Genomic DNA, 57,671 nt, shown 5'->3' on the forward strand with positions numbered 1-57,671 from the left:
GCCTATTTAAGTGATGTGCTGAAAAGGTTGCCGACACATAAAGTGACTCAGATTGAAGAATTGCTACCACACCGCTGGAAACCTGAACCGAATTAAAAAATAGGCATGGGGTTCAGCGGACGCTTACGTGCAGGACAAAGATTGCAGCGAATATCCTGAAAAAATAGCCCAATAGATGGGCTATTTCGAAATATCAACCAAGTGGAATATTTTTGCTTAGACGTTGCTGAATATACCTGACAAGAAGCTGCCAATAATCGCCAAAATCATCAGCACAATAAAAATCCAAGCCAGTACTTTTTCCCAACCTGCAGTTTCACGTACCGCACCATAGCTATTTTGACGATCATCGCCAGGTGCAAATACCAAATATAAACCCATAATAATATTCACCAAAGGCACCAAAATCAGCAAAGATAACCAGCCAGTATGATTGCGGTCATGCAAGCGGCGGATGGTGAAAATAAAGCTAAAATAGAACGCAACGATATAAATGATCACGAGCAAGATCATGCCGATGCCCATAGAGCCAGAGCCGAGCTCTAGCAATAAATTGGGTGCAACAACGGCAATAATTGCAATCAGTACTGCAAGCCCCAAGCTGAGCAAACAGTTCCACGCTAAAAATGATAATCGACCAAAACGCCCCGCTGCACTGAGTGCAGAATCTTCTACATATTGACTCATTGTTGTAATTCCTAGATTTTTTGAATTTTCTGTCGCATACCCTATATTTGCTCAAAAATCTTGTGAGATATCTCTCTCACATCGCAAACATAGACCAATTATCGACAGACCCTCAGTTTATTTTGAATAAAAGGTATAAAAAACGCTTTAATTTTAAACACAAATCAATGTGCAATAAAAGTGAAAAACATTCACGCAAAAATAAAGCCGAGATTAACTCGGCTTTATTGATTGAAGCATCCTGAATATTAGATATTCCATTCCACAAAGTTTTTTAGTAACTGCAAACCAACAGTGTGACTTTTTTCTGGGTGGAACTGCGTTGCAAACAAGTTGTCTTGATGCAGGGCTGTACAGAAAGTTAAACCATAATCACAGGTCGCGGCCACGATTTTTTCATCTTGCGGTTCAACATAAAAACTATGCACGAAGTAAAAACGCGCATCTTGTTCAATGTTGTTCCACATAGGGTGGCTCGGGTCACGTTGATGTACCTGATTCCAACCCATGTGTGGCACTTTTAAACCTGCTACTTCAGGAAAGCGTTTGACTGTACCTGCAAAAATGCCCAGTGCATCTGCTCCGCCATTTTCTTCGGAATGTTGCATCAGCGCCTGCATGCCTACACAAATTGCAAGTACAGGTTTATTAAAGACCGCGTTGCGTACCACGTCATCAATGCCAGCTTCATGCATGCCTTGCATACAATCACGCATAGCACCCACACCTGGAAACACAATTTTATCGGCTTGTGCAATCAGTTTTGGGTCATTGGTCACATCTACCGTTGCACCCACATGCTCTAAAGCTTTCGCTGCAGAGTGTAAATTTCCCATGCCATAGTCAAGAAGGGCAATTCGGGTCATTAGAGTGTTCCTTTGGTTGATGCCACTGTATTTTCAGCACGCGGATCGACTTCACATGCCATGCGTAAAGCACGTGCAAATGCTTTAAATACGCTTTCAATTTGGTGGTGGCTGTTTTTACCTTTGAGGTTGTCGATGTGCAGTGTCATTAATGCATGGTTGACAAAGCCTTGGAAGAATTCTGAGAATAAATCCACATCAAAAGTACCAATACGTGCGCGGGTAAATGGAATATCCATAAATAAACCCGGACGACCCGATAAATCGACAATCACACGGCTTAAAGATTCATCAAGTGGTGCGTAAAAGTGACCGTAGCGTCGTAAACCTTTTTTATCGCCCAAAGCTTGAGCAAAAGCTTGTCCAAGCGTGATACCACAGTCTTCTACAGTGTGGTGATCATCAATTTCCAAGTCGCCATCACAATGAATATCAATATCAAACAAACCGTGTCGCTTGATTTGATCAATCATATGGTCTAAAAATGGAACTCCAGTGTTGAGTGTGCCTTGACCCGTACCGTCCAGATTCACACGAACTCGAATTTTAGTTTCGTTGGTATTTCTCACCACTTCACTGATACGTTGGGTCATAGACACGTTCCTCAAAAAACGTCAAAAATGATTGATGTAAAATGTTTTCGCTGTGACGAAGTCTCAGCATATTAGATTGCTCAGGAGGGTTAATCAATGCCTATTACCGTACATGCCTATACTTCACTGGAAAATACCGAAGTGCGCAGCCAGCTTGAGCGACTGTATGATACCAGCCCTGAATTTGGCGATGGGCAAGATGCGGTAAGCCAACTTGAGCAGAACTTGGCTCAGTATACCCTACTTTACACGGCAGAATTTAATACTAAAGTGATTGGTGCGATTTGGTGCACAGGGCAAGATGATCATCGTACGCTTGAATATATTGTGGTGCATCCTGCAAACCGTGGTCGAGGTGTGGCAGATCGTTTGGTGAGTGAGGTGTGCCGTATGGAAGAAGCCAAAGGTGTGCAGCACTTTCAGCCGGGTTGTGGTGCGATTCATCGTTGTTTGGCGCATTTGGGTAAGTTGTGAGTTTTTAAAAAGCTGACGTTGTGTCTGTCTTTTCAGTTTATCCGTATAGGTCAAAATTAAATTAGTATCGAAAATCCCTTCTCTTGCGCCATATATGGCTCAGGGATGAGGAATATCTTCCGTAAGAGGATGATGGGGGATTGAAGTATGGTTTTAATCGGATTTGTGAAAGAAGTTTATCTAAATCCTATATTGTTTTTTGTGCTTGCACAGCCACAATTTTTAGCTAAGGTTTAAATAGCTTTGCGTAGGCATCTTCCTACTTTGGCAAGACCCAAAGTAGGCAAAAGTCTTTTGTTACCCATACACGACATCCTTGTCGTGATGGGTAACGTGGGGCATCCGTGCCCCACATTCGCGTATCGGAAGTTTGTCAAAATTTAATTGGAAAAGAACTCATTTTTAAATTTTTGGGTGATATTTCAGCAGAAATAGAATGAGGTTGCTGTAAAAGTAAACATTTGCACTGAAAAGCGAAAAAGACTATTGACGATTTACAGCTGAAACTGTTTAATACGCGTCATTGGCGTGATAGCTCAGTCGGTAGAGCAACGGATTGAAAATCCGTGTGTCCCCAGTTCGATCCTGGGTCTCGCCACCATATTCAAAACGGTTAAACGTTTTCAATCCCTGATCCCATCAGGGATTTTTTTTGCATAAAATTTATGCGATCAAATAAAAAAGTGATGATTTTTATTGACTATTCAGCCGAGATACGGCTTAATACACGGCATTGGCGTGATAGCTCAGTCGGTAGAGCAACGGATTGAAAATCCGTGTGTCCCCAGTTCGATCCTGGGTCTCGCCACCATATTCAAAAAGCCTCAAACACTGTTTGAGGTTTTTTTTTCGCCTCTAGGTTGGTCATAGAGAATTATAATTACATGCAAAGCGCATTAAAATTCCAAGAAAAATTGCATACCCATAATAGATTTAAGAAAGTGAAAAAGACCGTTTATCCGAGTCAAGGTGAGCCAAAATTGATTTTCAGGTAGGCTATAAAACGTATACGGTTGCAGTGAAAAATTTTTTTCTTGCATGGTGTAAAACTGCATTGTCCTGAAATTACGTTGCGAGACAAGTTTATGAAATTTATAAAAATATATCCTTTGCTGCTGATATTGGGCTGTCCATGGAGCATGATGGTCCACGCGGATGACGCGGTGACCTTACCCACCCTGCACGTACTGGCCGAGCCAGAGTTACGTACAGAAACCGGGATTGTGCCGTATCAGAATGATGAAAAAAATCTCCGTGCTTTACAGCATCAAGTTATTCGTAATTCACGTGAAGCACAAAACTTTATGATCGACAGCCATGTGGTTGCCAATCTGGAAATTCAGCCCTTACAAGCACAACCCGACCTAAATTCGTTATCGCCCTTTCTACAACAGTATGTATTGAGTATTGCTCAGGGTTTACAGTCGAGTGATCCTACACAAGGCTTGTATATTATGTTGCAACCCTTTGGTATAAACCGTAGCAACAGTATGCAGCCCATCGATCGTGATATGCATATACAGCTCGACCTGAAAAATGTCAGCATTGGTGCGATTGAACATTCTATAAATAATTTTTCTGTACCTGAGCTACCGACACCGAAAAAGTAATCATTTTTCTTTTGAAAAAATCCTTAGCTTTGCCAGCGAAGCCTATATTTGCCGCCGCGAGAAAGTGGCAAATGCCTGCGCAGTTGAAAATTGGGGCTGTTTTCAGCCTGTGAGCTAGTCATGTTCTTCAGAGATCATTACTCCGTTATATGCTCAGCCAGTCGGGAACCACCGGGTCAGTTTTAATCCTGCCCAGAGCTGGAAATTGGCTCCATACGATGTTAAATATTATCAATTGAATGATCAGCGGGTGCTCATTGCCCAGACCAGTTTTAGAATTGATCAGGTCATTGATTAAATTTATAAATATTATGAGCATCGTTAAATGAAAGATCTGTTTTCTGATGACAGCTTGCGCTATAAACAGGCCCGTCCGGCTTATTCTGCAGAAATTGTCCAGGAAATTTTAAAGCATGTACCTGAACGAACTTTTGCCTGGGATTGTGGTGCCGGTTCGGGGCAGTTTACCCAGTTATTGGTACCACATTTTCAGCAGATTTTAGCCACAGATTTAAGTCAAGCACAGTTGGATTTGGCACCGCAGTGGGCAAATGTGAGTTATCGTATCTGCTTGGCGCAAGACAGCGGATTGGCAGATGCGAGTGTGGATTTAATTACCGTTGCACAAGCGATTCACTGGTTCAATTTTGATGCCTTTTATGCCGAAGTGCATCGGGTGCTAAAACCGAGTGGAATATTTGCTGCGGTGGGCTACGGTCTGATTCAAGCTGTAGATCCTGAGGTGAATACCGCAATTCAACGCTTGTATTTTCAGACCTTAAAAGGTTGTTGGGATGCTGAACGTCGTTATATTGATGACTTATATCGCACGATTCCTTTCCCATTTCAAGAAATCGTGACACCCGAACTTTGCCTGAAATATCGTTGGTCGGCAGCACAATTGCTGAATTATTTAAACACTTGGTCGGGACTGCAGCATTATTTAAAGCAACATACTGATACGCCCTTGCTTGAATTACAACAATTGTTGCAGCAGCAACCTGCTCAGGGCTTGGAAATTCAGTTTCCAGTTTTGCTGCGTTTAGGTCGCTTGGTATAAAAAGTCAATGTATTGAGTGATTTTTGAACTTAAAATATAAGTTGGTGAAAAAAGGATGTTTCTCCACAGGTGTAATTTACCTATGTGCGAGGTGTCCAATGTTAAAATTTTCTCTCCCTATTTTATTCAGTCTTGCGCTGAGTCTCCCTGCGACTGCTTTTGCCAATCTTGATCAGCCTTTACAGGTCTTGGATGATTGTGCATTAAGTGCAGAATATGGGCAATCCAACAGCTTAAATTTGCTGCATGATCAATACCGTTTTACCGCGCAAGATGTGGTGAATCAAGTTCGAGCTGAACAAAACCTAGACTTAGCAAGCAAATTTGCAACTTTGGGTTCTCGTTTTTATATCAACCCGCAAGGTCAAACTGTGCTGCAAATTCAACGTGATGTGGTGTCTTTGGGTGTGATTGAAACCACACTCAGTGTGGATGGTTTACGCCAGTTAGGGCAGCATTTTATAGATGAATTTAAAGCTTTGGCATTTGAGTAAAATGGAGTGCGTTGTCGCAAATGACCTTGTGACAATCTAAGACATAAAAACTTAAGACATAAAAAAACGCCCTGAAAAATCAGGGCGTTTTTTATTGCACGCGAATTATGCTGGTTGCGCAGATTCTTGTTGTGCAGGAGTCAACATGTGACCGTGTTCTTCGAAGTTTGCATGCCAAGATAATGCTTCACGAAGTAGGTGAGGAGTGTGACCACCTTTTGCACATGCACGCTCAAAGTAATCATTCAATGCATTGCGGTACATTGGGTGTACACAGTTGTCGATAATCGCACGAGCGCGTTCACGTGGTGCAAGACCGCGTAAATCTGCTAAACCTTGCTCAGTGACTAAGATGTCAACGTCGTGTTCGTTGTGGTCTACATGCGCAGCCATTGGAACGATAGATGAAATGTCACCGCCTTTCGCAATCGATTTAGTCACGAAAATCGCCAAGTGTGCGTTACGCGCGAAGTCACCTGAACCACCAATACCGTTCATCATTTTGGTACCGCATACGTGGGTTGAGTTCACGTTACCGTAAATATCAAACTCAAGTGCAGTGTTAATACCAATGATGCCTAAACGACGTACTAACTCAGGGAAGTTAGAAATTTCTTGTGGACGTAAAATGAATTTGTCTTTGTAGTGTGCAAGATTACCAAATACGCGATCGCCACATTTTTCAGACAAAGTCATTGAACAGCCAGAAGCGAACTTCATTTTGCCTGCATCAATCAATTCAAACGTACAGTCTTGGAGTACTTCTGAGTACATCACCAAGTCTTCAAAGTTAGAGTGTTTGAAGCCTGTTAATACTGCATTTGCAATTGAACCGATACCTGCTTGTAAAGGTGCCAAGTTTTTCGGTAAACGACCTTGTGCTACTTCGTTTTCAAAGAATGCGATCAAGTGATCTGCAATTGCTTGAGTTTCGTCATCTGGATCGGTCACGTTAGATGGAGAGTCAAGCAAGGTATCGTTAAATACAATACCCACAACTTTTGCAGGGTCTAACTGAATACCTTTGGTTCCAATACGTTGTTCAACGTGAGTTAATGGCACTGGACCACGTGTTGGACGTGCTTCAGGAATATAAATGTCGTGTAGGCCTTCAAATTCTGTGCTTACAGTGGTGTTGATTTCGATAATGACTTTATCTGCATATTCAACAAAGCTTGCAGAGTTACCTACAGAAGTTGTTGGAATAATTAAGCTGTCTTCAGTAATTGCAACTGCTTCAACAATCGCGATGTCTGGGCGTTTTAGCGTGTTGTTACGCATTTGCTCAACAGTTTCAGACAAGTGTTGGTCAATGAACATAACTTGACCTTGGTTAATTGCTTTACGCAAGGTGTTGTCTACTTGGAACGGCATACGACGAGCCAAAACACCTGCTTCAGTCAATTGCTTGTCTAAATCATTACCAAGACTTGCGCCAGTAATTAAGTCAATTTTTAAAGGGTTGGTTTTAGCGCGTGCCACCAATGCAAGTGGAACAGCTTTTGCTTCACCCGCACGAGTAAAGCCACTCATACCTACGGTCATACCATCTTGAACGAATTCAGCAGCTTGTTCTGCGCTGATTACTTTGTCGTGGAGGGAGGCTAAACGGATGCGATCTAAAGACATGGCGAACTCTCGTAAAATACTAGACTGATACCGATTGTACCGATCAAAAAAGGTATTTTGCATAGGTGTTAGGCTAAGGTCTAATTTTTTGCCTAAATGGTGGTATAAAAATATAAAATAATACATAAATAATTGAATTTAATAGTTTATTTATATATCAAAAGGTAAATATTACAATTTGTTTGATATATTTTTATACAATTTTGATATGCACCATCTGAATTTTTTACTTTGATCGTCCATCCGATTTGCTGTTGGTCTGAAATTGGTATATAGCAAGCCAGATAGAGATCAAAAGCGTCAGCCGTTTAGAAGTGTTCACTCAAACTTTGTTTGATTTTTTCCAGCGTGCCAACATTATTTTTTTCTTCAACGATTTCAGGTTGTAACGGCAGGGTAATGATGGCTTCAAGACCACCGTGTTCACGGTTTTGAATGGTGAGCTCGCCCTGATGAATATCGACAATACGTTTTACAATTGCCAAACCTAAGCCACTGCCTTGTACAGTACGTGCTTCATTGCCGCGTACAAAAGGCTGCATTAAATCGGCAATTTGGTCTTCTGGAATGCCTGTACCGTTGTCTGCCACGCTAATCCGAATGTGTTCATCCAGCACTTCTGCAGACAACTCAATTGGCTCTGCACCATAGCGTTTCGAGTTATTAATCAGGTTGCCAATCAGACGTTTCAGCGACAAACTGCGCGCCTGAATTAAAGGTAATTCTTGTGCGTTAAAGCGAATATCCAACGGTTTAAATTGAATAATCAATTCCTGCAGCAAAACATTTAAATCGGTTTCTTGTAATTCTTCATCGGAACCATCACGCATATAAGAAATGAATTGATTTAAAATCGCATCCATATCTTCTACATCGTAAATTAAGCCTTCTTTTAAAAAATCATCATCGGGCATCATTTCGGCACTTAAACGAATCCGTGTCAGTGGCGTGCGCAGGTCGTGTGAAATACCTGCCAACATGATACGACGGTCACGTTCAGTCTGTTCCAAGGTATAAATCATGTGATTAAAGGCTTGGTTGACCTCACGAATTTCCTGCGGACCGTGATTGGTTTCTAAATAAGGTGCTTTGCCTGTTTTACTGTAGCTATTGGCGGCATTTTGCAGACGACGCAAAGGACGATTCAGCTGACGTACTAGAGTTAAAATAATTGCTGCAGCTAACAGTGGAATACCCAAAAGCCAGCCAAAGACCAATTCAGGGCTGTAGTTGGCATAGGTTTTAAGGGGTTCACGTACCCAGTTGCCATTCATTTCTGGGGTTTGAATCCAAATACGCGGGCTTGGTTTGAACTGGAAATAGACCGTGACATCCTGCATTTTTAATTCAGTTGCCAGTTTCTTTTCTATTTGTTGGGTAAAAAACTCTGCAATGACTTTTTCCCGTACATTAGGAAACTCACGTGGATCGGTTACATATTCAATGCCGACCCGATTTTTAAGCCACGCATCGACATCGACTTCGGCTTCATTGTGAAAAATGCGCAAATCTGGATTGTTTAAAATTTCCAGTTCAACCGCTAAATAGCGGGCGTGTTGTTGAATTTCAGGTAAATACAAGGTGCGCCAAAAGAACCACAACGACATAAACAGGCTAAACAACACCACAAAAACCACCAGTACCGTGGTGCGCATGGCTGCAGAGCGTGGTTTGATTTTGTCCAGAAAACGCTCCCAGCGGGTACGTTTCTTTTCAGAATACGCCACATAGTCGGTAAATTCTTGTGGGTCGATGGGTTCGAGTTTCACATCTTGTCCTGTGGCAGAGGTTGTAAAGCGAATTTAGTGAGTGAAATTTTATGATGAATATACTTGTTATTGGAATGTCTGTTCTTTAAATCTAGCACAATGATCGGTGTGCATAAATGTTGATCATTGCATGAAGATGTGAGGCTGAAGCCTCACATCATTTTCAACTTATTCCGCACCATCTGGAACAAATACATAACCGACACCCCAAACCGTTTGAATATAACGTGCACGGGCAGGGTTTTCTTCAATTAAACGACGTAAACGTGAAACCTGAACATCAATCGAACGCTCCATCGCACCCCATTCACGACCACGCGCCAAATTCATTAACTTGTCACGGGTTAAAGGCTCACGAGGATGTTGTACCAACGCTTTGAGTACTGCAAATTCACCTGTAGTTAGGGTCACGACCTGACCTTCACGTGTCAAAGTACGGGTCGATAAATCTAGTGACCATGGGCCAAAACCAACCACTTCCATTTGCTGACTTGGTGCACCTGGTACCTCGCGCACTTGACGACGCAATACAGCACGAATACGCGCTAACAGCTCATTTGGATTAAACGGTTTTGGTAAATAATCATCTGCACCTGCTTCAAGTCCTGCAATACGGTCAGAGTCACTGCCGCGAGCCGTCAGCATAATAATTGGCGTGTCGATGTTAGATTGACGTAAACGACGGCAAATACTTAAACCATCTTCAACAGGCAGCATAAAATCAAGCACGATTAAAGAGAACAGTTCACGCTGTAACAAACGATCCATTTGTGTCGCGTCGTGGGCAGTTTTGACCACAAAGCCCTTATCTTCCAAGAAACGCTGTAACAGGGTACGTAAACGCACATCATCATCGACAACGAGAATGCGTTCAACGCGGTCAGTTTCGCTGTGTACGGTATCTGTTTTTTCAGCAGGTACAACTAAACTCATGATGTGCTCCTTTATTCTTTATTGTCATCGTAAACAAAAAGTTGAGTTGGCTTTGAGTATACGATTCATTGGTATCTATTGCCTATGCTCTAAAGCAACAAATATTGCAGATAAAATCAAGACATAGATACCAAATATATACAGCATTCCCATGCGAAAAACTGACATATTTGTCCGTTTGAGTCTAACATAAGCCTGAATTTTATTTAGATTTATAAAATTTAGCCGAATTGGCAAAAATCGCCAAAAAACCACCATTTATAAAATTCATAAAACAATTGTGGATTTTATAGTCTTGGTCTTTATAATCATGGCTTTTAGTACTTATCCTTGTAGGATCACACACGATGACTGACTTAGTTCAGCAGTTAGCAAAAGAACTTGCCGTACGACCAAATCAAGTAGAAGCTGCCATCAAACTTATTGATGAAGGTGCTAGCGTTCCATTTATTGCACGTTACCGTAAAGAAGTGACGCAAGGTTTAGATGACACGCAGCTACGTCAGCTCGATACACGTTTATCGTATTTACGTGATTTATATGAGCGTCGCGAAAAAGTAATAGAATCACTCAAAGAACAAGATAAATTATCTGATGATTTATTGGCACGGGTTAACGCTGCTGAAACCAAAAATGCTTTAGAAGAAATTTACGCACCTTACCGTCCAAAACGCACCAGTAAATCGTTTAAAGCTAAAGAAGCAGGTTTAGGCCCAATTGCAGCGCAAATTTTTGCAGAACAGGTTGAGCCAAGCGAAGCTTTAGCAGGCTTTAGTCATGCAGACTATCCTGATGCAGACAGTCAGCTAGATGCGGTACAACACATTCTGATTGATGAATGGGCACAAAATATTGCCTTAACCACAGAATTAAAAGAAATTTTTGCCAAAACAGCGGTATTAAAAAGCTTGGTTGCTTCTGAAGAGAAAAAAGAAGTGGGCAAAAAATTCCGTGATTACTTCGATTTTTCAGAAAACCTCAACAAAGTGCCTTCACATCGCCTATTGGCGATGTTGCGTGGTCGCCAAGAAAACGTCTTGGGTTTAAAAGTTGATGGTGAAGACAGTGCACCTTTGGCACGTATTGAAACTGAATACAATTTAGATCAAATTCAGCCGCAAGCACGTCAGGACTTTTTAAAGCAAACGGCAAAATTGTTCTGGTTGGGCAAAGTGCGTCCACAAATCGAACATTCATTATTGACTGAAAAGCGTTTGGCTGCCGAAGCTGAAGCGATGGATGTCTTTGCAGAAAACTTGCGTCATTTATTGCTCTCTGCACCTGCAGGTGCGCGTTGTACGCTGGGCGTAGACCCTGGCATCCGTACAGGTGTCAAACTGGCTGTGGTGAACCAATCTGGCGATGTGGTTGCACATAGCACGGTTTATCCATTTGCACCTAAAGAAGACAAAGCAGGCGCGATTGAAGAACTTGCACGTTTATGCCGTGAGCACAATGTTGATTTAATCGCGATTGGTAACGGGACTGCAAGCCGTGAAACTGAAGCGGTTGTGGCAGAAATGATGGCGGCGCACAGTGACTTGAAATTAACACGTGTGTCTGTATCTGAAGCGGGTGCATCTGTGTATTCAGCTTCTGAATTGGCATCGCAAGAGTTGCCAGAACTAGATGTGTCGATTCGTGGTGCAGTGTCGATTGCACGTCGTTTGCAAGACCCATTGGCAGAATTGGTAAAAATTGATCCAAAATCAATCGGTGTGGGTCAGTATCAACATGACGTGAATCAGGCAGGTTTAGCAAAAACCTTAGAAGCTGTGGTAGAAGACTGTGTGAACTCGGTCGGTGTTGATGTCAACACGGCATCTTCAGCAATTTTGGGTTATATCGCAGGTTTGAATAAAGCCATTGCACAGCAAATTGTTGAATACCGTAAAGAACATGGCCGTTTTGACAATCGCCAAGCTTTGAAAAACGTACCGCGTTTAGGCGAACGTACTTTTGAACAAGCAGCAGGTTTCTTACGTATTCAGGCAGGTTCTGAGCCTTTGGATGCTTCTGCAGTGCACCCTGAATCTTATGGTTTAGTAGAAAAAATTGTGGCTGCCAAAGCGACCACGGTTAAAGATATTATTGGTAATACTGAAATTATCCGTTCGGTGAATGCTGAAGAATTTGTGGATGAGCAAGTCGGCTTACCAACTATTCAGGATGTTTTGTCTGAATTGGAAAAACCAGGTCGTGACCCACGTCCTGAATTCCGTACGGCTAAATTCCGTGAAGATATTACTGAAGTGGCGCAGTTGACTGAAGGCATGCAGCTTGAAGGTGTTGTAACCAACGTGACCAACTTTGGTGCTTTCGTGGATGTGGGCGTACATCAGGATGGTTTGGTGCATATTTCTGAGTTGGCCAATGAATTTGTGGCTGATCCGCATAAAGTGGTGAAACCAGGTCAAATTGTTCAAGTGCGTGTGTTGCAGGTTGATGTAGAGCGTAACCGTGTGAATTTATCGATGCGTCCTGAAGGTTCGGCTGCACCTGCAAAAGCAGCGCGTGCACCACGTCGTGATCAAGAACAGCGTACAGAGCGTAAGCCACAAGCGAAACGTCCACAGCAGTCACGTCCTCAGACTGAGCGTCCACAAGCGAAAAAACTACAAGCCGCTAAACCACAAGAAAATAAAATTGGTGGTTTAGGTGCATTGTTGTTACAAGCAGGGATTAAAGGTTCGAAGTAATTTTGAATTGCTCTAACAAAAAGCTCCCGAAATTCGGGAGCTTTTTGTTTTGCAGGAACATTTTTATATACAGATTTTTTGATGGATTTTAAATCAACGGTACAATCCAACTCACCAAAATCAGCATAATTCCCAAATGTCCAAGTTTACGAGTCACTGCGACTAGTTTTGACGGTGGTGCTTCAAGTTGGCGAGCATATTCCTGAAGATTTAAACCTTGTGAGGCTTTGCTGCTAAATAAAAATACGCCCAAATCAATACAAATTAAAATCGTGCCGACATCGGCAACAACCTCTAAAAGTTCATATTCTTGCTGATAAAGCGCCGTTGCAACCTGATAACTCAGAAACAAGGCAAAGGCAAAACAGCCATACTGTAAAATGAGGGCCAGTGCTCGCATAATCCATTCAAAATACTTAAAACAGCTGTGTTATAGCATAAAAATGCGGTGCAATTGAATGTTTTGTTATGGTTGAGATTGTGGATCTTAAATAAGCAATTAACGGATTAAGCCTTGCAGAACAAAACTTGTGGCAATACTGCCTGCTGCCAATTTAGACATGAAATAACTGTAATTAGAAGAGGCAGAAACTTCGGACATCGCACCAGATGAATGCGACATGGACACGGCAAGTTGGCTGCGATAGCCCAATTCGACTAACAAGACCACCAGGCCTGTCAGTGTCATCACTTGAAATGTGTCTACATGATTGCGCGTAAGCTCAGTATATAAGTGATAAAAACTTAAGCCCGCAGCAGAAAAACAAAATAGCTTAAACAGATACAGAGTTTTCATGTGTTGTACCTTTCATTATTGTAATGTCATTTTGAATGCTATTTCTTAAACCAATATTAAAATCACATGAAAAGTTGCGGCTGCACAATTTAAAAATTGTTGAAGTGATGTTGTATTGTTGTGCGCTGTTCAACCTAAGCTGTAAAAACAAATAGGCGACCCGTAGGTCGCCTAAAGCAAAACTTGAATTGTGTATAAATTACCAGTGTTCACCTGGGAACAAGCGCGCATACGCTTTTTGTACCCAGTTCAGTTTTTGCTGCTCGCCCACAGAAGCGGTAGAGCTTGGGAATAAGTTATAACCAATCGACATGAGTTTGTTGTTAATGTCTGGTGCAATCGCATAAGTGATTGAAGCCAAACGACCCAAATGTGTCGCAATTTTCTTCGGACGTTTCACAATCGCATAAGCAATTAAATCTGCCGCTTGCTCAGGTGAAAGGGTGGGCACGTACTTATAAATTTTGGTTGGTGCGATCATTGGGGTACGAACCAATGGCATATACACCGAAGTAATCGCAATTTTGTGTGTATGCGCTTCTGCAGATAGACAGCGACTAAACGCATCCAATGCGGCTTTAGATGCCACATAAGCCGAGAAACGCGTTGCGTTGGCTAATACACCAATCGAGCTGATGTTGATGATGTGACCATCTTTACGGTGCATCATCTGCGGCAAAATATTGAGTACCAAACGCACAGCACCAAAATAGTTGAGCTGCATGGTACGTTCAAAGTCGTGGAAACGATCAACCGACTCATGTACTGCACGACGGATTGAGCGGCCTGCGTTGTTAATTAAAATATCAATATGATCGACAGAGGCAAGAATTTGTTGCGATACAGCATCAATAGAGTCCATATCGTTTAGATCACAAGGGAAAACTGAAGCCTTGCCACCACGTGCTTCAATTTCAGCTTTGACTTGTTCGAGCGTTTCCTGAGTACGTGCCACCAAAAGCACATGCGCACCTGCATCGGCTAGCTTATGTGCCACGGTTAAACCAATACCACTCGATGCACCTGTAATAAGGGCAACTTTACCATTTACACGCTGTTGAAAAAGTTTCTCTAATTTTGGCTTCACGCTAATATTCCTGATTTAGATTCCTGAGTTGTCATTTTTATTGAGATTGACGATTCAAATTTCAGACTGAATTTGAACTGTTTTACTTGGCTTTATGATAGCCGATTGCACAAAAAAAGCTATGGAATAAGTGGTTGAATTTAAAAATGAATTTAGAGTAATTGCTCTATTTTTGTGAGCTGTATATCTTTATTTTTACCATGAAATAAAGCTAATGCAAAGACATACAAAGAAAAATTAAAATAAAAAAGCATCCTGTTGAAATTAATCAGCAGGATGCCAGTACAAAGTTTGAACTGATGAGTTTTATACGGCTGCTAAAGCTTGCTCTAAATCGGCAATTAAGTCATCGGCATGTTCAATCCCGATGGATAAACGCACCATATCTTCACTCACACCAGCCGCTTTGAGTTCATCTGCACTCAACTGACGGTGAGTGGTGGTTGCAGGGTGGCAAGCCAGACTCTTGGCATCGCCAATATTGACCAAGCGTGTGAATAATTGCAGTGCATCAATAAAGCGGGTTCCGCCTTCACGGCCATCTTGCACACCAAAAGACAGAATTGCAGAAGGTTTGCCTTTCACATATTTTTGTGCCAACGCATGTTGCGGGTGATCTTTCAAACCTGCGTAATTGACCCATTTCACTTTTGGATGTGCCTGTAAATATTCCGCTACTTTTTGCGCGTTTTCAGTATGGCGTTCCATACGCAGGCTTAAGGTTTCTAAACCTTGTAAAATTAGGAATACGTTATGCGGGCTAATCGCTGCACCTGTATTGCGTAGTGGTACTACACGTGCACGTGCAATAAATGCTGCAGCGCCTAAGGCTTCTACATAGTTCACACCATGGTAACTTGGGTCAGGTGTATTTAAGGCTTTAAAACGCTCAGGATATTTGCCCCAAGGGAATTTACCGCTATCGACAATAATGCCGCCAATAGACGTACCGTGACCACCAATATATTTGGTCAGTGAGTGAATGATGATGTCTGCGCCAAAATCAAATGATTTTTGCAAGACAGGCGTGGCTACAGTGTTATCCACCACCACTGGAATGCCGTATTCGTGCGCAATTTTCGCAATCGCTTCAAGGTCAATAATATTGCCCAATGGGTTACCAATGGATTCTACAAAGACCAGTTTGGTTTTGTCATCAATCAGGTCGCGTAAGCTTTCAGGCTGTTGATAATCGAAGAAACGTACTTCAATGCCTTGTTTAGGCAAGGTGTGGGCAAATAAGTTGTAAGTACCGCCGTATAAAGTTGATACTGAAGCAATGTTATCGCCTGCTTCGGTAATGGTCTGAATTGCGTAGGTAATTGCAGCCATACCCGATGCTAAAGCCAATGCGCCAATCCCGCCTTCAAGTGCTGCAACACGTTGCTCCAATACTGCAGTGGTTGGGTTCATAATACGGGTGTAAATATTGCCTTGTACTTTTAAATCAAATAAATCGGCACCATGTTGCGTATTATCAAAGGCATAAGAAGTGGTTTGGTAAATAGGCACAGCCACGGCTTTGGTGGTTGGTTCTGGGCTATAGCCTGCATGAATGGCCAAAGTTTCGTCTTTATAGGTCATGTTTACTTCATCTTCGTGAGTTAAATTGGTTTGAGTCTAGCACTTTTAAATATGAAAGAAAGTGTAAAAATGCTGCAATATTTAGCTGTAAATTTGATATAGCAGGCAAAAAGTCCTGTGCTTATCCGCTGATCGCTAGAGTTGTAACAAAGCATGCAAGATGTTTGTGGTGTCTTATTTTTTCTCCGTATTCAGGTATAATACCCGATTATTTTTTCGCTCATTAGAGCAGGGGCTGCTCATCTGAGCCCCAGATTTGGTTTTCTATTGAGGAGTCCTACGTGGCCCAATATATTTATACGATGAACCGAGTGTCGAAAATGGTTCCGCCTAAGCGCGAAATCTTGAAAGACATCTCCTTATCATTTTTCCCAGGTGCGAAAATTGGTGTGCTTGGTTTAAACGGTGCAGGTAAATCGACTTTGCTCCGTATTATGGCGGGCGTAGATAAAGATTTCTCTGGTGAAGCTCGTGCACAGCCAGGCATCAAAATTGGTTATCTTGAGCAAGAACCACCACTAGACCCGAGCAAAGATGTACGCGGCAACGTGGAAGATGGTGTGCGTGAAGCTTTAGATGCTTTAGAGCGTTTAGACCAAGTTTTTGCAGAATATGCAGATCCAGATGCAGATTTCGACAAACTTGCAAAAGAGCAAGAGAAGTTAGAAGCGATTATCCAAACTTGGGATGCACACAACCTGAACAATCAGCTTGAACAAGCAGCGGCAGCATTAAATTTGCCAGCTTGGGATGCTGATGTTAACAAATTATCGGGTGGTGAGCGTCGTCGTGTGGCTTTATGCCGTTTGTTATTGTCTAAACCAGACATGCTGCTTCTAGACGAGCCGACGAACCACTTGGATGCAGAATCTGTATCTTGGTTAGAGCGTTTCTTAAAAGACTTCCCGGGTACGATTGTGGCAATTACCCACGACCGTTACTTCTTGGATAACGTTGCAGAATGGATTTTAGAACTTGACCGTGGACATGGTATTCCATATCAAGGTAACTACTCTTCATGGTTAGAGCAGAAAAATAACCGTTTAGAGCAAGAACAGAAGCAAGAAGAATCTTTTGCTAAAGCCTTGAAAAAAGAATTGGAATGGGTACGTTCTAATGCGAAAGGCCAGCAAAAGAAAAACAAAGCGCGTATGGAGCGTTTTGAAGAGCTTAACTCGCGTGAATTCCAACAGCGTAACGAAACTTCTGAAATTTATATTCCACCTGGCCCACGTTTAGGGAACAAAGTGGTGGAAGTGGAAAACATCAGCAAGTCATTTGGTGATCGCTTACTTTACGAAAACCTTTCCTTTACTGTGCCGCCTGCAGCGATTGTGGGGATTGTCGGTCCAAACGGTGCGGGTAAAACGACTTTATTCCGTATGATGACTGGCGAGCAGCAACCTGATACGGGCAGCGTGACTTTAGGTGACTCGGTAAAAGTGGCTTATGTCGGTCAGATTCGTGACACTCTAGATGATGACAAAACTGTTTGGGAAGAAGTTTCTGGCGGTTTAGACATTTTGAAAGTGGGCGATTATGAAATTGCATCGCGTGCTTATATTGGTCGCTTTAACTTTAAAGGTCAGGATCAGCAAAAACGCGTTGGTGAATTGTCGGGTGGTGAGCGTAACCGTTTACAACTGGCAAAAATTCTACAGCAGGGCGCAAACGTGATCTTGCTGGATGAGCCATCAAACGACTTGGATATTGAAACTTTACGTGCACTGGAAGATGCAATTTTAGTCTTCCCAGGTACAGTGATGGTGGTATCGCACGACCGTTGGTTCCTAGACCGTATTGCAACGCACATCTTGTCATTCGAAGATGAGCAACCAGAATTCTTTACAGGTAACTATACTGAGTTTGAAGAATATCGCCGTAAGAAATATGGTGATGATCTGGCAACCAAACGTAGCAAATACCGTAAAATTGGCGCTTAAGTCTAAAAACTTGAGTTCTCATTAAAAAAACCAGCCGAGAAGGCTGGTTTTTTTATATTTGCTCGATGATGTGGTCTTGTGATCAACCTAGCAACATTTTTCTTAATCTAGATGTAGACCAGTGAGGTTTAAACTTCCCACTCATGTGCACATTCACGGCACTTCCATTTTTTTTGTGACTGCATAAAGGCTTGCATAGAAATTTTGAAATCAGGCAAATCACGATAAAACAAGAAACCTGCAATTACACACAGCACAAATACCGCCACAGTAATGCTTTGTAAGGTTGTGCCTGCACCATCACCAAAAATCCACATGGCGATACTGATCAAGACAAGAAGTAATAAGACAAATACCGCTGGAATAAGCATCACCAAGCTTTTTGGCACCACAGGACGCGGTGTTGTTTGACCTGCCTGCGCAACAGGCATGATTTTTGGGCTTTGACATTTAGGGCATCGGTATTGCATTACAACTCCAAAATTCTAATCTGATCGTTATTCTAACCAAATGTACGGCAAATCAAAAACAGTCTGTCAGAAAACAGGGCAATAAAAAAGCCCAAGTCATTGCTTGAGCTTTATTATAAGATGAAGATAAGTGAATTTATATTCATCTTGAATATGGCGTCCCTACGGGGATTCGAACCCCGGTTACCGCCGTGAAAGGGCGATGTCCTAGGCCTCTAGACGATAGGGACTTGATGAGGCAACACAGGTAAAGCCTTATTTAAACTTGGTGGAGTCAAGCGGGATCGAACCGCTGACCTCTACAATGCCATTGTAGCGCTCTACCAACTGAGCTATGACCCCAGTCTGTGTGAGCGCAATATTAGGGCTATTGCGCGCACACGTCAACAAAAAAATGAATTAAGCTGGATCAATTGCATCATTTTTCGGCAATTTGATGCTTTCATTCAGTTTTTCCCAGACTTTAACTTCTTTTTTGCTTGGTCCGCCAACCACTTCTAAGGCATGACGCAAACGCGCAAAGGTCAGGTCAGGACCAATGGTGACCATGGTTTGCATCACAGGTGTAGATGCGGTTGAACCTGCAATTGCAATAAAGAACGCAGGCATGAAATCACGCAATTTGATTTCCATTTGGTTGGCTAAATCCATTAGGGTTTGGCTCACCGTGTCGTTGTTCCAAGTAAATAGACTTTCTAAACGCCAAATTGCAAATTGTAGGCTTTGACGCACTTGTTCTTCAGACAGTTTTTTACTTTCAAACTGTTCCTTGCTCAAGCTTGGGAAATGGTTGAAGTAATGTGCAGACCAATTGACCGCTTCTGAGAGTAAATTAATACGCGGTTGAATCGCGGCAGCAATCTCTTCCAATTTGGCACGATCTGCTTTCCAAGCCAATAAGGTATCTAACAGCTCAGCAGGTGAAAGCACTTTAATCCATTGACCATTCAGCCAATTGAGTTTTTCCACATCAAAGATAGGGCCGCCTAGTGAAACACGTTGAATATCAAAGTGTTCAATCATTTCGGCTAAGGTGAATTTTTCACTTTCATCTGGCATTGACCAACCCATGCGACCTAAATAGTTCAGCAAAGCTTCAGGTAATACGCCAATGTCTTTGTAGTAGTTGATTGAAGTTGGGTTTTTACGTTTAGATAATTTTGATTTGTCTGGGTTACGCAACAATGGCATGTGGCATAACACAGGCATATCCCAACCAAAATATTGATAAAGCAATTGGTGTTTCGGTGCCGATGGAATCCATTCTTCACCACGAATCACGTGAGTGATTTGCATCAAATGGTCATCGACCACGTTGGCCAAATGGTAAGTTGGCAAGCCATCTGTTTTCAGCAAAATTTGCATATCGACTTGCGCCCATGGAATTTCCACTTCACCGCGCAGCATGTCATTAAATTTACATACGCCTTCGGTTGGCACTTTCATACGAATAACATGCGCTTCGCCTGCCGCTAAACGACGCTGCACTTCATCTGCAGACAAGTTTAAACCACGACCATCGTAGCGCGGGCTTTCACCACGTGCTTGTTGTTCTGCACGCATTTGATCTAGTTCTTCGCTAGTAGCGAAGCAATAGAAAGCATGCCCTTGTTCAACCAATTGCAAGGCGTATTGCTTATAAATATCCATACGTTCAGATTGGCGATACGGTGCATGTGGGCCGCCGATATCTGGACCTTCTGCCCAATTTAAGCCTAACCAACGCAATGAATCCAAAATCATTTTTTCAGATTCAGGGGTTGAGCGCAGTTGGTCAGTATCTTCAATACGAAGAATAAATTCACCACCGTGTTGTTTGGCAAAACATAAGTTAAACAAGGCGATATACGCTGTTCCCACGTGCGGGAAACCAGTAGGAGAAGGCGCGATACGAGTACGAACAGTCATAAGCAAAAATTAATTCAAAATGTAAATTGCAACCATTATAACGAAAAAGCCCAAGTACTTAATGTTAAATTCAACATTCTGTACTTGGGCGTTTCAACTGCATTTGAAAAGGGGATTAAAGGCAGTGAATTTAATGCGGAGTTATGAGTTATCTTGCGGGAATAAGGCTTGTACAAAACGGCTAAAACGCTGATTTTGCAAGGCAAAGAAATTTTGAGTTGGAGCGACATGAATGGAAGTCAGCACTTTTAAATCATTATTTGATTCAAACTTTTGCTTGTCTGCCTGTTTTTGTTGGGTAAGGGCTTTTTCAATTAAAGACCCCTTTTCCGCAGTTAAATGGGTTTTACTTTCAGCAGATTTGATCACTGCACTGTGACCGACTGTACTTAAGCTGAGTAATACTGCGAACATGAGTTTAGATTTCATTTTGATTCCCCCTTTCCTTTATGAGTGAACTCACAATTTATAAATTGTTTTAATCACTTTAATATTTAATCACAAAAATCATAACAAAAGTAGATTTTCGTCACACTCTTAATAAGATCTTTATCATCATTTACTCACTATATACCGATTTTTCAGATGATCTTTGATTTAGAACATGTTGTAACAAACAACTGTGGAGATATCGTGAAGATTGTTACAAAAGTCACAATAAAATAGTTTTGAAGCGGGTTTGATTGCTGTGATGTCGCTTATTTTACCGTTGAGTCTAAAAACGGATCAAAGTTTTATTCACTTTTTATATATCTAATCCATAAAAAGGTATAAATTTGGAATAAACGCCGCATCTTGAATTAAATTGATTAAAAACAATTAATTAAAGCTAAATTATTTGAATTTAATCATTTTTTGCATGTTTTTTACAAATTGCGCAGCGCCTGAGCATTGCATATATTGAGCGACAGATTAAAGGTGATGTGTGCTGTAATGAAAACTCAATTGAAAGCTTTATTGGCTGCTGCTCTATTGGCAACAGGTTTTGCTGCAACGACTGCTCAGGCTGCAGATCGTCAGTTTTTAAATGTATCGTATGATGCAACCCGCGAATTTTATGATGAATTTAACAAGTCGTTTGGTCAGTACTGGAAAAAACGTACAGGTTTAGACGTCAACTTTAAACAATCGCATGGTGGTTCGGGTAAGCAAGCGCGTTCCGTGGTCGATGGTTTAAAGGGCGATGTTGTCACTTTGGCATTGGCGAATGACATTGAAGAAATTGTAAAGTCAGGTCAAATCCAAGCAGGTTGGCAAAAAGAATTTCCTCATAACTCTGCGCCTTATACCTCGACCATCGTCTTTATGGTGCGTAAAGGCAATCCGAAAAACATTAAAGACTGGAATGACTTAACCAAACCAGGCGTACAAATTATTACCCCTAACCCGAAAACAGGTGGTTTGCCACGTTGGGTGTATTTATCGGCTTGGGGTTATGCAGAAAAGCAGCCGGGCGGCTCTAAGGCCAAAGCGCAAGAATTTGTGGGCAAGATGTACCACAATGTAAAAGTGATGGATTCGGCAGCACGTGCGTCGATGACTACATTTGCTGAACGTGGCATTGGTGATGTGTTGTTGACTTGGGAAAATGAAGCCCTTGTAACTTTAAAAACCTTAGGCAAAGACAAGTTTGATATTGTTTATCCATCTATTTCTATTTTGACTGAACCTTCGGTGGCAATCGTAGACCGCACAGTAGAAAAAAATGGCAATAAATGGTTAGCGACAGGCTATATCAACTATTTATATTCACCTTTAGGTCAGGAAATGGCGGCTAAGCATTTCTACCGTCCACGTAATGAAAAAGTCCTTGCAAAATATGCAGCACAATTCCCGAAATTAAAAACCTTCACGATTGATGAAGTGTTCGGTGGCTGGGAAAATGCACAAAAAACACATTTTGTGAATGGTGCGATTTTCGACCAAATTTATAATACTAAGCGTTAAACAGATATCCATTTTCGGCTAATCTTTTATTGGATTGGCACACAAAAAAATCTCTACGGAGATTTTTTTGTGCTTTAAAAAAGTCAAAAACGGTTTTCCCTATGGAAAGTAATATTTATCTACAAAAAGACGTTTGGAGCTTTGCCAAAACAAGGTAATAATGTGCAGTTACATTTTAGCTGTATTGATTGAACCTTATGTCGCATATTTCTGTATTACTTCATGAAACTGTTGATGCCGTGTTGGCAGATCGTAATACAGGAATTTATGTCGATGCCACCTTTGGACGAGGTGGACACACGCGTTTGTTGTTATCCAAATTGGATGCGCAGGCACGAGTCTATGCCTTTGATAAAGATCCACAAGCTTTGGCCGTGGCAGCAGAATTGGCGCAGCAAGATTCGCGCTTTCAGATTATTCATGCCAGTTTTGCCGATATGCAGCAAGCGTTGAATGATTTGGGCGTCACTCAGGTCGATGGTGTGATGGCCGATTTAGGCGTGTCGTCACCACAGCTAGATCAGGCAGAACGCGGTTTTAGCTTTATGAAAGATGGCCCGCTTGATATGCGTATGGACAACTCACAAGGCCCGACTGCGGCAGAATGGCTGGTGGATATTGAAGAAGAAGCCTTAGCCAATGTGATTTTTCAATATGGTGAAGAGCGTTATAGCCGCCGTATTGCCAAAGCCATTAAACAGGCGGGTTATATTGAAACTACCGCACAATTGGCTGAAATTGTAAAAGTTGCCCATCCGAAGTGGGAAAAAAACAAACACGCTGCAACACGTACTTTTCAGGCAATTCGTATTGCGATTAATAAAGAATTAGAAGATATTGAAAACTTCTTGCCGCAAGCCGTTGAGGTGTTAAAACCCGAAGGTCGTTTGGCGGTAATTAGCTTCCATTCTTTGGAAGATCGTTTAATTAAACAGTTTATTCAAAAAGAATCGAGCCTGCCTGAAGATTCGGGTTGGGGCTTGCCACAACAGCAACAAGATACACGTCGATTGAAAAAAATATCACGTGTGCGTGCCAGTGATGAAGAAGTCAAAGCCAATCCACGCTCACGCAGCGCATGGCTACGTGTTGCAGAACGATTAGCTTGAAAAGGCCAATAATGAAAACTGAAACCGTTGAAAAAAATCAATCTCAAGTGCGACTGAAAAAAATGGTCGCCTATTTTATTTTATTGGCGCTGGTATTTATCAGCGCGATTATGGTGGTGTTTCAAGTGTTTGAATATCGCCATGATTATCGTGAGCTGAGTTCTTATATGCGCGAGCGAGATGACTTAAATGCCGAATGGGGGCGTTTGTTAATTGAACAGCAGACCTTTGGTGCAACTGCACAAATTGGCACCCGTGCGGTGACGCAACTGCGTATGTATTCACCGCCCGCACCGCAAACTGTGGTGATTTCTTTGCCTACAACCTCAGAACAACAATAAGGCGAGTTGCACATGGTCGATACGCGTAAAAAGCAAACCCGAAAGAAACAGCAATCGGTAACTGGAAAAAATGCCATTCATGTAGAAATGTGGCGTTTTTACTTAATGTGGGCTGTGGTACTGCTGGTGTTCGTGGCACTGGTGGGACGTGCTTTTTATGTGCAAATTGTGAACCATGACTTTTTACAAAACAAAGCCAATGCCAATATTTTAAGAACAGAAAAGCTCAAAGCTATGCGCGGGGTGATTTATGATCGCCACGGTGTGCCTTTGGCAATTAGTACCCCTGTAATGAAAGTGGTGATTGATCCACGTGATTATTTTGACAATAAAAAACTGTTTGAAGAAATTACAGCCGAGTTGGAAAAAAATCCGACCAGTCGTAAATTGCAGCGTCAATTGCCAGATAAAAACTTGAATTTAGATGAACTTGCCGATGCAGTTGGGATGGATCGCCAAGAACTGAAAAATAAAATGAACGAGCGTCCGCGTTCACGTTATTTGGTTTTACAAAAAGAAGTGCCGCCGCAACAGGCAGAGCTGATTCTAAAACGTAATTTCCAAGGGGTATATACCGAGAAAAACTATAAGCGTTATTACCCGCAGCCACAGCCGAATGCACAAATTATTGGTTTGACCAATAGTGAAGGCACAGGCATTGAAGGCTTGGAAATGCAGCTAAATACCCGCTTGGCAGGCGTGGATGGCGAACAGCAAATCGTGCGCGATAAAAAGGGTAACCGTGTCAAAGACCCAGAAGTGGTGAGAGAGGTTGAACCGGGCGAAAATATTACCCTGAGTATCGACTCACGTTTGCAATACATTATGTATCGTGAATTGACTGCAGCAGGGGTGGCAAATAATGCCCGTTCAGCCACAGCAATTGCGGTAGATGTGAAAACGGGTGAAATTTTGGCGATGACCAGTTGGCCGTCGTATAACCCGAATGACAAAAAAAGTTTGTCCAATAAAGATGCCATGCGTAACCGTGGTGCGGTGGATTCTTTTGAACCGGGTTCGACCATGAAGCCTATGACGGTGGCAATGGCACTAGAAAGTGGCAAATATTCACCGAATACCGTGGTCAATTTAAGTGGTGGTTCAATGCGGGTGGGTAATCATACCATTCGTGATACTCACAATTATGGCTCACTGACTTTGGCGGGAATCATCCAAAAATCGTCAAACGTGGGTGTGGCGAAAATTGCCTTATCTTTACCGTATGCGACCTTGCCGACTTTTTATAAGCGTTTAGGGTTTGGTGCGCGTTCTGCAGTGAAATTTCCGGGTGAAAGTGCAGGTTTAATTTTGCCGCCAAGCAAGTGGAATGTGTCGGAAGTGGCGACCATGTCTTATGGTTATGGTTTGAACGCCACTGTGCTGCAATTGGCAGATGCCTATGCCATGCTTGCCAATAAAGGCGTAAAAATGCCGCTGAGTTTATACAAATTAGAAGAACAGCCTAAAGGCGAACAAATTGTTGATGCTAAAATTGCCGATCAAGTTCTACTGATGATGGAAGCCGTAACGTTACCCGGTGGTACGGCACGTCAAGCCAATATTCCAGGCTATCGGGTTGCAGGTAAAACGGGAACAGCGCATAAACTTCGTGCAGACCGCAAAGGCTATTCACAGACTGAATATCGTGCCTTGTTTGCTGGGGTTGCGCCAGTCAGTGATCCGCGTTTAGCCATGGTGGTCGTGGTGGAAAATCCAACAGGACAGTATTATGGTGGTTTGGTGGCAGCGCCTGTATTTGCTCGTGTGATGCAAGAATCTTTACGTTTAATGAACGTACCTTTAGATAAACCTTTAGAAACTCCCAACATCCAATAACAGGTGACGCATGTCTATCAGCTTTCAACATATTTATCGCAGTTCCCGCGTTGCAGATTGGATGATACAAGACTTTCAGGGCTTTCAACTTGACAGCCGCCATGTGACAGCAGGGCAAATTTTTATTGCCCTGACCAGTTTGTCGCAGCCTGAAAAAACCGCACAATTTGCACAAGCAGCTTTAGATCAAGGTGCTTTGGCGGTGATTTCGGAAACTGAACTGGCAGTTGCCAATAATTTGGTGGTGCCAGATGTGCGTCAGCGCATGGGACAGTGGCAAAAACAATATTTACAAGCACGACAGCCTGTACCTTTAGCGCGTATGCTTGCAGTCACGGGCACCAATGGTAAAACCACGATTTCCCGCTTAATTGCTGAGTTGTTAATGTTACAAGCCCAACGCTGTGCGGTAATGGGCACCACAGGCAACGGAATTTTGCCTAATTTGGAAGCTTCAACACATACCACTTTAGATGCCTTGCAACTGCAAAATGCTTTATACAGCTATGCACAACAGGGGGCAAAATTTGCCGCAATTGAAGCCAGTTCACATGGTTTGGAGCAAGGGCGCTTAAATGGCTGCGATATTGAAATTGCGGTATATAGCAACCTGAGCCGTGATCATTTGGATTATCACGGTACTTTAGAGGCGTATGCTGCAGCCAAAGCCATGCTGTTTCAGTTTGCCAGTTTAAAAGTTGCAATTGTCAATTTAGATGATGAATATGCTGGGATCATGTTGCAAGCGGCGCAACAGAACCCTGCGCAACCGAAAATTTTGACTTATTCCACGCAGCAAGCGGCAGACTATCAAGTACAGCAGATTGAATACAGTCTGAATGGTGTACGTTTCCATCTACAAACTGCTACGGCAGAATATGTGGTGCAAAGTCCGTTGCTCGGACATTTTAATGTTGAAAACTTGGTCGCGAGTTTAATCGCAGCAGAGCAAGCAGGTTTTGCATTACAGGATTTAATACACACGACTGCACAACTCAAAGGCGCACCGGGGCGTATGCAAGTGTTGCGTGATGCAGAGCGTTTATTTGTGGTGGATTATGCACACACGCCAGATGCCCTAATTCAAGTGTTGCAAACCTTAAAACGCCATGTTAGCGCACAGCTTTGGGCGGTGTTTGGCTGCGGTGGAGATCGGGATCGTGGTAAACGCCCACTGATGACCCAAGCGGCATTGGACTATGCCAATGTTGTGCTTTTGACTTCTGATAACCCGCGTACAGAAGATCCTTTGCAAATTTTTGCCGATATGCAGACAGGTGTCGATTTGTCGGTGGCACAGAGCCATGAAATTCATGATCGTCGTGAAGCGATTAAATATGCAGTCAAACATGCACAGTCAGGCGATATTGTCTTGATTGCAGGCAAAGGTCATGAAAACTATCAAGAAATAGATGGGGTAAGACACTGGTTTGACGATGTGGTTGAAGTGCAATCTGCGATAGATGCACAGCATTGTTCACCTTCTGCTTATCCTGCCCAATAAGGAATTTGTATGCACACTTCCACCACCAGTACCGCAATTTTAGAACCTTGGACTGCCGAACAACTCAAACAGGCAACACAGGGTTATTGGTTCAATGGGCAAGCACCGCAAGGCGAGATTAAACGTATTTTAACCGATTCACGCCATGCTGAAGCAGGCGATGCCTTTTTGGCTTTAAAAGGTGAGCGTTTTGATGCGCATGATTTTGTGGCACAAGTAGCGACTCAGGGCTGTTCTATGGCAATTGTCAGCCAGCCTGTCGATGCAGATATTTGCCAATTGGTCGTGCCTGATACCCGTTTAGCCTTAGGACACTTAGGCGCATTTCGTCGTCAGCAACATCCTCAATTAAAAGTGATTGCGTTAACAGGCAGTAGCGGTAAAACCACCACTAAAGAAATGCTCGGTAGTATTTTGTCACGTTTGGCACCGACTTTAATTACCCGTGGCAACCTGAATAATGACTTGGGTGTGCCGATGATGTTGTTGGAGTTGAATGCAAGCCATCAATATGCAGTGATGGAATTAGGCGCCAGTCATCAAGGTGAAATCGATTACACCTCAAACTTGGTGCAGCCGCAGGTGGCAGGCATTATCAATATTGGTACTGCGCATTTGGGTGAGTTTGGTGGACGTGAGGGCATTTGTCGGGCTAAGTCTGAAATTTATGCACATATTGCCCCACAAGGCACGGCCATTGTCCCTGCTGCCGATGATTTTGCCGAACAGATTCAGCAAGCGGTTCAGTCAGAACAGCGTCTAAGTTTTGGTGCAGGCGGTGATGTGTTTGCGACAGACATTCAGTTGCAACCACAATCGGCAAGTTTTTGTTTAAATACCACGCAAGGGGTGCGTCAAATTCACTTGCCATTTGCAGGTGAACACAATGTACAAAATGCCACGGCTGCTGCCGCTTTTGCGCTGGCAATTGGTGTGAGTTTAGATGATATTGTCGCAGGCTTGGAACAGGCACAAGGGGCAAAAGGTCGTTTGAACTTTATTCAGCAAGGCACGCATTTATTCATTGATGACACCTATAATGCCAATCCAACCTCTATGCGTGCTGCAGGCGAAGTCCTTGCACAGCAAACAGGTGTGCGGGTTATGGTAATCGGTGATATTGGTGAGCTGGGCAATAGCGCAGCACAACAGCACTATATGTTGGGGCGTGATTTGGTGTCTATTCGTGGCATCAACTTTGTGGTGGCAGTCGGTGAATTTGCACCTGCGACCCAAGAAGGTGCGCGCAGTACCCAATATGGAAAAAAATTACAGGCTTTTGTCACTCAAGAACAAGCCTTGCCGTTTTTAATTGATCTGGTAAAAACACATCAACCTCAGTCCATGAGTTTCCTATTTAAAGGTTCTCGTTATACCCATATGGAAACGTTGATGGCTGCATTGATGGAGAAAATTTAAATGCTGTTATGGTTATTTGAACAGCTGGCGGGCTATAACAGCTCGTTTCAGGTGGTTCGTTATTTAACATTACGTTCATTACTGAGTGTATTGACTGCGCTTGGCATCGGTTTGGTGCTAGGCCCTGTGATGATTCGTAAATTACAAGCATTAAAATACGGTCAGGCAGTCAGCTCTTATGCACCTGAAGGGCATGCCAAAAAAATGGGTACGCCAACCATGGGCGGGGTATTAATCCTACTTTCCATTGGTATTTCGACCCTATTGTGGGCAGATTTATCTAACCCTTACGTCTGGATTGTACTGGCAGTTATGGTCATTTTTGGCGCTGTAGGCTGGGCAGATGACTGGATTAAAATTCGCTACAAAGACAATGCGGGTTTGCCAGCGCGTAAAAAATTCTTCTGGACTTCGGTAGCATCATTGGGTGCGGGTATTGCATTGTATGTGATTGCAACCCAACAGCCAAATCCTGCACAAACTGCAGATATGCTGGATGTGTTGATTCCATTTTTTAAAGATTTCAGCATTCCATTGTCGTTGATTCCACTCGGTATTGGCTTCATTATCTTTACCTATTTGGTGATTAATGGTGCCTCAAATGCGGTAAACCTAACTGATGGTTTAGATGGCTTGGCAATTATGCCAATCGTGTTGGTTGCGGCAGGTTTGGGCGTCTTTGCCTACTTGGCGGGGGATGTTCGTTTTGCTGATTATTTGCATATCCCTTATGTGAAATATGCGTCTGAGTTGGTGGTAATCTGTGCCGCGATGATTGGAGCAGGCTTAGCCTTCCTGTGGTATAACGCGCATCCTGCACAAGTCTTTATGGGCGATGTCGGCGCATTGTCTTTGGGGGCAATGCTGGGTACGATTGCCGTGATGGTACGTCAGGAAATCGTATTTGCGATTATGGGCGGGGTGTTTGTGGTTGAAGCGATTTCGGTATTCCTGCAAATTGGTTCACTACGCATGCGCAATAAACGGGTATTCTTAATGGCGCCGTTGCATCATCACTATGAAAAGAAAGGTTGGCGCGAAACCCAAGTGGTGATTCGCTTCTGGATTATCACAATTATGCTGGTGGTTTTAGGTTTAATGACCTTAAAATTACGTTAAGCCTATCCAACCGAAAATTTTAAAAGTCGGCAGTTGCCGACTTTTTTATGTGGTTTACTCTGGAGAAAATGATGAATTTGCTGATGTGTCCTGTGTGTCGTCAGGTATTGCAACTGCATGATCGAACGTGGCGTTGTGCCAGCAATCACAGCTATGATGTTGCGAAACAAGGCTACGTCAATTTACATGTGGTGCAGCATAAGCACAGTAAAAATCCAGGGGATACACCTGCTTCAGTGCAGGCACGTCGTGCATTTTTAAGTGCAGGTCATTATGTGCCTTTGCAACAGGCGGTGGTGCAAAAAATTCGCACCTTACGCATCGAAAATTTGTTGGATATAGGCTGTGGTGAAGGCTATTACACTGCTGCCATGCAAGGCGAAGTATTGCAATGTGTCGGGGTGGATATTGCCAAGAATGCCGTACAAGTGGCGGCAAAACTGAATCCTGTAGTGACTTGGGTAGTGGGGACGGGGGCGACTTTGCCTGTTTTGGAACATTGTATTGATTTATGTACCAGCCTGTTTAGCCCAATTCCGCAACAGGAAATTTTACGGGTTTTAAAACCACAAGGTTATTTGCTAGTGGTGACGCCTGCGCCTGAGCATTTATTGGCGATGCGTCAAGCTTTGTTTGAAGAAGTAAAGCCACATGAACCTGAAAAATTTATCGTTCAATTACAAGATGCCTTTGATTTAGTCGATGCTAGCGTAGTGGAAACGCCGTTGCAGCTCAATCAAAGCGATTTAAATCATTTAATTGCCATGACACCTTATGCCTACAAAGCTAAAGCAGAGCGCCGTCAGGCCTTGGAACAACAAACCCAATTTGATGTGACAGCACAACATCAAATTTATCTGTTTCAGAAAAAGTAAGTTCGAGTTGCCCATAAAAAAAGCCCTCAATTTTTTAAATGAGGGCTTTTTCTGACTGCTTGTCTGCTGTTACAAGACTTCGTCAATTAAGTTTTCTAACGCATCGGGAGCAGGTTTGAGTGCTGAATTGGGTTTGGTAGGGCTGTTGCTTGGCGCTTGCATGGTAGGCGGTGCAGCGTTGTCAGGAATTAATACTTCCTCGCCTGGTAAATCGTCAAAATCACGCTCAGGCGCGCGTACTGGTGCTGCAGGCGCAGGTCGATACAGAGGTCGCGCCAATGGCGGTGAAGCACGATAGTCTTGCTGTTGTTCTGCACTCATTTGATTGAGCTCACGCTGTGGTGCTTTGGCTTTGCTGTCCAAACTGACCCAAGCTTCAGGTGTACCTTTGAGTGCATTGCCCATAAAGTCTGTCCAAATTGGCAGCGCTGCCACACCACCATATTCACGACGTCCTAAAGTGGTCGGTTGGTCAAAGCCGACCCAAGCTACGGTCACCAGTTTACCGTTGAAACCTGCAAACCAAGCATCTTTGGCATCGTTGGTGGTTCCTGTTTTACCGCCAATATCGCCACGACCAATTCTAAGCGCAGCACGTCCAGTACCATGTTGAATCACGTCACGTAAAATATTGGACATATCATACGCCGAGCTAGATTTTAAAATACGTTGTGCCTGTTTGTACTGACTACGCTCTGCCAATAATTTTGGATCTTGTTCGGCCTGTGCCAGTTTTTTATTGGTCACTTCAATCACTTCATCATCTGGCGTAGTGGCTTCGGCACTTTCAAGTGTTTGTTCTTTGGCGTTAATACAAGCAATACACGCATATTCAGGATTAGCTTGATAAATCACCTTGCCATAAGCATCTTCAATACGGTTAATGAAGTGCGGTTGGATACGGTAACCCCCGTTGGCAAAAGTGGCATAGCCCGTTGCCATTTGAATAGGCAAAACTTGTGGCGTGCCCAATGCAATGGTGTAGTTACGCGGAATCTGATCTTCCTGCAATCCAAAATCCATGAACAGTTGGCGGGTACGTTCAATCCCTACATTTTGCAATAAACGTACCGAAACCGTGTTACGAGATAAATATAACGCACGACGTAACGGAATCATGCCTAGATGACGACCATCGGAGTTACGTGGTGACCATTTGCCAATGGTGATTGGACTGTCATTGACCATAGTATGTGGTGTCATACCACGCTCTAAAGCCAGCGCATATACAAAAGGTTTGATGGTCGAACCCGGTTGACGCCAACCTTGTAAAGTACGGTTGAACTTGGATTGATAGAAGTTGTATCCACCGACCAACGCTTCAATGGCACCGTTATTCGGGTTAATTGCGACCAATTGACCTTGTACTTTCGGTACTTGTACCAATGACCAAGCGGTTTTATTTTCATTTGGACGTAAACGGACAATATCTTTGACTTTTACAACCTGTGCCGCACGACTTGGCGCATTGCCTACACTGTTGGCATTGCGATAGGGACGTGCCCAAGACATGCCTGACCACGGTACAGTAACCGTTGTGCCATCTTGCATTAACGCTTCAAAAGAATTATTCAGCACTTTGTTGACTTGCGCAGGGTAGGTGTTGGCATAAGCACGAAACTCATTCAGTGGTTTGTCGTGTGCCTCTGCACCACGCCAACCGTGGCGACGGTCATAGGCTTCTAAGCCTTCTTGTACCGCCTGTTCTGCGTACATTTGACGTTTGCTGTCTACCGTGGTGTAAACTTTATAGCCCGAATCAACCGCTTGTTCACCAAATTTACTGACCAGTTCAGCACGCACCATTTCACCAATATACGGATGTTTATTGCTGATGCTGCGGTCTGGCATATCTAAATTAATCGGTTCAGCAATGGCTTTTTGGTATTCATTTTGATTGATATAGCCCAGTTGCAGCATACGTCCCAAAATCCAGTTACGACGCTCCAAAGCACGTTCAGGATTCACCACAGGATTGTAGCGCGAAGGTGCTTTAGGTAAGCCTGCAATCATCGCCATTTGTGCAATCGACAGTTCTTCTAGGCTTTTGTTGTAATAAATTTTGGCAGCTGCCGCGATGCCATAGGCATTTTTACCCAAAAAGATTTTATTGACGTATAAGGTCAAAATTTCTTCTTTGCTCAGGTTTTGTTCAATTTTACGCGCTAAAAAGATTTCGGTGAGTTTACGCTTTAAAGTGCGATCAGGGCTGAGATAATAGTTTTTTGCCACTTGCATAGTAATGGTCGAGCCGCCAGTTTGCACATTGGAGCCTGTTACCGCCTCGCTCACCGCGCGCCCCAAGCCTTTGAAGCTAATCCCACTGTGTTCAAAAAAAGCAGAATCTTCGGCTGCTAAGAACGCAAAAATGAATTTTTCAGGAATATGTTCATAATCGACAGGCACAGAAAGCTTGCCGCCATACTCGGCAATTAGCTCATTATCGGCACTATAAACCTGTAATGGTTTTAATAATGGCGCTTTTTTTAAGGTGGTCATTTCTGGCAAAGATGGGGCAATATAGAGATACATGCCATAGAAACCCATCGGTATTGCGACCAAAATTATAATTATGATCAAAAAAAATGGATGAACACGACCCGAACAAGATAGCTTTTTCATAACAAGTGCGTTTTAATAAGCGCTAATAGCAAACTAATTGCTGGTCAGTATAGCGAGTAGATTTACGGATTGTTAGATGAATTATTGTATCCGTAAAAAATTATAGACCAGCGCGGATTAGTAGGTTAAATTTTTTTGGGGATAAAAAAATAATAGGAATGGTACTATTGTGCGTAGGTTATATCGTAAGCCAAGTAAGGGGTTAATAGGTGTAGATATTAGTTCTACTTCTGTTAAGTTATTAGAACTCTCTGTTAAGAATGGTAGATACTGGGTCGAGAGCTATGCGCTGGTCCCACTTCCAGAAGGCAGTGTGGTTGAAAAAAACATTCTCAATCCAGAAGCAGTCGGGGATGCGCTTGAACGTGCATTGAACTTAGCAAACACGCAATCTACATCTGCAGCATTAGCAATTCCAACCTCAATGGTGATTACCAAAATCATTGAAATGGATGCAGATATGACTAGCGATGAGCGTGAAGTTCAAATTCGTATGGACGCCGAGCAATATATTCCATTCCCATTAGATGAAGTCAGCCTAGACTTTGAAGTCCAACCAGACCGTTTAGCCAATCCAAACCGAGTCAATGTGTTACTGGTTGCAACACGTTTAGAAAACGTGGAAGCACGAGTTGAAGCATTGGATTTAGGTGGATTGACCGCCAAAATTGCTGATGTTGAAAGTTTTGCAATTGAAAATGCCTTTAAAGTGTTCTCCGATACCCTGCCAATGGGTGTGAACACAATTGGTATTCTAGACATTGGTCACACCATGACCACCTTGTCGGTACTGCAAAATAACAAAATTATTTATACCCGTGAGCAAACCTTTGGCGGTAAGCAGCTGACACAAGAAATTCAAAACCGTTATGGTTTGTCGTATGAAGAAGCAGGACGTGCGAAAAAAAGCCGTACTTTGCCAGATGACTACGATGTAGAGGTGCTCGAACCGTTCTTAGAAGCGGTGGTGCAACAAGCGGCACGTTCATTGCAATTCTTTTTCTCATCTTCACAATTTAACGAAATTGATCACATTTTATTGGCAGGGGGGAATGCCAATATTCCAGGTCTTGCGAAGTTGTTGCAGCAAAAACTGGGCTACCGTGTGACCATTGCCAATCCATTCTTACAAATGGGCTTCTCTCCACAAATCGACATTAAAAGAATTGAAAGTGATGCGCCGTCATTGATGGTGGCATGTGGTTTAGCAATGAGGAGTTTTGATTAATGGCAAAGATTAACTTACTCCCTTGGCGCGATGAGCTAAGAGAAAAACGTAAAAAAGAATTTATTGTATTTTGTATTGCAGCGGCTGCTGTTGGGGTGTTATTGGTGGCTTTGGCGTGGTTCTTCTACAACGCGAAGTTACAAGATCAAGAACAAGCCAATCAATTGGTGATCAGTACCAACCAAAACCTAGATGTACAATTAAAATCTTTAGAAGGCTTGCAAGAACAGCGTAATGCTATTGTTGAGCGCATGAAGCTTATTCAGGGCTTACAAAGTCAGCGTCCAATTGCCGTGCGTTTGGTGGATGAATTGGTGCGTGTGACACCAAGCAATATGTACTTAACCAAAGTGAGCCGTACAGGCAATAAACTCACTTTTGAAGGCAAGGCTGAAAGTCCAAATACTGTGGCTGAATTCTTGCGTAATTTGGAAGCATCGCCGTGGTATCGCAATGCATTTATGAATTCATTCTTAGCCAAAGAAGAAAATAAAGATAAAGCACCAAGCTCTGTGGTTCCTCGTGTAGAGGAAAGTTACGGTACTTTTGTAGTAACTTCAGATTTAGAAGAAATTGCAATTCCAGTAACACCAACAGAATCTAATTCAACATCAGCAGCGGGGGCAGCACAATGAGTCTCGATGAATTTGATGAAGTAAATCAGGATGCTGCTGTTGCTCCGAAAAAGAAAATGACAGTTGAAAAGTTTTTTCAACAGTTCAATACCCTAGATCCTAACAATTATGGTGCTTGGCCACTTTCGGTCAAAATTACTTGCTGGATTTTTATTATTTTCCTGATTCTAGCTTTAGGTTACTTTGTCGTAATCAAGCCAAAGTTAGATGCCATTGCAGCAGCACATACACAAGAACAAAACTTGTTAAATGAGTTCCGTGAAAAAGATTCTAAATTGCGTAATTTGCAGCAATACCAAGCGCAATTACAAGAAATGGAAGCGAACTTTAACCAACAACTTGAACAATTGCCAAAAGAAACTGAAATTCCAGGCTTGGTTGAAGATATTAACGTCACAGGCGTGAATTCAGGTTTGAAGTTTAAAAACATTCGTTTAGAGAACGAAATTAAACAAGAGTTCTTTATTGAACAGCCAATTTCAATTGAAGCGACAGGCGATTATCATGCCTTTGGTTCATTCGTAAGCGGTACAGCAGCATTGCCACGTATTGTGACCATGCACGACTTTGAAATTGTGGCGACTGAAAATAAAGACAAGAAAACCGATATTCCGCAAGTGACCTATAAAGCACAAGCAAAAACTTATCGTTATGTCGGCAGTGCAGATGCACAAACCGCGGGTAATGCTGGAGGAGCGAAATAATGAAAATTGAAAAGCTTTCGTTGGCTCTGATGGCGACTTTGTTGATGGTGGGGTGTGATTCACGGATTGATGCAGTCAATGCACAAATGGCTGAAATTCGTAATCAGCCACCACTACCCATTGAACCTGCACCTGTGTTTGAGCCTGCACCAACCTTTAACTATGCAGCACACCAGCTCAAAAGCCCATTTATGCCAAGTTCATTGGCGGCAGAGCTTAAAATTATGGCAGGGAAGCGCGTTTATCCGAACCTTGCTCGCCAGTTACAACCACTGGAAAATTACGCACTTGAGTCACTGACTATGAAAGGCAGTATGCGTCAAAATGGTCAAATTTTGGCATTGATTCAAACACCTGATGGTGAAATTGAGCGTATCCAGCGTGGTAGCTATATGGGGGTAAATCATGGTCGTGTGGTGAATATTACACCTACACAAATTGATTTAATCGAAATTATTCCAGATGGTCGTGAAGGTTATGTAGAACGTCCAAGAAGTTTAGTTTTAATTGGGCCTGCGCCATAAATTAAAGGAATAAAAATGAATAACAGTGTGAAAGATTTTATTTTTGGGGATGGTAATACAATGAACAATTTGTTCCGTCAGTTTTCAATGGGCGCAGTCGCAATGGCAGTGATGCAAGTTGCCAATGCCCAAGTCAGCATTACCAACATCGTACCCATGCAAATTCCGGGACAGGGCACCGAAATTCGTGTCATGTTTAATGGTTTGCCGCCTCAACCTGCAGCATATCAGCTGGAACAACCTTCCCGCTTGATTTTAGATTTTGATAAAGCGCAACAAACGCTTAAGCAAAACAGCGTTGCAGTCGCGACCAAAGAAGCCAGCTCTGTAGAGGTAAGCTCAGATGCACAGCGTTCACGTTTAACTGTGAACTTGGCCGATGCGGGTGCATTTACCACGCGTGTTGAAGGCAACACCTTTATTTTAAAAATTAACTCAACTACGGCAACGCCTATGGCTGCCGTGACTGCTCAACGTAGCGCACAAGGCGTATCCAATATTGGTTTCCAGCGTGGCGGTGAAGGCGAAGGTCAGGTGGTGATTGATCTACTCGGTAGCAATACGCCTGTATATGTGCAGCAGCAAGGCAGCAAAATTGTGGTACGTACTTTAGGCAATAAAGTACCTGCACATTTAGCACGTCGTTTAAATGTAAATGACTTTGCAACACCTGTATCGACCATTGATGCACACAATGATGGCAGCAATGGCGTGATTACTATTCAAGCTGCAGGCAGCTATGAATATATGGCATATCAGGCAGAAGACAAGCTAACCATCAGCTTAAAACGCCCTGTCGATAAAAACCCGTTTAAACCACGTGCAGCTCAAAGCTATACAGGCAAAAAGATTTCACTAGATTTCCAAGACATCGAAGTGCGTCGTGTATTGCAGTTATTGGCTGATTTCACAGGCATTAACATGGTGGCAGCAGACACCGTGCAAGGCAACATTACTTTACGCTTAAAAGATGTACCTTGGGATCAGGCGTTAGACATTATCCTGAAAACCAAAAACTTGGATAAGCGTCGTAATGGTAATGTGATTTGGATTGCACCTGTTTCTGAATTGATTAAAGCCGAAGAAGAAGAAGCCAAAGCGATTGCGCAAAGCGTGAAACTGGCACCACTTCAAACTGAATATATTCAATTGAATTATGCCAAAGCGGCAGACATTGAAAAGTTGATTACTGAAGGCAAAAATGCTTCAAATTCACGTACTGGTTCAAATACCAATACAGGTACTGATCCATTAGGCGATAGCGTTGGTAGCTTGCTAAGCCCACGCGGGACTGTTTCAGTAGATCCACGGACCAATACCTTAATCATTAACGATACATCAGCAAAAATTGATCAGATTCGTCAAATGATTGATTTGTTGGATGTGTCTGTGAAGCAAGTGATGATTGAAGCGCGTATTGTTCGTGCAACCACAGATTTCACCAAGGAAATGGGGGTGAAGTGGGGTATCTTGTCACAAGGGATTACCAATAATAACCACTTGTTGGTGGGTGGTAGCGATACGACTTTGTGGAACTTGCGTGAACCAGAAAAAAATGATGATTTAGGTGGTTGGAAGTACGAAATTGAACGTCCACAAAACCTGAATGTCGATTTGGGTGTGACCAGTCCTGGTGCTAGCCGTATTGCATTTGGTTTAATCAGCTTGTCTGACTTTATGCTCGATTTGGAGTTGTCGGCATTACAAGCAGATGGTTACGGTGAAGTGATTTCGACACCAAAAGTCCTGACTGCAGATAAGCAAAATGCCAAAGTGGCATCGGGTACGCAAATTCCGTATCAATCTTCTGAAGGTGGTGGTGTCAATGCCGTATCTACCACAGAATTCATTGATGCGACTTTAAGTTTGGATGTGACCCCAAGTATTACGCCTGACGGTAAAGTCCAAATGCAATTAAATATCACCAGTGACTCGCCAGGTGCACCTACACCTACAGGTCAGCTCACCATTAATAAGAACGCCGTGAATACCAACGTTTTGGTGGATAATGGTGAAACTGTGGTCTTGGGTGGTATTTTTGAGCAACAAACGGCTAACTCACAAACCAAAGTTCCATTCTTGGGCGATATTCCTTATATCGGACGTTTATTCCGTAAAGATATCAAGTCGGACAACAAACGTGAGTTGCTGATTTTTGTTACACCACGAATTGTTAATGACAGTGTTTCAAGAAATCATTAATATATTTTCAATTTAAACAAAATTTATAGGTGACTCCTTGCTAAGCAAAGAGTTTGACACCCTACCAAATATCTATTTGGTAGGGCCGATGGGGGCAGGCAAGACCACTGTAGGACGCCATTTGGCGGAATTGTTAGGGCGTGAATTTCTAGATAGTGATCATGAAATTGAACGCAAAACTGGCGCTACGATTCCTTGGATCTTTGAAAAAGAAGGTGAACAAGGGTTTCGTAGTCGTGAAACAGCGGTTATTGATGAGTTAACCACACGGCATAAACTTGTACTTGCTACAGGTGGCGGCGCGGTGACTCAAGCCCCGAATCGAGACTTCTTAAAACAACGTGGTATTGTTGTTTATCTATATACCCCTGTCGAAATTCAACTTCAGCGAACCTATCGCGATAAAAACCGTCCTTTACTTCAAGTCGAAAACCCCGAACAAAGATTACGTGATTTGCTTGCAGTGCGTGATCCGTTGTATCGTGAGGTGGCACATTATATTATTGAAACCAATCAGGGTGCTGCGCGAGATTTGGCGCAAAAAATCTTAAATACGATTGTTTCAGAGCAAATATCTTAGGTAGAAAGCGACTTTTTCATGCAGACTTTACACGTTGAACTTGGCGATCGCCGTTACCCAATTTTTATTGGCAGTGATCTTCAACCCCAAGAATTACTTGCACCTTATATTAAAGGTCAGCAAGTCATGATAGTGACCAATACCACGGTTGCACCTTTGTATTTAAGTCATTATGTGACGGCTGTTGAAGCACTTGGTAAGAAAGTGGCAACCTGTATTTTGCCTGATGGAGAAAAATACAAAGATATTCAGCATCTCACCCTTATTTTTGATGCCTTGCTAGAAGCGGGTTTTAACCGTGATTGTACGGTGCTGGCTTTGGGCGGTGGCGTGATTGGCGATATGGCAGGTTTTGCTTCGGCAAGTTTTCAGCGTGGAGTGTACTTCATTCAAGTACCGACCACTTTATTGTCGCAGGTCGATTCAAGTGTCGGTGGCAAAACAGGGATTAATCATCCATTGGGTAAAAACATGATTGGCGCGTTTCAGCAACCCCAAGTGGTGCTGGCCGATATGTCGCAACTGAATACTTTACCTGAGCGTGAGTTGTCTGCAGGCCTAGCCGAAGTCATTAAATATGCGCTTTTGGGTGATGTCGAGTTTCTAGAATGGCTTGAAACGCACATGGAAGCATTAGTGGCGCGTGATCCTGCTGTACTGGCAGAAGCGGTATATCGTTCATGTGCACATAAAGCGCGTATTGTTGCCAATGATGAAAAAGAGCAAGGTGAACGCGCTTTATTGAATCTTGGGCATACTTTTGGGCACGCAATTGAATCTTATTTGGGTTATGGTGAATGGTTACACGGTGAAGCTGTTGCGACAGGGATGGTAATGGCAGCCGATTTATCACAGCGTATGGGCTGGATTTCTGCCGAAGATGTAGAGCGTACAAAAAATATCATTTCTCGCGCCAATTTACCGATAGTATGTCCGCAAATTCCACTGGATCAGTTTTTGGCTTATATGGCACACGATAAAAAAGTGCTGAATGGTCAATTACGTTTGGTGCTCATGAAGCAATTGGGTCAAGCCATCATCACCAAAGAGTTTGACTTAGAATTGATGAAACAGGCGATTTTAGCCAATCAAGCATAAAAGGCAGCATATGACAGCACTGCGTACACACTGGCAAAAAATTCAACAGTCAATTTGGTTGCTGGGCGCGGTGCTGTGTTTATTGGCGGCACTGATTTTTTGGGCGGTGACTGACCGTGAAGAACTGGTTGAAATTGAAAAACAACCAGAGTCTGAAATTGAATTACAAATTCAACCCGAAAAGGTTGCTGCAACCACCTATTTGGGTGGCTTGCAAGAAGAAGTCCGCCCTTTGGAACTCACCACGCGTTTAACGGCTTCTGGTTTGCATGAGGCTGAGTTTCGCGGTACTAAATTTATTCAGGAACAAAAAAATAACAGCACGATTGAACTGTTTCGAGTTAATGATGAAAATATCATTAAAAGTTTTATTAAAAAGCAAACAGATCGTAGCAAGCTGTTTTATATTCGTTTAAGCGGTGAGGGGCAGGCAGAACAATATGTGATGTTATATGGCAGTTTTGGCAATAAACGTGACGCTGCACAGACTTTGACCGCACTGCCATTCAAATTTCCTGAAACGATTCAGCCTGTTGTGGTGCAATTTGCTGACTATCGTCCTTATGTCAATGATTTAGGTGCAGATGAAATGGGGCTGAGCACCAAGTTATATGCGGTAAATTTACGTCCTGCAGCTGTGCCTAAAATAGATGAAAGTGTTTTAGCGCGTCCACCTGCAACCACAACGACTGCACCGACTACGCAGGCTGTTGCCCCACAAAATAGTACCACCAGTACTACGATTACCCGCCGTGATCAGGAGGGTAATGTCGTGGATGTACAAAAATCACAAAGTGGTACTGCACCTGTTCAGCCCGATGCACCTGAACCTGAAGTGCGCGATCCTTTTAACTAATCATAAACATTTCCAATATTCTTTTAGCTCAAGTCGAGTCATTCAAATAGCTACTTGAGCTTTATCCTTTTTGTCTATTTTGGCTCAATTGCACCAATTTGATCTAAAAAAATTATTCTTCTCACTAAAAATTGCGTTCTAAAATGGCGCAGCATGGTGTATAAAAATAATGAAATGCACAAAAATAGTGCGAATTTGACTTAAAAATGTGATCTGATTTTACATTTTTAGGATTAAAGCTGAGATTTGGCTCATGTGCGAATAAAAAATAAAGTTGGCATTGTTTTTGCTTTTATTGGTGCGTGAATTGAGTTGTTGTCCCTATTTTGGCGCAAAAAAGATTCAATGATTGTGCGAAACTGTCAAATTTGCCTGCTACATTAAAGTGTAAAAGTTGCGTAAATGATGAATCGGTCACTCAGGCTTTTTAATCGGTATTGATTGAAATAAATGTGTGACATTTCATTTACCCAAGGTTGATGTTTAGAGTTGTAAATTGAGTTAAATCGCAAAAACAGATTGTTTAATTGGCCCAATTGGGCAAGTAAAAGAAGGGTACGCTATGCACATGCCATCGCCTAATACTGTAGCTCCCGCTCAAGGTTTATACCAACCGGATGAGTTTAAAGATAACTGTGGTTTCGGTTTAATTGCCCATATGCAGGGTGATGCAAGCCATGATCTCGTCAAGACTGCCATTCATAGTTTAAGTTGCATGACCCACCGTGGTGGTATTGCCGCAGACGGTAAAACGGGCGATGGATGTGGTTTGCTGTTGGCGATGCCAAAGCAATTTTTCCGCGAAGAAGCAAAACGCTTAAGTGACATTACTCTGAGCGAAATTTTTGCAGTGGGTACAGTATTTCTGAACCTCGACCCTGCCTTAGCGGCGCATGCAAAAAATATCCTGACCAAAGAAATTGAAGCAGAAGGCTGTAAAGTATTGGCTTGGCGTGTGGTGCCAACCAATAATGAGGCATTGGGCGAAATCGCCATGCAGTCTTTGCCTGCTTTTGAGCAAATTATTGTCAATTGCCCATTGGGGGTGACTGAGGTTGAATTTAACCGTAAATTATTCTTGGCACGTCGTCGTGCCGAGCAGCAATTGACTGCTGATCCATATTTTTATGTGACCACGTTATGCTCAACCGTGATCAGCTATAAAGGTTTGATGATGCCTGCAGCGATTGCAGACTTCTATACCGACCTTGCTGATACACGTTTGGCATCACATATTGTGGTGTTCCACCAGCGCTTCTCGACCAACACATTGCCACGTTGGCCGTTGGCGCAGCCTTTCCGTTACTTGGCACACAATGGTGAAATCAACACCATTACCGCCAACCGTAACTGGGCGATGGCACGTACCCCTAAATTTGAAAATCCATTATTGCCAGGTTTGACAGAGCTAAACCCAATTGTAAACCGTACAGGTTCAGACTCCTCAAGCTTAGACAATATGCTGGAAATTCTGGTGGGTGGTGGAATGGATTTATTCCGTGCCTTGCGTATGTTGGTTCCACCTGCATGGCAGAACGTCGAAACCATTGATGCCGATTTACGCGCCTTCTATGAATTTAACTCTAAACATATGGAAGCATGGGATGGTCCTGCAGGTTTAGTGATTCAGGATGGTCGTCATGCCATCTGTATGCTAGACCGTAATGGCTTACGTCCTGCACGTTGGGTGATCACCAAAAATGGCTACATCACTTTGGCCTCTGAAATTGGGGTGTGGGGTTATGAACCTGAAGATGTAATTTCTAAAGGACGTGTTGGTCCTGGTCAAATTTTGGTGGTGGATACCTTTACAGGCAAAGTGCTCGATACGCAGGATGTAAATAACCATCTTAAAAGAATGCGTCCTTACCGTGAATGGTTACGTGAAAATTCAATCCGTTTACAAGGTAGTCCAGAGCTTGAAGAATATTTGTGTGATCAGGGTTTAAAAGGTGATGCCTTAAAAGCTGCACAAAAAATGTTTATGGTGACCTTTGAAGAGCGTGACCAATTATTGCGTCCAATTGCAGAAAGTGGTCAGGAAGCTGTGGGTTCCATGGGTGATGATACCCCAATGGCAGTATTATCACGTCAGGTACGTCATGTGTCAGATTATTTCCGTCAGCAGTTTGCGCAGGTGACCAATCCACCGATTGATCCATTGCGTGAATCGATCGTGATGTCTTTGGAAACCTGTTTGGGTCGTGAACAAAACGTATTTGAGCAAGGCCCAGAACATGCCGACCGCTTGATTATTTCAAGTCCTGTGTTGACCAATTCAAAAATGCACCAAATTCGCACTTTGGGTCGTAAAGGCTATGAAATTGCCGACATCGACCTGAACTATGCTGAAAATGAAGGTTTGCAAGCTGCGATTCAACGGATTTGCGAAACTGCTGCACAAGCGGTGCGTGAGGGTAAAACTTTATTGGTACTCACCGATAAAAAAATTCGTGAAGGTTACTTGCCTGCGAATGCGGTCATGGCGACTGGTGCGGTGCATCACCACTTAATTCAAGTCGGTTTACGTACCGATGCCAACATTATTGTGGAAACAGGTTTTGCCCGTGATCCGCACCAATTTGCAGTATTGCTCGGTTTTGGTGCAACTGCGGTGTATCCATATTTGGCTTATGATGTGATCAATGACTTGATTGCCAAAGGCGAGTTATTGGGCGACCCTGTCTATGCACAAAGCAATTTCCGCAAAGGCATTGAAAAAGGCTTGCTCAAAGTCTTGTCCAAAATGGGGATTTCAACTGTAGCCTCTTACCGTGGTGGTCAGTTGTTTGAAGCAGTCGGCTTATCAGCCGAAGTGGTGAATACATGCTTTATTGGTGTGCCAAGCCGTATTCAGGGGGCTACCTTTGCCGACCTTGAAAATGATCAGAAAAAACTAGCAGACACTGCATGGAAATCACGTAAACCAATTGATCAGGGTGGTTTGCTGAAATTTGTATTTGGCAAGGAATACCATGCCTTTAACCCAGATGTGATCAATGCCTTACACAAAGCGGTGCGTTCAGGCAATTATGCAGATTTTAAAGAATATGCAGAAATCGTAAATAATCGCCCAATTGCAACCATTCGTGATTTATTCAAGTTAAAAACAGACAATTCCATTGCCTTAGATCAAGTGGAGTCGGTTGAGCAAATTTTACCGCGTTTTGACTCTGCGGGGATGTCTTTAGGTGCGTTGTCACCAGAAGCACATGAAGCAATTGCCATTGCCATGAACACCATTGGTGGGCGTTCAAACTCAGGCGAGGGCGGTGAAGACCCTGCGCGTTATGGCACGATTCGTAACTCGAAAATCAAACAGATTGCTTCGGGACGTTTTGGGGTAACGCCTGCGTACTTAACCTCTGCAGAAGTGTTGCAGATTAAAGTGGCGCAGGGTGCAAAACCAGGCGAGGGTGGTCAGTTACCGGGTGGTAAAGTGAATGGGTTGATTGCACGTTTGCGTTACTCTGTGCCAGGTGTAACTTTGATTTCACCACCACCACACCACGATATTTATTCGATTGAAGACTTGTCACAATTGATTTTTGATTTAAAACAAGTCAATCCACAAGCCATGGTATCGGTCAAACTGGTGTCTGAACCGGGTGTGGGTACCATTGCAGCAGGTGTCGCTAAAGCCTATGCCGACTTCATTACCATCTCGGGTTATGATGGCGGTACCGCAGCATCGCCACTATCATCTATTCACCATGCAGGTTCGCCGTGGGAGTTGGGTTTAAGTGAGGCGCATCAGGCATTACGTGTGAATGACTTGCGTGGCAAAGTTCGTGTGCAAACCGATGGTGGCTTAAAAACTGGTTTAGATGTGGTGAAAGCGGCAATTTTAGGTGCGGAAAGCTTCGGTTTTGGTTCAACGCCAATGATTGCCTTAGGTTGTAAATACTTGCGTATCTGTCACTTAAATAACTGTGCAACAGGGGTAGCAACGCAGCAAGATCATTTGCGTCAGGAACACTATATTGGTGAACCACAAATGCTGATCAACTTCTTCACTTTCATTGCGGAAGAAACCCGTGAATGGTTAGCTGCACTGGGTGTTGCGAGCTTGAAAGACTTGATTGGTCGTACCGACTTGCTAGAAATTTTACCGGGTGAAACCGAAAAACATGCGCACTTGGATTTAAGCGCCTTGTTGGAATCGCACCCTGCGGCAGAAGGCAAAGCGCAATACTGTCAGGTTGAAGGCAATGCGCCATTTGACAAAGGCATCTTGGCTGAAAAAATGATTGCAGAGATGTTGCCTGCAATTGAAGCAGGTACAGGGGGCGAATATTACTTTAATGTGAGCAACTGTGACCGTTCAATTGGTGCGCGTATTTCAGGTGAAATTGCGCGTCGTTATGGTAACTTGAGCATGGAACACCATCCTGTCAAATTGAACCTTACGGGTACTGCGGGACAATCTTTAGGTGTTTGGAATGCAGGTGGTTTGCATATCAAACTTGAAGGCGATGCCAATGACTATGTGGGTAAAGGCATGGCGGGGGGGCGAATTTCCATCTTCCCACCAAAAGGTTCGCCTTTCCAAACTCAAAACACAGCGATAATTGGTAATACCTGTCTCTATGGTGCAACTGGTGGTAAATTATTTGCTGCAGGTACGGCAGGTGAGCGCTTTGCGGTGCGTAACTCAGGTGCCTTCGCTGTGATTGAAGGGGCAGGCGACCACTGCTGTGAATATATGACTGGCGGAATTGTCACGGTATTGGGCAAAGTGGGACACAACTTTGGTGCGGGCATGACAGGTGGATTTGCCTATGTACTGGATTTGGATAATGACTTTGTAGACCGTTACAACCACGAACTGATTGAGCTGAATCGTATTTCGACTGAAGCGATGGAAGAACATAAAGCATTCTTAGGACGTATTTTAGATGAACACATTGCTGAAACAGGCAGTGCGTGGGCGTATAAGATCCGTCATGAGTTTGATTTCTATAGCCGTAAATTCTGGCTGGTAAAACCAAAAGCTGCCAACTTGCAGACTTTGTTGAAAACCACCCAAGCAGATCCACAATAATCCACGACTCAGCATTCGGCAGATGTGGATAACTTTCGACTTATACCCAGTGTAAATGTCGCGTTATCCACATCCACCTACGGAGAAAGACATGGCAGAACGCCTACATAATGACTTTCAATTTCTGGATGTAGCACGCCAAGATCCAGAGAAAAAAGATCTCGATGTCCGCAAAAATGAGTTTGTGGAAATTTATAAACCGTTTACTGCAGAAGTGGCGGCCAATCAGACCCATCGTTGTTTGGGCTGTGGTAACCCGTACTGTGAATGGAAATGCCCTGTGCATAACTACATTCCGAACTGGCTTAAACTAATTTCGGAAGGTCGTATTTTTCAGGCAGCAGAATTGTGTCATCAAACCAATACTTTGCCTGAAGTTTGTGGACGGGTTTGTCCACAAGACCGCTTGTGTGAAGGCGCATGTACCTTAAATGATGGTTTTGGTGCAGTCACCATTGGCAATGCCGAAAAGTACATCAACGATACTGCTTTTGCCTTGGGCTGGCGTCCAGACATGTCGCATGTGAAATGGACCGATAAAAAAGTGGCGATTATTGGCGCAGGCCCTGCAGGTTTAGGCTGTGCAGATATTTTGGTGCGTAATGGCGTCAAACCGGTAGTTTTTGACAAACGCCCTGAAATTGGTGGCTTGCTCACCTTTGGTATTCCAGAATTTAAAATGGAAAAAGACGTGATGAAACGCCGCCGAGAAATTTTTTCGGGCATGGGGGTTGAATTCCGTTTAAATACCGAAATTGGTACAGATATCACGATTGAACAATTGCTTGCAGATTACGATGCCGTGTTCATGGGCATGGGCACTTATACCTATATGAAAGGTGGATTTGCTGGTGAAGATTTAGATGGTGTTTATGATGCGCTGGATTTCTTGATTGCCAATGTTAACCGTTGCCAAGGCTGGGAAAAAGACCCTGCAGAATACATCAGTGTTGAAGGCAAAAAAGTGATTGTACTGGGTGGTGGTGATACTGCCATGGATTGTAACCGTACTTCTATTCGTCAAGGTGCGCAGCAAGTCACTTGTGCCTATCGTCGTGATGAAGCCAATATGCCAGGTTCACGTCGTGAAGTGACCAACGCCCGTGAAGAAGGGGTGAACTTCTTATTTAACCGTCAACCAATTGAAATTGTTGGTGAAAATGGTAAAGTCACAGGTGTGAAAGTGGTCACCACACAATTGGGTGAGCCTGACAGTCGTGGTCGTCGCAGCCCAGAGCCTGTTCCAGGTTCAGAAGAAATTTTAGCTGCCGATGCGGTATTGCTTGCTTTTGGTTTCCGTGCAAGCCCTGCAGATTGGTTTGCCTCTGCCAATATTGGGGTAGATGGTTCAGGTCGTGTAGTGGCAGCAGAACAGCAAACATTTAAGTTCCAAACGTCTAACCCGAAAATTTTTGCAGGAGGCGATATGGTGCGTGGTTCTGATTTGGTCGTGACTGCCATTTGGGAAGGTCGTCAGGCGGCAGAAGGTATTTTAGATTATTTAGAGGTCTAAACGAGTTTGTTTTGCTAGATCTTGAAAGGGCTGAGTTTTAAGGAATTCAGTCCTTTTTTATTGGATATTTTATACAGCTCATCTTCAAGTGGAATATATTGCCATCTCTGATTCATATAAGGTTTAAGAGCTGAAACTTCAATATCAATTCAATCTGCTGTACAAGGTTATTGTTGGATGTAATCAGTTTGGTGATTCGCTCGATTAAACAAAATACACAAACAAGTCAGAATTTCACGTTAGAATGAAATCATTTCAAACAAATACAAAGAAAATTTAGAGGTTAATTTATGAATTTCACAAAAAAAACCATGCTCGCGGTGGCTTTAACCAGTACTTTGACATTAAGCGGCTGTGGCTATAACACCTTACAAGTCAAAGATGAAGCCGTGACTGCTTCTTGGTCAGAAGTCCAAAACCAATATCAACGCCGTGCTGACTTAGTGCCAAACTTGGTGAATGTGGTCAAAGGCTATGCCAAACACGAAGAACAAGTCTTGACTGAAGTCACTCAGGCACGTGCCAATGTCGCAGGCTTAAAAGTGGATAAGTCGGTATTAGAAGACCCTGCGTTATTCCAGAAATATCAGGAAGCACAGGCGCAAATGACCAGTGCCTTATCACGTTTAATTGCGGTGTCTGAAAATTATCCAGACTTAAAAGCCAATGAGCAATTCCGTGATTTACAAGTACAACTAGAAGGCACAGAAAACCGTATTGCCGTGGCGCGTAACCGTTACATCAGCACAGTGCAAGACTTTAACAGCTATGCACGTCAATTCCCGCAAGTGATGACCGCAAAAGTCATTGGTATGGACACCAAACCAAACTTCAGTGCCGAGCAAAGCGCACAAACAGCACCGAAAGTTTCGTTTGAATAACGCCTAGGAGGATGTTTGGATGCAGCAATCGCACAGCAAGACCTGTATAAATCTTGGGCAGATGCTGCTGCTGATGGTTGTCATGTGTTTTAGTGGCTTGGCATTTAGTGAAGTTGCTACAGCAACTGATGAAACTGCCGAAGCTGTGGTGCTGGGTAAAATTGTGCAGCAACAGCATCCTCAAAATGCCAACCCTATCCCAGATCTTGCAAACTCACGCCAGTCTACAGCGAGCACTCAGCAAGCACCTGCGGAAACACCCGTTCAGCAACCGAAAATTGCCCATGATATGGCAGAAGGTGAATCTATACGTGCTTTGCCGACCTTGAATCAGCCCGTAGTCGATCAAGCCAATTTGCTCACTGTTGCAGAAAAACAGCAAATCAGCCAGCGGATTTTAAATTTACATCAACAAGCCAAAGCGCAAATTGGGGTGGTGATTGTTCCGACTACAGGACAGGAAGATATTTTTGATTTTGCCATGCGGGTCGCAGAACAATGGCAGCTCGGTTCTGCCAAGCAAGACAATGGTGTGTTGATGGCAATTGCAGTCAATGACCGCCGTATTCAGATTTTAACGGGGTATGGTTTAGAGGGCGTGCTGCCCGATATTGTGGTCAGTCGGATTATTAACCAACGCATTACACCGTATTTTAAACAAGCGCAATATGCACAAGGCATAGATGCAGGCGTCGCAGAAATTGAACGGATTTTAAACCTAGATCCAGAAGTTGCTGCACAAGCGGCGCAAGAGTTGAAACAACGCCATGAAGAAGCGCTGCAAGAACAACAGGCGCGTGAAAAAACCTTGAGCACTGCTTTATTTATTTTAATTGCAGGGGTAATTGGCTCACTGATTGTTGGAAAACGCTTAAGTGCTTCAACCGCTGCCGTGGCAGGTACAGTGGCAGGTTTGGTCAATGGTGCAGGCTTAATCACCAGTTTAATGATTGGCGCGGGAATTTTCTTTTTACTCATCACTGCCATTGCACAGACCATTTTCCAAATTTTCTTGTCCTCTGCAGGGCGTGGAGGCGGACGTGGTGGTGGTTTTGGCGGCGGCGGTTTGGGTGGCGGTGGCTATAGCGGCGGCGGTGGTAGCTTTGGTGGGGGAGGAGCATCAGGATCATGGTAACCACAACAGATACAACAGAAATTATTACTCAACCGAAAATGGAGATTGCAGCGCGTCCGAGTGTAAAGCGTTGGCTGAAGCATTTCTTTTATTTACCTGCCACTAAACGTTTTTTTAATGCGCAGGATCAACATGCCATTGCAGAAGCAGTGACTGCTGCTGAACATGGGAATGTAGGTGAAATTCAGGTGGTGATTGAAGGTTGTTTACCCTCGCGTTTGGCGTATACGATAGATACGCATACCCGTGCACACCAATTATTCGCAGAATTGGGTGTTTGGGATACTGAACTGAACAGTGGGGTTTTGCTGTACCTGAATTTGTGTGAGCGCAAGGTGGAAATTGTGATAGACCGTGGCATTAAAACAGCGACCACTCAACAGGTGTGGGATGAGGTCTGTGCGCATATGGTGCAGGGTTTGGCACAGCAGCAGTATAGGCAAGCAGTGATAGCATGTGTGAATGAAATTGGTGAAATTTTGGATGCTTTTTATGACCGCCAGCTGCTAGATCAGCAAAATGAATTGAGCAATGCTCCGATTATTTTGGGGTGAGGGTTGTTGGTGTCGTTTCCTTTTTTAATTCTTCTGTTTTTTAAAAAGAACATAGGAGTGATTTTTAAACATTGGCAGCTTTCACTACATTTGGCTCATCTTTTTCAAAAAGGGAAGCTATGTGAGTACAAAATATAAGCACCGTACACAAGTTAAATTTGCTGAAATTTGAATCGAAAATTCAAATAAATTTGTGATGAATTTATTTCTAAAATTAAAAAACGTGACTTATTGCTCTAAAATTGACAAAATTTGTTAAATTTACAATTTCCACCTGACAATATTTGTCACTTTTTAACAATAATACACAGTCAAATTAAAAGTCTTAAATTTTTTATGTGTAAGGTGCTGTTTTTTTGTGGGAATTGTCTATAATAAAAGTTGGCACGTTTAGTGCTAATATTAAAATAGCTTACAAAGCTTATAATTAAATTAACAACATTTGTGGAGAATGTTTATGAATACGATGCAAAAAGGTTTTACACTCATCGAATTGATGATCGTTGTCGCGATCATTGGTATTTTGGCTGCGGTAGCGTTACCTGCTTACCAAGACTATACGGCTCGTGCAAAAGTATCTGAAGTGGTTTTAGCTGCTTCTACGTGTCGTACAGCTGTTTCTGAAGCATCACAAACAGGTTTTGCTGCAGCACCAGCAGCAGCTGATAAATTTGGTTGCGGTGAAGCGGGTAGTTCAGGTTCGCCTATTTCTCAATATGTTGAACAAATTACTACAAGTGAAGCAGGAAGGGTTTCTGTTAAGGCAAGAAATATCAGACAGTTGGGTACTTCGAATTTGTGGGTTAGTTTCCAACCATATTCTGATCCAAACTCAACAACTGTAATGACTGCTTCAGACTATTCACGTGCTACAGATGGTACATTAAAACCAGTTAAAGCTTGGCAGTGTGTAGGTGGTGATGCTACTGGTGCTAATGGTATCGAAGCTAAATACTTACCAGCTTCTTGCCGTTAATATTTAGTTGATAAAAAAAGAGGGGTAACCCTCTTTTTTTATATTTAGAGTTTGTATAAGAATGAAAATTATTTATCTATTCGCTGCTTTTTTTTGTCTATTAGCATATCTTTTGCCAAATCATTACCAACCTTGGCTATCTTTTTATCAAGATAGTTGTATGTTTATTGCAGCTCTATTATTGGCTTATAGTCTTTTTCAAAAAAAAGAAATTGAAATCCCTTATCATATATTCTTTTTGATTACCCTTATTTTTATTCTATCTATTCAATATTCATTGGGTATTATTTATTTTAGTGGGGAATTTGTTATAAATTTTCTTTATATTTTAGGTTTTATCACAATCTTTATTGTTGGTTTTAATGTTCAGAAAATAGAATCATCAAAAAAGGAAAAAATTATATTAGGTCTTATTAGTATATTATTATTTGCAAGTATTATTTCAGTCTGGATTCAGTTGCGACAATGGTTGTTGTTTACAGGAAATATTTGGACCGTTGATCTACCACCCAAAGGGCGACCTTTTGCAAATATGGCACAACCGAATCAATTATCTACATTATTAATAATGGGAATAATGTCTGTCTTTTATCTTTTTGAAAATAAAAAAATTAATAAATGGGTGGCTTGTCTGACAGCTTTTTTCCTCCTGTGTGGTATTGTCTTGGCTCAATCAAGAACAGCATGGGTATTTTATATTTGCTTTTTAGTTTGGTGGTTGATTAAGAATAAACAGATAGCAATGTATATTCGACCTCTTTATATAATTGGGTGGGGAGGAGTATTTCTAAGTTTATGGATTGCTTTACCATCTTTAGCCAATTTTTTAGGTGTTTCTTATTTGCAAAGTGCGACTGAACGAGCAACAACAGGGTTAGATCGTCTTTATCAATGGCAACAAATTTTATTTATTTTAAAAGATAGCCCTTTCTGGGGATATGGCTGGGGACAATTAAATATTGCACAGTTATCGAATAGTACAGACTTTATAAAACATCCTATTTTAGGTTACAGTCATAATTTATTTTTAGATCTAATGATCTGGAATGGTGTGATATTAGGTTTTATAATATCCTGTTTAATTGTGTTTTTTTTACTTAAAGTGGCAATTAGATCAAAGGATAAAGAATCGATTATATTGTTGAGTATGGTTGGTGCTATTTTTACACATAGTATGCTGGAATATCCATTTGCTTATGCTTACTTCTTATTGCCAATGGGGTTTCTTTTAGGAATAATATGTGGAAAACAAGATCAATTGATAAAGTCTTTCTATTTAGATAAAAAAATATATTTTTTATATAGTGTAGTACTTACATTTTTATTGATTATTATTATTTATGATTATAAAAAAAATGAAAGTGAACATGAACTCATGCGTTATGAGAATGTGCAACTGCGTAATATTAATATAAACGGTATTGAGCCTAAAGCCATATTACTTAATCAATTAAGCGAATATATATGGTATGTACGCCAACCTATCAGTACAGATATTTCTGCACAACAATTGGAACGAATGCGTAAAGTTGTTTATCGTTATCCTGATAGACCAGTTTTATATCGCTATATCCAGATTCTGTATTTAAATGGTCAAGAGAAAGAGATGAAGCGTATGTTAAAACTTTTTAATGCTTTTTATAAAGAGCAATTAACTGAAGAAAAAATAAGCTTATTTCTGCGGCAAGAAGGAATTAATAAATGACAAATAATGTCGTTTATTGACAGATACTAGAATGTGTTTTTGTTAAATGTTTGAATATATTATTAATTTTTTTGGCATTGTTTTTGCACCCATTTACTAGATAGAGTGGGGAGATAAAAAATGACAGCAAATGGGTTTACTTTAATTGAGCTGATGATTGTTGTTGCAATTGTAGGTATATTAAGTGCAATTGCTCTTCCTGCATATAACGATTATGTGATACGTACTAAAGTTTCAGAAGTGGTGATGGCAACTGCTGTCTGTCGCACAGCGGTAACAGAAGCATCCCAATCTGGATTTACTTCACCCCCAACTACTGGTTCAGAATTTAGTTGTGGTGCTGCATCGGGAGCATCAAGTAAGGTTGCAATTATTGCGACAAATGCGGATGGATTGATTTCAGTGAAAGCACAAAATCTTCCAGAACTAGGCGCAAAAGTGAATTTAGAACTGGTACCATATAGCGATGGTGCTATGACTCATCCATCTGTTGCAAGTGATTTTGCTACTGCTACTTCTAAGGAGGTACGTGCTTGGAAATGTCAGGCTAAACCAGATGCCACAGGAATTGAATCCAAGTATTTACCAATAAATTGTCGATAATTCAATATGTTTATGAATATGAGCAAAAGAGTTAAATTTTTTCTAGGCCATTTTTGCATTTCGTTATTTATTGCTAGTATTGTCGTGGGAATGGTTTTTTTTATTTGGTACCCATCTCCACTGGCAAAAGCTGTAAATGTTACTCATATCTTTTTAATGATGTTAATGATAGATGTGATTATTGGACCTGTATTAGGCTTATTGGTTTATAAAGATGGTAAAAAAACATTAAAATTTGATTTAACGGTTATTATTTTAATTCAGCTTTCAGCTTTGTGTTATGGCGTATATACTATAGCGCAGGGACGACCAGTGTGGATAGTTTATAGTGTTGATCGTTTTGAATTAGTTAAAAATAATGAAATTATTGATGAGAACCTTCAAAAAGCTCGGCCTGAATATCAATATCCCTCATGGTTGGGTCCTCAATTTATAGCAATGCAACTTTCGTTAGATAGGGAACAACGTAGTAAAGAAATGTTTGATGAGGTTTTTTCGGGAGTTTCGCTTGCTCAACATCCAGAACGTTATGTTAAGTTGTCTAGTGTAAAAGCTCAAATTCAGCAACGTGCATTACCGCTTGTAGAACTGCAACGCTACAACCAAAAAACAGACGTTGAAAAAAATTTAGCCAAATATCCAAAAGCAGATGCGTGGTTACCTTTGAAAGCCAATGCAATAGATATGGTGGTCTTAGTCAATAAAGAATCCGCATCTATCATCAAAATAGTAGATCTAAGACCATGGAAATAATATCTTAAATTGAAAAATGGGGAATCTAAGTATTCCCCACGCAATCACTCCATTGCAAAACTGGCAGAATTCCAATCAAACTTGCCGTACAAAGCACTATCATCTTGCCAAAAAAAATATAAGATAGAGCCAGTTTTTAGTCTATTTTTTCCTATGAAATCTGCCTTGCTATTTTTAGCCGCTATCCTCATCTCCCTTGCATGGTTATTACCCATTCACTACCGCCCGTGGGTGACCTATACAGGCGAACTCTACGCATTTTTTGCTTTGTTTGCGCTTGCCGCTTGCCTATTTAAAGAAAAATTACAGATTCCTAAAATCAGCCTGCCCTTACTGGCACTGTGCAGTGTTCCACTCATTCAGTGGGGCTTTGGCTTAGTCTACTTCTTTGACAAAGCCTTGCTCAGCAGTGTGTATATCTTTAGTTTTTGGTTTGCGATCATTTTGGGCTATAACCTTACGCAAAACAACAGCGAACGTGAACGCATCTTTACAGGCCTTAGTTATGTGCTGCTTGGCGTGGGAAGTATTACCGCATTCATGGCCATTTGCCAGTGGCTCACACTCGATCAATATCTACCTATTATGGTGGATATAAGAATTGGGCAACGTCCTTATGCCAATTTCGCCCAACCGAATAATATGGCGACCTTTTTGGTAATGTCACTCATGGCATGCCTATATTTATACGAAAAACAAAAACTTAAAACCGTGTGGATTGTGATTGCAGCTGCCATGATTTTGGTGGGTGTGGTACTGAGTCAGTCGCGTTCTTCATGGTTGGCGTCACTGTGTCTCATGACCTATTTGAGCTATCAACAATACCGTGGCGTGATGCGGATTAAATTTCGCTATAGCTTGCTGTGGTTTGCCGCATTTATCGGGCTGATTTTTATCGTACCTGCTTTTAGTCAATTGCTCTCACAAAATGCAGACCTTTCGGTTCAATCTCGTGACGTGGTACAACGTGCCACAGGTGATATGTCACGCTTGGCAATTTGGCAGCAAATGCTTGCTGCGATTGAACATCAACCGTGGTGGGGCTATGGTTGGCATCAAACCAGTGTGGCGTATGTCACGATTAGCGAATTTGTGCAAGGCCCTGTGTGGATTCGTAGCGCACACAATTTTATTTTGGACTTTTTACTTTGGAATGGTGTGTTACTGGGCGTGCCATTTTTGGCGTATCTGGGTTATTGCGGCTACCAACTGCATAAACATACCCAGTCGGTGGAATCGGTTGTGGGGATTTTAATGCTCGGTGCATTTAGCGTACATGCCATGCTTGAATTTCCACAAAACTATGCCTACTTCTTGCTGCCTGTAGGTTTTATCATCGGCATGGTTCAATCACAACGGGTGTTCAAAAGCTTCTCTTTATCTGCAATTTATTTACGCAGTACTTTTGTACTTGGCGCATTGTTGTTGATGCTGATTTATCGTGATTATGAGGTGATGGTGCCTAAATTGAATCAGTCGGTACGCTACGAACACACACCTGAAAAAATCACCAATCAAAACCATATTTTTGTACTAGAAGAATTTAACCGCCGCATTGCGTGGATTCGATTAAATCCGTATAGCCTACAAACGCCTGAACAATTGCAGGATATCCATGAAATTGTGTTGAATTATCCAACCCGCTACGATTTATTGAAATATGCACGCGTATTAGCATTTAACGGTTATGAAGCAGAAGCCAAAAAGCAATTATGGTTGTTAAGCACTTTGTGGCAGGTCAATGTAGATTATGCGACTTTATTGGATGAGGCAAAGCCGCGCTGATTTGTGTAGCGCAAGGAGGGGGATTTGAAAATAGTGAGCCAAATATGGTGAAAATTTTCAATGTTGAAAATCTCTCCCAACTTCTCTTTAAAAAGAGAGGGGGTATTCATTATAAAATTGATTTCATGTGCGAAAATTTAAAGAGATGCTGAACTTTTGTTCAGATAAAGGGAGTTGTGTTAGAATTGTATGATCTATTCACACAATAAGGCATGCTGATGGCGAGAACTACAAGTGTAACAATTGGCCCACAACTCGATAACTTTGTGAGCAAACTGATTGAATCTGGACGTTATGGTTCAACCAGTGAAGTGATGCGATCTGCACTAAGATTATTGGAGCAGCAAGAAAATCAAACTGCAGCTTTAAAGCAAGCGATTGAAGCAGGTGAGAACAGTGGAGAAAGTACACTTAGCCTAAAAGATATTGCGGCTCAAGTGAAGCAGAAGCATCGTGTATAAGCTATCAAATTTAGCTGTCGACGACTTCACTGCTATTTATGAATACACCTTACTTAATTTTGGTGTAGCTCAAGCTGACCAATACACGCAACATTTGGAAAATACCTTTCATTTGTTAGTGAGTTCACCGCTGATTGGTTATGCATGTGTAGATATTGGCGAGGGAATACGCCGTCACGATCATCATCAACATGCTATTTTTTATAAAAAACAGGATTATGGAATTTTTATTATTCGGATATTGCATCAACAGATGCAACCCATGAAACATTTTTTTGCGTTATAAATACTTTTTTATAAATCCAAGAATTTAAAATGCGCATAAGTAAAATATATTGATATTGAGAGCTTCTTCATTAGAGATAGGCAAGATACTGAATTTTAGGTAAAGTGCCCCAAAAAACAAAAGACTGGAAAACCAGTCTTTTGAGTTATCTAAACCAGATGAATCTTAGAGTTGGCTTTGAATATAGTTTTCAATACCCACAGTTTCAACCAAATCAAGCTGTGTCGTTGCCCAGTCTAGGTACTCTTCTTCTTTCTCCAGAATTTCCTGAACCAAATCACGGGTTACATAGTCCAATTGTTGCTCTGCTAAAACCACCGCTTTTTGAATCGCTTCAATATTTTCTTGGACTTTACGCACATCGCAGTTCAAAACTTCAACTGTATGCTGACCGATATACAATTTGCCCAAGTGTTGTAAATTTGGCAGCCCTTCTAAAAATAAAATACGTTCAATAATTTTGTCAGCATGTTTCATTTGACGAATCGACTCTTTATATTCAGCCGAGCCGAGTTGTTCAATGCCCCAATCATTAAACATACGTGAATGTAAAAAATATTGGTTAATTGCAGTCAGGTGATGATACAAAACTTGGTTGAGTTGATTAATCACATCACGATTGCCTTTCATTGCAGCACTCCATCAACAATTTCTGCCTTAAACCGCTTAAGGCAATCTATATTTCTATCTTAAACAAGACTGGGCAAAATGGCGAGTGATTTAGGGAACCGCAAATGAAAATCGCAATCAAAAACAATTGGCTAGGCAATGTGG

General features: G+C 42.3%; 50 protein-coding genes and 4 tRNA genes. 37 read left to right on the forward strand and 17 right to left on the reverse strand.

What is annotated here, in order from left to right:
* The coding region (locus FTU98_RS07885) for a transposase domain-containing protein (protein ID WP_075175639.1) at positions 1-96 on the forward strand (96 nt) is incomplete at its 5' end.
* A 120-nt stretch (positions 97-216) separates the two neighbouring features.
* Here FTU98_RS07885 and FTU98_RS07890 read toward each other — a convergent pair.
* The 3 genes from FTU98_RS07890 to hisB form a co-directional block, all read right to left on the reverse strand.
* Entirely contained in the window at positions 217-687 is a 471-nt protein-coding gene (locus FTU98_RS07890; protein ID WP_004974398.1) for a DUF805 domain-containing protein, read from the reverse strand.
* A gap of 248 nt (positions 688-935) precedes the next feature.
* Positions 936-1,553 carry an imidazole glycerol phosphate synthase subunit HisH gene (gene hisH, locus FTU98_RS07895; RefSeq protein ID WP_004974401.1) on the reverse strand — a complete coding sequence of 206 codons (618 nt, stop codon included), beginning with the start codon at positions 1,551-1,553 and terminating at the stop codon, positions 936-938.
* Positions 1,553-2,146, reverse strand: a complete 594-nt coding sequence (gene hisB, locus FTU98_RS07900) for an imidazoleglycerol-phosphate dehydratase HisB (RefSeq protein ID WP_096902642.1) — start codon at positions 2,144-2,146, stop codon at positions 1,553-1,555. The genes hisH and hisB overlap by 1 nt, the downstream gene beginning before the upstream one ends.
* A gap of 96 nt (positions 2,147-2,242) precedes the next feature.
* Here hisB and FTU98_RS07905 point away from each other — a divergent pair, with 96 nt between their 5' ends.
* The 6 genes from FTU98_RS07905 (at position 2,243) to FTU98_RS07930 (ending at position 5,784) form a co-directional block, all read left to right on the forward strand.
* A complete protein-coding gene (locus tag FTU98_RS07905) occupies positions 2,243-2,620 on the forward strand; it encodes a GNAT family N-acetyltransferase (protein ID WP_096902643.1) in 378 nt (125 codons plus the stop codon).
* A 525-nt stretch (positions 2,621-3,145) separates the two neighbouring features.
* Positions 3,146-3,221: transfer RNA gene (locus FTU98_RS07910), tRNA-Phe, on the forward strand.
* A gap of 134 nt (positions 3,222-3,355) precedes the next feature.
* Positions 3,356-3,431, forward strand: a tRNA-Phe gene (locus tag FTU98_RS07915).
* Positions 3,432-3,762: 331 nt separating this feature from the next.
* Positions 3,763-4,230, forward strand: coding sequence for a hypothetical protein (locus tag FTU98_RS07920; protein WP_242769863.1), 468 nt, complete (start codon positions 3,763-3,765; stop codon positions 4,228-4,230).
* Between the two features lie 325 nt (positions 4,231-4,555).
* Positions 4,556-5,290, forward strand: a complete 735-nt coding sequence (locus FTU98_RS07925) for a class I SAM-dependent methyltransferase (protein WP_154320240.1) — start codon at positions 4,556-4,558, stop codon at positions 5,288-5,290.
* A gap of 98 nt (positions 5,291-5,388) precedes the next feature.
* A complete protein-coding gene (locus FTU98_RS07930; RefSeq protein ID WP_004974410.1) occupies positions 5,389-5,784 on the forward strand; it encodes a hypothetical protein in 396 nt (131 codons plus the stop codon).
* Between the two features lie 105 nt (positions 5,785-5,889).
* On the opposite strand, the gene FTU98_RS07935 is transcribed toward FTU98_RS07930, so the two are convergent.
* The 3 genes from FTU98_RS07935 to ompR all read right to left on the reverse strand — a co-directional run bounded on the left by FTU98_RS07935 (position 5,890) and on the right by ompR (position 10,115).
* Positions 5,890-7,413 (reverse strand): acetyl-CoA hydrolase/transferase family protein, encoded by a 1,524-nt coding sequence (locus tag FTU98_RS07935; protein ID WP_004974412.1) that lies wholly within the window; start codon positions 7,411-7,413, stop codon positions 5,890-5,892.
* 308 nt (positions 7,414-7,721) lie between these two features.
* Complete coding sequence (locus tag FTU98_RS07940) at positions 7,722-9,182, reverse strand: ATP-binding protein (protein WP_004974413.1); 1,461 nt, start codon at positions 9,180-9,182, stop codon at positions 7,722-7,724.
* Between the two features lie 168 nt (positions 9,183-9,350).
* Positions 9,351-10,115 (reverse strand): two-component system response regulator OmpR, encoded by a 765-nt coding sequence (gene ompR / locus FTU98_RS07945; protein ID WP_004974415.1) that lies wholly within the window; start codon positions 10,113-10,115, stop codon positions 9,351-9,353.
* 347 nt (positions 10,116-10,462) lie between these two features.
* Here ompR and FTU98_RS07950 point away from each other — a divergent pair, with 347 nt between their 5' ends.
* Positions 10,463-12,814, forward strand: a complete 2,352-nt coding sequence (locus tag FTU98_RS07950; protein ID WP_179995881.1) for a Tex family protein — start codon at positions 10,463-10,465, stop codon at positions 12,812-12,814.
* Between the two features lie 88 nt (positions 12,815-12,902).
* Here FTU98_RS07950 and FTU98_RS07955 read toward each other — a convergent pair whose 3' ends face one another.
* The 4 genes from FTU98_RS07955 to FTU98_RS07970 all read right to left on the reverse strand — a co-directional run bounded on the left by FTU98_RS07955 (position 12,903) and on the right by FTU98_RS07970 (position 16,281).
* Positions 12,903-13,214, reverse strand: a complete 312-nt coding sequence (locus FTU98_RS07955) for a hypothetical protein (protein ID WP_019838218.1) — start codon at positions 13,212-13,214, stop codon at positions 12,903-12,905.
* 99 nt (positions 13,215-13,313) lie between these two features.
* Entirely contained in the window at positions 13,314-13,610 is a 297-nt protein-coding gene (locus tag FTU98_RS07960) for a hypothetical protein (RefSeq protein ID WP_004974421.1), read from the reverse strand.
* Between the two features lie 199 nt (positions 13,611-13,809).
* Positions 13,810-14,697, reverse strand: coding sequence for an SDR family NAD(P)-dependent oxidoreductase (locus tag FTU98_RS07965; protein WP_004974423.1), 888 nt, complete (start codon positions 14,695-14,697; stop codon positions 13,810-13,812).
* Between the two features lie 306 nt (positions 14,698-15,003).
* Positions 15,004-16,281: an O-acetylhomoserine aminocarboxypropyltransferase/cysteine synthase family protein gene (locus tag FTU98_RS07970; RefSeq protein ID WP_004974425.1), complete on the reverse strand. Its 1,278-nt coding sequence runs from the start codon at positions 16,279-16,281 to the stop codon at positions 15,004-15,006.
* A gap of 281 nt (positions 16,282-16,562) precedes the next feature.
* Here FTU98_RS07970 and ettA point away from each other — a divergent pair, with 281 nt between their 5' ends.
* Positions 16,563-18,224: an energy-dependent translational throttle protein EttA gene (gene ettA, locus FTU98_RS07975; RefSeq protein WP_004974427.1), complete on the forward strand. Its 1,662-nt coding sequence runs from the start codon at positions 16,563-16,565 to the stop codon at positions 18,222-18,224.
* A gap of 128 nt (positions 18,225-18,352) precedes the next feature.
* Here the strand turns inward: ettA and FTU98_RS07980 are convergent, their stop codons facing one another.
* From FTU98_RS07980 to FTU98_RS08000, 5 genes are all read right to left on the reverse strand, one after another.
* On the reverse strand, positions 18,353-18,694 hold the full coding sequence (locus tag FTU98_RS07980; RefSeq protein ID WP_004974430.1) for a hypothetical protein: 342 nt from the start codon (positions 18,692-18,694) through the stop codon (positions 18,353-18,355).
* Positions 18,695-18,848: 154 nt separating this feature from the next.
* Positions 18,849-18,924: transfer RNA gene (locus FTU98_RS07985), tRNA-Glu, on the reverse strand.
* 36 nt (positions 18,925-18,960) lie between these two features.
* Positions 18,961-19,036, reverse strand: a tRNA-Ala gene (locus FTU98_RS07990).
* Between the two features lie 57 nt (positions 19,037-19,093).
* A complete protein-coding gene (gltX, locus tag FTU98_RS07995) occupies positions 19,094-20,602 on the reverse strand; it encodes a glutamate--tRNA ligase (RefSeq protein WP_180050941.1) in 1,509 nt (502 codons plus the stop codon).
* A gap of 141 nt (positions 20,603-20,743) precedes the next feature.
* Positions 20,744-21,031, reverse strand: a complete 288-nt coding sequence (locus tag FTU98_RS08000) for a hypothetical protein (RefSeq protein WP_154320244.1) — start codon at positions 21,029-21,031, stop codon at positions 20,744-20,746.
* Between the two features lie 504 nt (positions 21,032-21,535).
* Between FTU98_RS08000 and FTU98_RS08005 the strand changes: the two genes are divergently transcribed.
* The 8 genes from FTU98_RS08005 (at position 21,536) to FTU98_RS08040 (ending at position 30,752) form a co-directional block, all read left to right on the forward strand.
* Entirely contained in the window at positions 21,536-22,549 is a 1,014-nt protein-coding gene (locus tag FTU98_RS08005) for a sulfate ABC transporter substrate-binding protein (protein ID WP_096901291.1), read from the forward strand.
* 197 nt (positions 22,550-22,746) lie between these two features.
* The gene (rsmH, locus tag FTU98_RS08010) at positions 22,747-23,658 is read left to right on the forward strand and encodes a 16S rRNA (cytosine(1402)-N(4))-methyltransferase RsmH (RefSeq protein ID WP_004974437.1); all 912 of its coding nucleotides are present in this window, start codon (positions 22,747-22,749) and stop codon (positions 23,656-23,658) included.
* A gap of 11 nt (positions 23,659-23,669) precedes the next feature.
* On the forward strand, positions 23,670-23,999 hold the full coding sequence (gene ftsL / locus FTU98_RS08015; protein ID WP_104852659.1) for a cell division protein FtsL: 330 nt from the start codon (positions 23,670-23,672) through the stop codon (positions 23,997-23,999).
* Between the two features lie 12 nt (positions 24,000-24,011).
* Complete coding sequence (gene ftsI / locus FTU98_RS08020) at positions 24,012-25,835, forward strand: penicillin-binding protein PBP3 (RefSeq protein WP_131260649.1); 1,824 nt, start codon at positions 24,012-24,014, stop codon at positions 25,833-25,835.
* Between the two features lie 10 nt (positions 25,836-25,845).
* Positions 25,846-27,339 carry a UDP-N-acetylmuramoyl-L-alanyl-D-glutamate--2,6-diaminopimelate ligase gene (locus tag FTU98_RS08025; RefSeq protein WP_179997198.1) on the forward strand — a complete coding sequence of 498 codons (1,494 nt, stop codon included), beginning with the start codon at positions 25,846-25,848 and terminating at the stop codon, positions 27,337-27,339.
* A gap of 9 nt (positions 27,340-27,348) precedes the next feature.
* On the forward strand, positions 27,349-28,758 hold the full coding sequence (gene murF, locus FTU98_RS08030; RefSeq protein WP_180050944.1) for a UDP-N-acetylmuramoyl-tripeptide--D-alanyl-D-alanine ligase: 1,410 nt from the start codon (positions 27,349-27,351) through the stop codon (positions 28,756-28,758).
* Positions 28,759-29,877: a phospho-N-acetylmuramoyl-pentapeptide-transferase gene (gene mraY / locus FTU98_RS08035; protein ID WP_019836136.1), complete on the forward strand. Its 1,119-nt coding sequence runs from the start codon at positions 28,759-28,761 to the stop codon at positions 29,875-29,877. It begins immediately after the preceding gene.
* 71 nt (positions 29,878-29,948) lie between these two features.
* On the forward strand, positions 29,949-30,752 hold the full coding sequence (locus tag FTU98_RS08040) for a putative RNA methyltransferase (protein WP_136144157.1): 804 nt from the start codon (positions 29,949-29,951) through the stop codon (positions 30,750-30,752).
* A gap of 69 nt (positions 30,753-30,821) precedes the next feature.
* Here FTU98_RS08040 and ponA read toward each other — a convergent pair whose 3' ends face one another.
* Positions 30,822-33,374, reverse strand: a complete 2,553-nt coding sequence (gene ponA / locus FTU98_RS08045; RefSeq protein ID WP_136144158.1) for a penicillin-binding protein PBP1a — start codon at positions 33,372-33,374, stop codon at positions 30,822-30,824.
* Between the two features lie 169 nt (positions 33,375-33,543).
* On the opposite strand from ponA, the gene FTU98_RS08050 reads away from it, so the two are divergent.
* The 20 genes from FTU98_RS08050 (at position 33,544) to FTU98_RS08145 (ending at position 56,897) form a co-directional block, all read left to right on the forward strand.
* The gene (locus FTU98_RS08050) at positions 33,544-34,602 is read left to right on the forward strand and encodes a pilus assembly protein PilM (protein WP_179991402.1); all 1,059 of its coding nucleotides are present in this window, start codon (positions 33,544-33,546) and stop codon (positions 34,600-34,602) included.
* Positions 34,602-35,237, forward strand: coding sequence for a PilN domain-containing protein (locus FTU98_RS08055; RefSeq protein ID WP_167846382.1), 636 nt, complete (start codon positions 34,602-34,604; stop codon positions 35,235-35,237). The genes FTU98_RS08050 and FTU98_RS08055 overlap by 1 nt, the downstream gene beginning before the upstream one ends.
* Positions 35,234-35,941: a type 4a pilus biogenesis protein PilO gene (locus tag FTU98_RS08060; RefSeq protein ID WP_004974463.1), complete on the forward strand. Its 708-nt coding sequence runs from the start codon at positions 35,234-35,236 to the stop codon at positions 35,939-35,941. Before FTU98_RS08055 ends, FTU98_RS08060 begins: the two co-directional genes overlap by 4 nt.
* Positions 35,941-36,465 (forward strand): pilus assembly protein PilP, encoded by a 525-nt coding sequence (locus FTU98_RS08065; protein ID WP_179997195.1) that lies wholly within the window; start codon positions 35,941-35,943, stop codon positions 36,463-36,465. Before FTU98_RS08060 ends, FTU98_RS08065 begins: the two co-directional genes overlap by 1 nt.
* A gap of 60 nt (positions 36,466-36,525) precedes the next feature.
* The gene (locus FTU98_RS08070; RefSeq protein ID WP_180050980.1) at positions 36,526-38,667 is read left to right on the forward strand and encodes a type IV pilus secretin PilQ; all 2,142 of its coding nucleotides are present in this window, start codon (positions 36,526-36,528) and stop codon (positions 38,665-38,667) included.
* A 37-nt stretch (positions 38,668-38,704) separates the two neighbouring features.
* Positions 38,705-39,247 carry a shikimate kinase AroK gene (gene aroK / locus FTU98_RS08075; protein WP_004974468.1) on the forward strand — a complete coding sequence of 181 codons (543 nt, stop codon included), beginning with the start codon at positions 38,705-38,707 and terminating at the stop codon, positions 39,245-39,247.
* A gap of 18 nt (positions 39,248-39,265) precedes the next feature.
* Positions 39,266-40,345, forward strand: a complete 1,080-nt coding sequence (aroB, locus tag FTU98_RS08080) for a 3-dehydroquinate synthase (RefSeq protein WP_136143923.1) — start codon at positions 39,266-39,268, stop codon at positions 40,343-40,345.
* Positions 40,346-40,355: 10 nt separating this feature from the next.
* Positions 40,356-41,201, forward strand: a complete 846-nt coding sequence (locus FTU98_RS08085; RefSeq protein ID WP_167846380.1) for a hypothetical protein — start codon at positions 40,356-40,358, stop codon at positions 41,199-41,201.
* A gap of 568 nt (positions 41,202-41,769) precedes the next feature.
* Positions 41,770-46,245 (forward strand): glutamate synthase large subunit, encoded by a 4,476-nt coding sequence (gene gltB / locus FTU98_RS08090; RefSeq protein WP_180050948.1) that lies wholly within the window; start codon positions 41,770-41,772, stop codon positions 46,243-46,245.
* A 91-nt stretch (positions 46,246-46,336) separates the two neighbouring features.
* Positions 46,337-47,758, forward strand: a complete 1,422-nt coding sequence (locus FTU98_RS08095; RefSeq protein WP_180050951.1) for an FAD-dependent oxidoreductase — start codon at positions 46,337-46,339, stop codon at positions 47,756-47,758.
* Positions 47,759-48,048: 290 nt separating this feature from the next.
* Entirely contained in the window at positions 48,049-48,639 is a 591-nt protein-coding gene (locus FTU98_RS08100) for a LemA family protein (protein WP_019836149.1), read from the forward strand.
* A gap of 19 nt (positions 48,640-48,658) precedes the next feature.
* Positions 48,659-49,774 (forward strand): YgcG family protein, encoded by a 1,116-nt coding sequence (locus FTU98_RS08105; protein ID WP_180050954.1) that lies wholly within the window; start codon positions 48,659-48,661, stop codon positions 49,772-49,774.
* Positions 49,768-50,328, forward strand: coding sequence for a TPM domain-containing protein (locus FTU98_RS08110; RefSeq protein ID WP_180050958.1), 561 nt, complete (start codon positions 49,768-49,770; stop codon positions 50,326-50,328). The genes FTU98_RS08105 and FTU98_RS08110 overlap by 7 nt, the downstream gene beginning before the upstream one ends.
* A 457-nt stretch (positions 50,329-50,785) precedes the next feature.
* A complete protein-coding gene (locus FTU98_RS08115; protein WP_180050961.1) occupies positions 50,786-51,304 on the forward strand; it encodes a prepilin-type N-terminal cleavage/methylation domain-containing protein in 519 nt (172 codons plus the stop codon).
* Between the two features lie 61 nt (positions 51,305-51,365).
* Positions 51,366-53,009, forward strand: a complete 1,644-nt coding sequence (locus FTU98_RS08120; protein ID WP_180050964.1) for a PglL family O-oligosaccharyltransferase — start codon at positions 51,366-51,368, stop codon at positions 53,007-53,009.
* A gap of 120 nt (positions 53,010-53,129) precedes the next feature.
* A complete protein-coding gene (locus FTU98_RS08125; RefSeq protein WP_151738610.1) occupies positions 53,130-53,612 on the forward strand; it encodes a pilin in 483 nt (160 codons plus the stop codon).
* 18 nt (positions 53,613-53,630) lie between these two features.
* Entirely contained in the window at positions 53,631-54,365 is a 735-nt protein-coding gene (tfpZ, locus tag FTU98_RS08130) for a TfpX/TfpZ family type IV pilin accessory protein (RefSeq protein ID WP_180050967.1), read from the forward strand.
* A 153-nt stretch (positions 54,366-54,518) separates the two neighbouring features.
* Positions 54,519-56,150 carry a PglL family O-oligosaccharyltransferase gene (locus FTU98_RS08135; protein ID WP_180050970.1) on the forward strand — a complete coding sequence of 544 codons (1,632 nt, stop codon included), beginning with the start codon at positions 54,519-54,521 and terminating at the stop codon, positions 56,148-56,150.
* A 218-nt stretch (positions 56,151-56,368) separates the two neighbouring features.
* Positions 56,369-56,611 carry a type II toxin-antitoxin system ParD family antitoxin gene (locus tag FTU98_RS08140; RefSeq protein WP_004974509.1) on the forward strand — a complete coding sequence of 81 codons (243 nt, stop codon included), beginning with the start codon at positions 56,369-56,371 and terminating at the stop codon, positions 56,609-56,611.
* Complete coding sequence (locus tag FTU98_RS08145) at positions 56,604-56,897, forward strand: type II toxin-antitoxin system RelE/ParE family toxin (RefSeq protein ID WP_070153485.1); 294 nt, start codon at positions 56,604-56,606, stop codon at positions 56,895-56,897. The genes FTU98_RS08140 and FTU98_RS08145 overlap by 8 nt, the downstream gene beginning before the upstream one ends.
* 165 nt (positions 56,898-57,062) lie before the next feature.
* Here the strand turns inward: FTU98_RS08145 and bfr are convergent, their stop codons facing one another.
* Positions 57,063-57,527 carry a bacterioferritin gene (bfr, locus tag FTU98_RS08150; protein ID WP_131260631.1) on the reverse strand — a complete coding sequence of 155 codons (465 nt, stop codon included), beginning with the start codon at positions 57,525-57,527 and terminating at the stop codon, positions 57,063-57,065.
* Positions 57,528-57,671 lie beyond the last annotated feature (144 nt).

Source organism: Acinetobacter sp. YH12211 (assembly GCF_013418015.1).
GTDB classification, from domain to species: Bacteria; Pseudomonadota; Gammaproteobacteria; order Pseudomonadales; family Moraxellaceae; genus Acinetobacter; species Acinetobacter towneri.

Coding starts and splice junctions, on each gene's coding strand:
- FTU98_RS07890 (WP_004974398.1), bottom strand. CDS start 687: ATGAGTCAATATGTAGAAGATTCTGCACTCAGTGCAGCGGGGCGTTTT.
- hisH (WP_004974401.1), bottom strand. CDS start 1,553: ATGACCCGAATTGCCCTTCTTGACTATGGCATGGGAAATTTACACTCT.
- hisB (WP_096902642.1), bottom strand. CDS start 2,146: ATGACCCAACGTATCAGTGAAGTGGTGAGAAATACCAACGAAACTAAA.
- FTU98_RS07905 (WP_096902643.1), top strand. CDS start 2,243: ATGCCTATTACCGTACATGCCTATACTTCACTGGAAAATACCGAAGTG.
- FTU98_RS07920 (WP_242769863.1), top strand. CDS start 3,763: ATGGTCCACGCGGATGACGCGGTGACCTTACCCACCCTGCACGTACTG.
- FTU98_RS07925 (WP_154320240.1), top strand. CDS start 4,556: ATGAAAGATCTGTTTTCTGATGACAGCTTGCGCTATAAACAGGCCCGT.
- FTU98_RS07930 (WP_004974410.1), top strand. CDS start 5,389: ATGTTAAAATTTTCTCTCCCTATTTTATTCAGTCTTGCGCTGAGTCTC.
- FTU98_RS07935 (WP_004974412.1), bottom strand. CDS start 7,413: ATGTCTTTAGATCGCATCCGTTTAGCCTCCCTCCACGACAAAGTAATC.
- ompR (WP_004974415.1), bottom strand. CDS start 10,115: ATGAGTTTAGTTGTACCTGCTGAAAAAACAGATACCGTACACAGCGAA.
- FTU98_RS07950 (WP_179995881.1), top strand. CDS start 10,463: ATGACTGACTTAGTTCAGCAGTTAGCAAAAGAACTTGCCGTACGACCA.
- FTU98_RS07955 (WP_019838218.1), bottom strand. CDS start 13,214: ATGCGAGCACTGGCCCTCATTTTACAGTATGGCTGTTTTGCCTTTGCC.
- FTU98_RS07960 (WP_004974421.1), bottom strand. CDS start 13,610: ATGAAAACTCTGTATCTGTTTAAGCTATTTTGTTTTTCTGCTGCGGGC.
- FTU98_RS07970 (WP_004974425.1), bottom strand. CDS start 16,281: ATGACCTATAAAGACGAAACTTTGGCCATTCATGCAGGCTATAGCCCA.
- FTU98_RS07980 (WP_004974430.1), bottom strand. CDS start 18,694: ATGCAATACCGATGCCCTAAATGTCAAAGCCCAAAAATCATGCCTGTT.
- gltX (WP_180050941.1), bottom strand. CDS start 20,602: ATGACTGTTCGTACTCGTATCGCGCCTTCTCCTACTGGTTTCCCGCAC.
- FTU98_RS08000 (WP_154320244.1), bottom strand. CDS start 21,031: ATGAAATCTAAACTCATGTTCGCAGTATTACTCAGCTTAAGTACAGTC.
- FTU98_RS08005 (WP_096901291.1), top strand. CDS start 21,536: ATGAAAACTCAATTGAAAGCTTTATTGGCTGCTGCTCTATTGGCAACA.
- rsmH (WP_004974437.1), top strand. CDS start 22,747: ATGTCGCATATTTCTGTATTACTTCATGAAACTGTTGATGCCGTGTTG.
- ftsL (WP_104852659.1), top strand. CDS start 23,670: ATGAAAACTGAAACCGTTGAAAAAAATCAATCTCAAGTGCGACTGAAA.
- ftsI (WP_131260649.1), top strand. CDS start 24,012: ATGGTCGATACGCGTAAAAAGCAAACCCGAAAGAAACAGCAATCGGTA.
- FTU98_RS08025 (WP_179997198.1), top strand. CDS start 25,846: ATGTCTATCAGCTTTCAACATATTTATCGCAGTTCCCGCGTTGCAGAT.
- murF (WP_180050944.1), top strand. CDS start 27,349: ATGCACACTTCCACCACCAGTACCGCAATTTTAGAACCTTGGACTGCC.
- mraY (WP_019836136.1), top strand. CDS start 28,759: ATGCTGTTATGGTTATTTGAACAGCTGGCGGGCTATAACAGCTCGTTT.
- FTU98_RS08040 (WP_136144157.1), top strand. CDS start 29,949: ATGAATTTGCTGATGTGTCCTGTGTGTCGTCAGGTATTGCAACTGCAT.
- ponA (WP_136144158.1), bottom strand. CDS start 33,374: ATGAAAAAGCTATCTTGTTCGGGTCGTGTTCATCCATTTTTTTTGATC.
- FTU98_RS08055 (WP_167846382.1), top strand. CDS start 34,602: ATGGCAAAGATTAACTTACTCCCTTGGCGCGATGAGCTAAGAGAAAAA.
- FTU98_RS08060 (WP_004974463.1), top strand. CDS start 35,234: ATGAGTCTCGATGAATTTGATGAAGTAAATCAGGATGCTGCTGTTGCT.
- FTU98_RS08065 (WP_179997195.1), top strand. CDS start 35,941: ATGAAAATTGAAAAGCTTTCGTTGGCTCTGATGGCGACTTTGTTGATG.
- FTU98_RS08070 (WP_180050980.1), top strand. CDS start 36,526: ATGAACAATTTGTTCCGTCAGTTTTCAATGGGCGCAGTCGCAATGGCA.
- aroB (WP_136143923.1), top strand. CDS start 39,266: ATGCAGACTTTACACGTTGAACTTGGCGATCGCCGTTACCCAATTTTT.
- FTU98_RS08085 (WP_167846380.1), top strand. CDS start 40,356: ATGACAGCACTGCGTACACACTGGCAAAAAATTCAACAGTCAATTTGG.
- gltB (WP_180050948.1), top strand. CDS start 41,770: ATGCCATCGCCTAATACTGTAGCTCCCGCTCAAGGTTTATACCAACCG.
- FTU98_RS08095 (WP_180050951.1), top strand. CDS start 46,337: ATGGCAGAACGCCTACATAATGACTTTCAATTTCTGGATGTAGCACGC.
- FTU98_RS08100 (WP_019836149.1), top strand. CDS start 48,049: ATGAATTTCACAAAAAAAACCATGCTCGCGGTGGCTTTAACCAGTACT.
- FTU98_RS08105 (WP_180050954.1), top strand. CDS start 48,659: ATGCAGCAATCGCACAGCAAGACCTGTATAAATCTTGGGCAGATGCTG.
- FTU98_RS08110 (WP_180050958.1), top strand. CDS start 49,768: ATGGTAACCACAACAGATACAACAGAAATTATTACTCAACCGAAAATG.
- FTU98_RS08115 (WP_180050961.1), top strand. CDS start 50,786: ATGAATACGATGCAAAAAGGTTTTACACTCATCGAATTGATGATCGTT.
- FTU98_RS08120 (WP_180050964.1), top strand. CDS start 51,366: ATGAAAATTATTTATCTATTCGCTGCTTTTTTTTGTCTATTAGCATAT.
- FTU98_RS08125 (WP_151738610.1), top strand. CDS start 53,130: ATGACAGCAAATGGGTTTACTTTAATTGAGCTGATGATTGTTGTTGCA.
- tfpZ (WP_180050967.1), top strand. CDS start 53,631: ATGAGCAAAAGAGTTAAATTTTTTCTAGGCCATTTTTGCATTTCGTTA.
- FTU98_RS08135 (WP_180050970.1), top strand. CDS start 54,519: ATGAAATCTGCCTTGCTATTTTTAGCCGCTATCCTCATCTCCCTTGCA.
- FTU98_RS08140 (WP_004974509.1), top strand. CDS start 56,369: ATGGCGAGAACTACAAGTGTAACAATTGGCCCACAACTCGATAACTTT.
- bfr (WP_131260631.1), bottom strand. CDS start 57,527: ATGAAAGGCAATCGTGATGTGATTAATCAACTCAACCAAGTTTTGTAT.